Origin of the sequence: Pseudomonas sp. R1-15 (assembly GCF_051132085.1) — a bacterium.
Taxonomy (GTDB): Bacteria; Pseudomonadota; Gammaproteobacteria; order Pseudomonadales; family Pseudomonadaceae; genus Aquipseudomonas.
Genome location: NZ_CP071660.1, coordinates 2,935,136 through 2,991,985, shown reverse-complemented (window position 1 = coordinate 2,991,985; position 56,850 = coordinate 2,935,136). Strand labels below are relative to the sequence as shown.

The window sequence follows — 56,850 nt, the reverse complement described above, 5'->3', positions numbered from 1 at the left end:
AACTCCTGATGCTTATCCTTCAGCCACTTTCTGAGGCCGCTAATGCCTTGAGTTTTCTGATTTAGTGGATACTCATCCTCTTTCACGCCACACTCAATACACTCTCGCATGAACGCTTTATGGATTGCTATGAAGTAGTCGCCGCCCGATTTTCTGGGTTTATATTTACTTGCTTGCGCCGTCAACCAATCCGCCAAACGCTGGTATTGTTCGACGAGTTGAGTGAATACTCCCGAGTACCCCTGCTGAGATGACGAGCCAGCAGGAGCTATCCGATGGTACTTTTTTTCACCGCTGCGCATGTAGGGAATAGCAGCCGCCCAGCCGACCGGACTTCCGTTCTTATCAGGCGCTTCGCATCGTTCTATCGCACGGTAGAGTGTCGAACGGGGTATGCCGTACTTTATTTGGATTTCATTAAGCGAGGCGCCCTCCTTTAAGAAGGCTCGGATCGCCTTTATCCGGTTCTCTGTCTGGCCTCGAATGCTGTCCGGCAAAACCATTAAATCAATTGAGGCCCAGTGATCACAGTCATAGCCGTCACGTACGCGCTCTGATCTCGAAAAGCGCTGTTCACTCATGCAACGCGTCTCCATGGCTCAACAGGGAGGTGCCACTTAACTTAGTCGAGACTAGATTTTTTACCGTCAACCGTCCTCTTCTGATCAGTTCAAACACTAACGCTGCACCTGACTCTGAAAATTCCGGTTCGACTGCCTGCATGGCATCGCTCAGCGATAGGTCTTGGCGAGGAAGGCACTTCAGCATGCCGCGTAGATTTCGCTCTGTAAGTGACTCCCTATGTTTGTTTATGTATGAAAGCATCAGCAGATAATTTTCGTAACGCGTGTGATCGTGTTTTAAATACTGGGAATCTAAAATTTCACACAAGAAGCCATTATCGTCGGCATATTGTTGAATCTGACTCGACGAGCAAGTACCCAGGCTTAGCTTGGAGAATACGAGCACGGAAGCGTGCCTGCTTTCGAACGCGAGGGCCACTGGAGCGCTTCCCTCGTCGAGATAGATCACGCGCTGGTTCACGCTCACCTCTTTCACCCAAGGGTCAAACTCTACCTCGGCAAAGCGCCACAACGTAGGCCTACAGAACAAGCTAACTTTCTCATTCTGCTTATGACTGAATACGACAAATTCTGGAGCGCCGGCTGGTCTTGAAGGATGAGAAAGTGGATCCATGCTCTAATCCTTAGATTTCCTGATAAAATTCATCAGGATACAAAGTTTTAAATTTGCACACGAACTACAGAGTTTCAAAATTACAGTAGCAGTATGGGCGGGAAGCCATTTGACGCTATATTATTTCGATATAAAAATCCGACATTGCATCACTTTAAATAATAGCCGACTGGAAGATATGCGCTATTTGGAGCTTTTTATAGCTAGACGTTATCAAAATAAAGTGCACTGGAATTATTTTTAAGCAAGTAGATCTGCAAATAGAAAGTTTCAAATTTTAAAAGTTTCTATTTTCCAATGTCGCAAGCGTTTCTCTTCCGGTCAATGCGTGCCGCTGCCCATACTCGTTCCGTTCATCTACGTTCAACTCAAGCTCAGGTACCGCGCTTACAACACTGCTGCGGCACATCTGCGCGGGATCCAGGCTTTCTATACCTATGCCAAAAGCCGTGACCTCAATATTGATGACGCCATCTTGGGCTGCCACGCTGGACGGTTACGCCATCTGCTCCAAAGTGGCCGTTAAGCCGAGAATTTGATCGGCCGAATCGGCACAGCTGCAACGGCACCTTTTCGCAGATCGATCCGCGTACCCGGGACATTACCTGCGGTTGCTGAAGCTGTACCTGTCCTGGTGTGTTACCCGTTACATCCCGCGCGCCTGTCAGAATTTCCTGAACAGCTGAATAGGGTACAGATCCCTCTGCTTGAAAAAGCAGTCCTGAACTCACTGAGACAGCCTCTAAAGTTCTATTCTTCTCAAACTCAGAAAATACGTAACTCATATGCACCCCTATTTTATTGCGTTAGAAAGATAGTTTTCTATGTGTGGCATTGCTTGTGCAGCTTCGTTTAACTTATAAATATTCAATGTCAGCCGCCCTCCCCCAGCACGGAAACGGAAAGAGGGAAATTCTAGTACGCAATAACTTCTATTATTTGAAAAATCAATGTTGCTTAGTTCGGAAAAATTCATTTCGCTCATCTGATCTATTTTTGTCTCACTGGGTCGACTGACGCTTTTTGACCTTAAACCGTGGCATTCAAATATTCTTTGCGCCGTGCCATTCGTTGTCTTTTCTTCATACTCAAGGATATGCAAAGCGTCGCGATTCGATGCGCTAGGAGGGGGCTGATTTAAATGAAAACTAAATCCTGGATAATTGTTAAGATTTACAATTACACTGTTTCTATACGCTTGCGGCTCGCTTCGGGCTGACTTCTTCAAGCAAGTCGTCAAGTCGCTGCACCCCTTATCATCTCCAAACGCAAGTAGCACTGTAAAATAACTAGGTTCTTCTGGCCTTATACTCACCTTGAGGCCATTTGGATATGCTTTCTCTCCATCCCACACGATCGTTCCTTCTAAATATTGCAAGTAACACTTACCTTTATCTCGACCGAAAGCAGCATGCAAATTTCCAAGGGCATCCTTTCTAATGCTTAGTCCGGATTTGAGCGGCCATTCGTCAAGCCCTGCCAGTTCCTCGTAACAATTGCTTTCTTTTTTAACGTCGGCCGCATGAACATTGCTCACAAAAAATAAACTGGCGGCTATTAGTATTTTTATCAAAAAAATTCTTACTTGAGAGAGCATGGCAAAAACCTCATTTTATAAGTTTTTTACTGCGCGGGTGCGCTATAAAAAAAGCGATAGTCAAGCGCCGTTATCAAATGCATTGCAGGACTTAGTACAGCATATCCTCCTCCAGGTCGCTTTCTCATTTCTATATGAATTTTTTTTCAAAAAATCTATCTCAGTATGTCGGATGTCACCGTCGTCCCGCATCAATCCCCCGATGCCACTCCGTGCTCTAGTCGCAAAAGGTCGGATTCGGCCAGACGAGCGGGAAACCCCGTTGAGGAACATAAATCGATGAATAAACGCATTCGTTCTGAGCGTACTGAGCCAAGTACGGCGGGATTAAGAGCGGCTTATGAATATTTGACATCGCCCACTTGTTTGCAGCATACGTTCAGGATCCGGATCCGCCCCCCCCTGCAACTAATCCCCACCGCACCGGTCTCTAACCTCGCCGAGGTTGAGTCAATTTCGCCGAACCTCACATCGAAAAGACTCCCCCGTGACTGCCCACCTGGATCGCCGCAAAAACCTGTCGCTGGACAGCCTCAACTTCTTTCTCGCCGACGTGCGCGACGGTCTCGGGCCGTATCTGGCGATTTACTTGCTGGCGGTGCATCAATGGGACCCGGCGAGCATCGGCGTGGTGATGACGATTGCTGGCGTCGCGGCCCTGATCACGCAGACGCCCGCTGGAGCGCTGGTGGACAGCAGCCGTGCCAAGCGCGCGCTGATTGTGATGGCCGCGCTGGTCGTGACCGCCAGTTGCCTGGTGTTGCCCTTCGTCTCGTCATTCAGCCTGGTGGCGCTTACGCAGGCCTTGAGTGCGGTAGCAGCATCGATTTTTGCCCCGGCCATTTCGGCGATTACCCTTGGCATCACTGGTCCTCGAGCATTCACGCGGCGAACCGGGCGCAACGAAACTTTTAATCATGCCGGCAACGCCTGCGCGGCGTTGCTGGCCGGTTTGTCTGCTTACCTGTTCGGCCCGGTAGCGGTGTTTTACCTGATGGCGGTCATGGCGCTGGCAAGCGTGTGTGCCGTGGCGTTCGTCTCGGCTGAAGCCATCGACCATGATCTGGCTCGCGGTCTCGAACCTCGTGGCACCGATCACCCTCAGCCCTCCGGGTTTACCGTGTTGCTCAGCCACCGGCCGTTGTTGATGTTTGCGGTTTGCTGCGCGCTGTTCCACCTCGCGAATGCCGCCATGCTGCCGCTGGTGAGCCAGAAACTTGCGCAAGCCAATCTGCATATGGCCACCCCGCTCACTTCCGCCTGCATCGTCGCGGCGCAGCTGGTCATGGTGCCGATGGCGCTGTTGGCTGGCGCCAAAGCCGATCAGTGGGGCCGCAAGCCGCTGCTGTTGGCGGGTTTTCTGATCCTGCCGTTGCGTGGTCTGCTCTACACCTTGTCGGATGATCCGTACTGGTTGGTTGCGGTACAGCTGCTCGACGGTGTCGGCGCCGGTCTTTTCGGCGCGTTGTTCCCGGTTATGGTCAAGGACCTCACCCTCGGTTCCGGCCATTTCAATATCAGCCTCGGCGCACTCACAACGGTGTTTGGCCTCGGTGCGGCGTTGAGCAACGGTCTGGCGGGATTTGTGGTTGAAGCGGCGGGATACGATGCGGCATTCCTGACACTTGCCGGGGTCGCCGGAGCGGCGTTTTTGCTGTTATGGGTTGGGGTTCCGGAAACCATGCAGCGTTCAGAAGGCATCAAAGTTGATCGAGTCGAGATGAGCCCAGGCGCCTAGAGCAGTCAGACCGGAGCCTTCAGATCCACGCCCAGCGCCTCTGCAAACGCCTTGACCAGCGGGCTGCGCACCGTGTTGTGACGCAGCATCAGACTGAACGGGGTGACGATGTTGATCAGATCCGGCCGTACCGCGCGAAACTCGCCCCGCGCCACCATCGGCGCGGCGTAATGCTGGGGCAGGAATCCCAAAAAACGCCCCGTTTTGATCAGCAGCGCAACGGCCTCCACTTGGGTGGCCGAGGCGGAAAAACTGTCGTAGTGAGCAAACTTCAGTTTGTCGCGATGAATCGCGTAACGATGGTTGATGCACTCGTGGGCCTTGAGCACATCCTCGCCCATGTCCGCCTCCGCCATGCTGAACAACGGGTGGCCGAGGGCGCAATAGACTTCCGAGCGTTCTTCGTACAGCTCGTAGTAGTCGAACTCCTCGCGTTTTTGATAGATCGGCACGATTCCCGCCACCAGCCGCCCCTCGACGACGCCTCTTTCAACCTCGTCGAGTTGGCTGGCCTGAAGTTGAAACCTGACCTTCGGCGATTGTTCGTTCATGCGCCTGAGCGCGGCAACTAACGGGGAGTTTTCGTCAGAGATCGTATTATCAATAACGCCCACGCCCAGGTCACCGACAAGTTCGTTTTGCGCTGAACTAAGGCGATCGCGAAAGTTGTCGACCGAGGCAAATAAATCGATTGACGCCTGATACACCAGGCGCCCCTCTTCCGTCAGGTGAAAGCCCTCGCGACCGCGTGTGCAGAGGCGCATGCCGATGCGGATTTCCAGGTCGGAAATCTGCTTGCTGATGGCAGCCAATCCCACATTCAGCTCATTTTGCGCTGCACTGAAGCCCCCTGCCTCGACCACGGCCTTGAACACTTTGAGCAGTTTGAAGTCCAGCCCGCTGAGGGCTAGCGGTGCCCGTTGCGGCATTTTCGGCGGCGGGTTTCCGGAATTGGAAAGTGGGGTTTCCATAATGCTTATTTACCTCTGACGCCCAATTCAAGAACCTGTGCCCACAACAAAAACACGCTGGCCTAATAATAATGAACACAGAAAACCAGGCTTGGCAACCGCCAATAAATCCAGAACATCAGTGCCAAGGCGCTGATCGCAAAACATTAAAAGCTGACACTTCGATCAGCACTCGCACCGATGCAACTGCCCTCTTGAAAACTGCTCTGGCCTGACTTCGTTCGCTTGTTTTGTGGCGATGTTGCGGCCTGGAGTACCCGTTTCAGTTCGCGTTACCGACGAGGAAAACAACAATGTCCCAACCCACCGACCGTCTCTGGGGGGCGCGTTTCAAAAGCGGCCCTTCCGAAGCCTTGGCGGCCCTCTCCCGTTGCCCTGAACGCTACTTTCGGCTCACCCCGTACGACCTCGCCGGCTCTAAGGCACATGCCCGGGAATTACAGCGTGCCGGACTGCTGAACGAGCAAGAAACCCTGACCATGCTCGACGCGTTGGAGCGCATCAGCACGGACTACCGCGCTGGCATCATCGCCCCGACCCTGGACGATGAAGACGTCCACACGTTCATCGAGCGGCTGCTGACCGAACGCCTCGGTGCACTCGGTGGCAAGCTGCGGGCCGGGCGTTCGCGCAACGACCAGACGGCTAACGATCTGCGGCTGTTCCTGCGTGACCACGTACGTACCCTGGCCGTTGAAGTGCTGGGCTTGCAGCAGGCGCTGGTGAACCAGGCCGAGCAGCACATCGAGAGCATCTGCCCCGGATTTACTCACCTGCAGCAGGCACAGCCGATCGTGTTTGCCCATCACCTGCTGGCCCACGCCCAATCGATGCTGCGCGACGTGCAGCGCCTGGTGGATTGGGACGCGCGCACTTCGCTGTCGCCACTCGGTGCGGCGGCCATGGCCGGTTCGGCGATCGCTCGTTTACCTCAGCAGTCGGCAAGGGAGATGGGCTACAGCGGTGTATGCGAGAACTCCATCGATGCCGTGGCCAGCCGCGATCACGTCGCCGAGTTCCTGTTCATCGCCAGCATGCTCGGCATCAACATTTCGCGCCTCGCCGAAGAGTTCTGCCTGTGGTCGTCGCGGCAATTTCGCTGGATCGCGCTGGACGATGCCTACGCTACCGGCAGCTCGATCATGCCGCAGAAAAAGAATCCTGACATCGCCGAACTGGCACGGGGCAAGGCGGGTCGCCTGATCGGCAACCTCACCGGGTTGCTGTCCACGCTCAAATCCTTGCCACTGTCCTACAACCGCGACTTGAGCGAAGACAAGCACGGCGTTCTCGACAGCGTCGACACCTTGCTGCTGGTGCTGCCGGCCATGGCCGGAATGGTGGCGACGATGAAGGTCGACGTCGAAGAGTTGCGTCGCCAGGCACCGCTGGGTTTTACCCTTGCCACCGAAGTCGCCGACTGGCTGGCGGTGCGCGGCGTGCCGTTCAAGGAGGCTCACGAGATTACCGGTGCGCTGGTCCAGGCTTGCGAGAAACACGCTATCGAACTGTGGGAAGCCTCCCCGGCACTGCTGGCGGAAATCGACCCGCGTCTCACCCCCGAAGTACGCGAAAGCCTGACCTTGGAGGCTGCCATCGCCGCCCGCAGCGGCTGGGGCGGCACCGCGCCAGAACGGGTGCGTGAACAGCTTGGTCGGCTGAAAAGCGCCCTCGCCGCTCAGCAAACGTGGACCGAGGAGTATCAAGGGTTCCGCCTTTAGTTCATGACGCAAAACCTGTGGGAGCAAGCCTGCTCGCGAACGCGGTATCCCGATCAAATCAATGTTGACTGACCCACCGCATTCGCGAGCAGGCTCGCTCCCACAGGGGAATGTGGTGGATCTGGAAAAAGCGTACGGAGAACCAACATGAGCCAGACACAGGCAGAACGACTCCAGGCGGAGCGCAAGCTGGCGGAAAACCAGTTCGACATCACCCAGTACGATCATGTGCCCCGGCGTTATTACGGGCGGATCTTCTTCGCCACGGTGATCGTTATCGCACTCATCGGCCTGGTGCGCGCCTTCGCCGAAGGCAAGATCGAATGGTCGTACATCGGCCAGTTCCTCACCTCCGAGGCGATCATGTGGGGGCTGCTAAACACCATCGTCATGGCGGTGCTGGCGATGGCGCTGGGTATCGTGTTCGGCGTGATCACCGCGATCATGCGCATGTCGGCCAACCCGATCCTGCGCTACGTGGCGCTGACCTACACGTGGCTGTTTCGCGGTACGCCGCTGATTCTGCAGTTGCTGTTGTGGTTCAACCTCGCGCTGATCTTCCCCACCATCGGCATCCCCGGCGTGTTCGAAATGGACACTGTGAGCCTGATGACTCCGTTCGTCGCGGCACTGTTTGGCTTGAGCATCAACCAGGGTGCCTACACCGCCGAAGTGGTCCGTGCCGGCCTGCTCTCGGTGGACACCGGGCAGTACGAAGCCGCCAAGTCGATCGGCATGCCGCGCCTGCAAGCGCTGCGCCGGATCATCCTGCCCCAGGCCATGCGCATCATCATCCCACCGGTGGGCAACGAGTTCATCGGCATGGTGAAGATGACCTCGCTGGCGAGTGTGATCCAGTACTCGGAACTGCTCTACAACGCCCAGAACATCTACTACGCAAACGCCCGCGTGATGGAGCTGCTGATCGTCGCCGGGATCTGGTACCTGGCCACGGTCACCGTCCTGTCCTTTGGCCAAAGCCGGCTGGAGCGTCGTTTCGCTCGCGGCGCCGGCAAGCGTTCTTGAGGAGCCGCACATGAGAAGCATCGTCAAGGCCGTGAGCCTGAACAAATACTACGACCAGTTCCACGCCCTGAAGGACATCAACATCGAGGTCGAGCAAGGCGAAGTGCTGTGCATTATCGGCCCGTCCGGCTCGGGCAAGAGCACCTTGCTGCGCTGCGTCAACCAGCTGGAAAAAATCGACAAGGGCGGCCTGTGGGTCGATGGCGAGCTGGTGGGTTACCGAATCGTCGGCAACAAGCTGCACGAACTCAACGAAACGCAGATCGCCCGCCAGCGCCTGGCCACCGGCATGGTGTTCCAACGGTTCAACCTGTTCCCGCACATGACCGTGTTGCAAAACATCATCGAAGGCCCGTGCCAGGTGCTCAAGCGTTCGCCCAAAGAGGCGCATGAAGAAGCCCTGGAACTGCTTGCCCGCGTCGGCCTGGCCGACAAGCACCACAGCTACCCGATAGAGCTTTCCGGTGGTCAGCAGCAACGCGTCGCCATTGCCCGCGCGTTGGCCATGCGTCCCAAGCTGATGCTGTTCGATGAACCCACTTCGGCACTCGACCCGGAACTGGTCGGTGAGGTGCTGTCGGTGATGCGCGATCTCGCGCAGACCGGCATGACCATGATCGTCGTCACCCATGAACTGGGCTTCGCCCGCGAGGTTTCCAACCGCATGGTGTTCATGGACGGCGGGCAGATCGTGGAGGCTGGAAGCCCCGAAGAAATACTAATAAGTCCGCAAAACCCTCGCACCCAGAGCTTCATTTCTGCCGTTCGAACCTAGGCGCCCGTTGGCGCTCACAACACTCATAAGAGAACGACCATGAAGAACTTCGTTATTCCAGCAGTACTCGCAGGCGTTATGGCATCCGGTTTTTCCTTCGCCGCCGAATTGCCGGCCAGCATCAAGGCCAAGGGCGAAATCGTCGTAGCGATCATGCCGAACTACCCGCCGATGGATTTCAAGGACCCGGCCACCAACACCCTCACCGGCTTTGACTACGACCTGGGCAATGCCCTGGCCGAACGCCTGGGTGTGAAGATCAAATGGCAGGAAACCGGCTTCGAGCAAATGATCAATGCGTTGACCACCGACCGCGTGGACATGGTGCTGTCGGGCATGACCGACACCGCCGAACGTCAGGCCAGCGTGACCTTCGTCGACTATTTCACCAGCGGACCGCAGTTCTACACCCTGCAGAAAAACAAGGACACCAACGCGATCATCGACCTGTGTGGCAAGAGGGTCGGCACCAGCCGCCGCACCACTTTCCCGGCGGAGATCGCCGAGTGGAGCAAAGCCAACTGTGAAGCCGCCGGCAAGCCTGCAATCAACGTGGTCGGCACCGAGGGTTCGGCCGATGCCCGGGCGCAACTGCGCCAGAGCCGCATCGATGCGGCCATGCAGGGCAGCGAAACCCTGCCCTACCTCAAGACCCAGGAAAAGGACATGTACAAGACCGTGGGCCTGCCGATCTCCGAGCAGTTTACCGGTATGGGCGTGAGCAAGAAAAAACCTGAGCTCAGTGAAGCGGTGAAGGTTGCGTTGCAGAGCATGATCGATGACGGCAGTTACCAGGCGATCCTCAAGAAGTGGGACCTGGAACTGGGCGCGATCAAGACTGTGACTATCAACGCCGGGAAGTAATCGCACAGGCAACCTCAATCCCCTGTGGGAGCGAGCCTGCTCGCGAAAGCAGTATCTCATTCGACATCAGTGTTGGCTGAACCACCGCATTCGCGAGCAGGCTCGCTCCCACAGAGGCTGTCGGTTTATTTGAAGATTATCGGAGCACCACAGATGTCTTCTTCACAGCTACCCACCTGGCCCGGCCCGCACAAGGCTTGTCTGGCCCTGGCCTTCGACCTCGATGGTCCGACCGGTGATGCCATGCTCAACGGCTCGATCTGGCGCAAGCCCGAGTACTTCGGTTTCGGCGGCTATGGCCCTTATCGGGCGCTACCGCGGCTGCTCGACCTGCTCGACGAGTTCAAGATTCCGACGACATTCTTCGTCCCGGCCTGGGTCGTGGAGAACTGGCCGAGACAGTGCCAGGCGATCGTCGAGCGCGGGCATGAGGTGGCTTATCACGGCTACAGGCACGAGTCCTTTTATGCCCTGACGCTGGATCAGCAAAAGGACGTGATGAATATCTGCCGCGAGGTGTTCTGGAAGCATCTGAACATCCGCGCCGAAGGCTTTCGTACGCCGTCCGGCGACTGGCGCGCCGAAACCCCGGCGATGCTGGTGGAAGCCGGCGTGCGCTATTCCAGCAGCATGCGCGGCGATGACCGGCCATACCTGGTGAACGTGCCGGGGTTCGACACGCCGCTGGTGGAAATTCCCGGTCGCTGGGAAATGGACGACTACGCCTCCCTCGCGTACACCCGCGCGCCGAACTTCCCTTCCGGGCTGGACCGCACGGCCAGCTACGCTCTGACCCTGGATAACTGGTGCCGCGAATACGACGGCGCAATGAACGAGGGATTATGCTTGACCACACTCTTCCACCCCAAGATTACCGGTAAGCCGGGACGCATCCTGCTACTGGAAAAACTCTTCGAGCACATGCGCACGCGCGACGACGTGTGGTTCGCTACCTGCCGCGACGTTGCCCAGTGGTGGCTGAAGGAGCATCACCATGGCTGACTCCCCTCTCTGGCCGAAAGGCTATCGCTGCGCGGTGGTACTGACTGTCGACTACAACGACATCCACGGCATCCTCACCCAGGCCCCGGAGGTCGCCGGGCGCGACAAGACCCTGTCGGTGTGGCGCTACGGCACCCAACGTGGCGTCGAGCGATTGCTCGGCCTGTTCAAGCAGCTCGGGGTGTCCGCCAGCTGGTTTGTCCCCGGTATCGTTGCCGAGGAAAACCCCGCACACGTTCAGGCGATCCAGGCCGACGGCCATGAAATCGCCTGTGCCGGCTATCGCCATCAGGACTACGACAGACTGGACCTGGCCGCCCAAAGCGACGATATCGCCAAAGGCTGCGAGACCCTGGCCCGGCTGACCGGCCAGCGCCCGACCGGCTTTCGAATCCCGGCGGGCAACGGTGCTCCGGGTTTCATCGAAGCCTTGAGGGATCAGGGCATTCGCTGGTCGTCGTCGTGGCGCGGCGATGACCTGCCATTCGCTCACCCGACCGCACCCAGTGTCATTGAAGTACCGCTGCACTATGAGCTGGAGGACGAGCCTTACTTCGCCTTCAACTTGAGCCCGGCAGTGCCACCCGCACAATCGCGGATCGCGTCCTATAGCCACACCTTGGGCAACCTGCAGATGGACTTCGCCGGCTTTCATCGGTTCGGCCTCTGCTACGTGCTGCGCCTGCACCCGGAAATCATCGCTACGCCGGGACGGATAGGCGTGTTGCGCGAACTGATCGAGGGCATCCAACGACACAATGACGTATGGATCGCCACCGGCGCCGAGGTTGCGCAATGGTGGTCAGACACCGCGGGGCCAGTCGCCGAGGATCATCCCGCGGCGGTTCATGAACGGCATTATCGGGATCACGTTTGATCTGAATAAGGATATTTGCACCACCGTGGCCACTTACTCACTCGTTATTCGGCGCCTGATGATGGTTTCCCTGACCATCGTGGTCAGTCGCGCCATTACCAGCCCGTTGCTCACGCTATTCTTGAGCAACAAGCTGGGCCTCAACCAACAGGACGTCGGTTTGCTGCTCGGCATCGCGGTGTTCATCGCCACCTTGCTGGCCCTCTATGGCGGCTATGTCATCGACCGCCTGGAGAAGCGCCGACTGCTGATCCTGGCGATGCTTTCCAGCGCCGTCGGTTTCGTACTGCTGACCTTTGCCGAAAACCTCTACCTGACCACGCTGACCGTGGTGATCACCGAGACCGCGTCAGCGCTGTTCCTGATCGGTTCCAAGGCGATTCTCAGCGAGAACCTGCCTATCGGCCAGCGCGCCAAGGCTTTTTCCCTGCGCTACACCCTGACCAATATCGGCTACGCCACCGGCCCGATGCTCGGCGTGGTGATTGCCGGTGTCTACCCGATCGCCCCATTCCTCATTGCTGGCGGCATCGCGTTTTTCAGCATCTTCCTGATGACCGGCATCCCCAGGGCAGCGACACCGGCCATTGGCCCAGCGCCAAGCTTTCTCAAGACCCTGATCACCCTGAAAAACGACCGCACCCTGATCATGTTCACGTGCGGCTGCCTCTTGAGCACGGTGGTGCACGGGCGCTTCACTCTTTACCTGTCGCAATACCTGCTGGTGACCCATGACTCCAGGCGCGCGCTGGAAATCATGGCCGCCCTGCTCGCCTGCAACGCGATCACCGTGATCCTGCTGCAGTACCAGATCGGCCGGTTCCTGGATCGCGAAAAGCTGCGCTACTGGATTGCCGCAGGCACCAGCCTGTTCATTGTCGGCCTGATCGGCTTCAGCCTGGCGGACGACATGCTGAGCTGGTGCGTGGCGATGTTCATTTTCACCCTCGGGGAGATGATCATCTACCCGGCCGAATTCCTCTTCGTCGATACCCTGGCCCCGGAAGAACTGCGCGGCAGCTATTACGGCGCGCAAAACCTGGCAGCCCTCGGCGGCGCCCTGAGTCCGGTGATCTGCGGGTACCTGCTGCTGCACACCCCGGCCCCGACGATGTTCTATGCCTTGAGCGCACTGACCGCCATGGGTGGATTCTTGTGTTTCATGAGCGGTCGTCGGGTGGCTGGCGTGCAGAAGTGATGTGTCGGCTGCTCCAGTGAACAGCCATCGCCCTCGCCTACTCCACCGCCTCGACCACGCCCTGATCCTCACCCAGAAAGCCGCCGCTCTGGTGATGCCACAGCCGAGCATAGGTGCCGTTCTTCCCGAGCAATTCGGCGTGGGTGCCTTGCTCGATGATCCGCCCTTCATCCATGACGATGAGCCTGTCCATCGCCGCGATCGTGGACAGCCGATGGGCGATGGCGATTACGGTCTTGCCCTGCATCATTTCATCGAGGCTTTCCTGGATGGCCACTTCGACTTCCGAATCGAGTGCGCTGGTGGCCTCGTCCAGTAATAGGATCGGGGCGTTCTTGAGCATGACCCGGGCAATGGCGATGCGTTGACGCTGGCCACCCGAAAGCTTGATGCCACGCTCGCCCACCAGGGTGTCGTAACCGTTATGACCTTGCTTGTCGCTCAGTTGGTTGATGAACCCATCGGCCTGGGCGCTGGCTGCGGCACTGCGTATTTCCTCATCGGTGGCGTCGGGGCGACCGTAGGCAATGTTGTCGCGGATCGACCGGTGCAACAGGGACGTGTCCTGGGTAACCATGCCGATGGCGCTGCGCAGGCTGTCTTGCGTGACATGCGCGATGTTCTGCCCGTCGATTCGAATCTCACCGCTGTCCACGTCATAGAAGCGCAGCAGCAGGTTGATCAGCGTGGATTTGCCGGCACCGGAGCGACCTACCAGGCCGATTTTTTCTCCCGGCCGGATGTTCAGGCTCAGGCCATCGAGCACCTGGCGTTCGCCGTTGTAATTGAAGCTGACATTGTCGAAGGTCACCGCACCACCGGTGGTAACCAGCACGCCGGCGTCCGGCGCATCCTGAACCTTGGGCCCGCGCGTCAAGGTTTCCATGCCGTCCTGCAGCGTGCCGATGTTTTCGAACAGCGAGGTCATTTGCCACATGATCCAGTGCGACATCCCGTTGATACGCAACGCCATGGCGGTGATCGCCGCCACGGCGCCGGTGCCTACTTCGCCTTGGTGCCATAACCACAGGGCGTAACCGCCGGCCCCGAGGATCAAGGCAACCACCAGTGCCTGATTGACGATTTCGAACTGGCTGACCAGGCGCATCTGGCGAAAGCCGGTTTGCTTGAAATCTTCCATGGCCGCGCGGGCGAAGTGTGCTTCGCGTTTGGAGTGGGAGAACAGCTTCACGGTGGTGATGTTGGTGTAGGCGTCCGAGACCCGCCCGGTCATTGACGACCGCGCGTTGGCTTGCTCCTGCCCCACTTTCTCCAGGCGCGGCACGAAGTAGCGCATGGCCAGGCCAAACAACGCCACCCAGGCAATGAAAGGCAGCATCAGCTTCAGGTCAAAGCCGCCGGCCAGGGCGATGATCGCGATGAAATACACGCCGATCCCGGGGACGATCTCGATGAGGGTGAACAGCACCTCGCGCACCGACAGCGCCGTTTGCATCACCTTGGTGGTGACCCGGCCAGAGAATTCATCCGAGAAGAACGAAAGACTCTGCCGCAGCATGAGCCGATGAAAATCCCAGCGCAGCCGCAACGGCAGGTTGATCGCCAATACCTGGTGCTGCACCATCGTGCGCAACGCGACCAGGCCGATGCTGGTCACCAACATGATGCCGATGCCCCACAGCACCCGACTCTCCTGCCCCGCCGCATCGCCGCCGGCCTGCCAGGTCGAGAGCAGGTCGACGACCTGTCCGAGAAACGAAAAAAGCCAGGCTTCGTAGATCGACACACCGGCACTGAGCAGCGCGAAGGCAAGGATATAACCGCGGGCGCCCCGCGTGCAGGCCCACAAAAACCGCGCCAGGCCGTCTGGTGGCGGTGGCACTTCGTCAGGCGGAAAAGGGTCGAGCCGTTGTTCGAATGCGTGAAGCATGGTGATCTCCAAAACGATCTAACCAGGAGATTCTGGCAGCTAAAGTTGCTTAGGGGTTTTTTGGATGGGAGCAGGATCATTTGCGCAGGATTTTTTCCATGATGATCGTGCGCTCCGCGCCGTGAAACTCGTCCCGGACTTTCTCGAAACCCAGAGAAGAATAAAAGCCTTGCGCGGTGATCGAGGAAGGAACTCGTAGCCGCTCCACACCACTGCGCACGGCCCCCGCCTCAATCGTTGCCATCAGCTGGTGCCCTATGCCTCTGCCCTGACAGGCAGGCGCAACGAACACGCTTCGGATGACGTTTCCATCAAGACTCGCTGTTGCGACAACCTCACCGTCCCTGCTTGCGACATATACCTCTCGCTTACCGAGAAAGTTCAGGATCGCTGCTGGTGAAAAGTTCTGCTGCACCTGCTCGATGATCTCCGGCGAATAATCTTGAGCGTTGGATTCGCGCAGTGCCGCTGCGACGACCAGGCTAATTGCCGTGGCGTCGGCACTCGTTGCCTTTCGGATGATGCAATCCATTGAGCGCTGTTCCTTGCGTTGGTTCATCTGGATATCGGCGAGAGCGGTTCCGGCCCCGTCGCAGGGGCCGGTTTTGTTTTCGGGGAAGTTCAACGGAGGTGGTTCAGACTGTCGAGGGGAGGATCACCCAAACTGCTCAGGCGCAGCGACCCCAAGAAGCTGTAGCTCGGTAAAAGGCTCATCACCCGAAGCGAAGATAAAATCATCGTCTCCAAGCTGCGCCACCACATCGCCTTGCAACGTGATTTCGAACCGACGGCCCTGTTCGTCGGCGCTGTAGCTTTTCAGGAAGGTTCGCTGGCCATCCTCACTCAGCACGGCCGTCAGCGTCGCGTTGTAGCCGTTCCCTAGCCCGGTGAAGCCTAACGCAGAGACGTCTATCTTGTCGGTATCCGGGTCGAAGTCGACAATCCGGTCCTGGAAATTTTCATTCGCGGTACGGAAGCTGTCCTCCAGGGATCCATAGCGGAACACATCGGCCCCCTCACCCCCTGTCAGCACGTCTCGCCCCGATCCTCCATCAAGGACATCGTGCCCAAAGCCGCCCGAGACGACATCGTCGCCGCCGCCGGCGATGAGCACGTCGCCCGCCGCCGAGCCCTTCAGCTGATCGGCCGACTCTGTTCCCTGGATCAGGCTGCGGGACAACACCACGTTGGTTTCGTTGAGAACCTGAGAGAGATCGCCGTTGAGTGCCAGTTCGAAACGATGGCCTTGTCCGTCCGCTTCAAAGCTTTTCAGATAGGTGCGGGTTCCGCTGTCATTGACAGAGACCGCCAGGGTACCGTCGAGCCCGTTGCCCAGTCCGCTGAAGCCCAAAGAGGACAGGTCGATAAGGTCCTGGCCGGGGTCGAAATCAACGATGCGATCACTGACGGCCTGAGAGTCGGTGCGATAGCTGTCACCGATGGAGTTGATTCGGAACACATCGGCGCCGGCGCCGCCATGAAGAACATCGCGCTGCCCTCCTCCGTCGAGCAGGTCGTTGCCGTCATGTCCGGTGAGAAATTCCGGGACGTAGGAGCCATAAAGAACATCGGCGCCCGCGCTTCCATCAATTTGCGGCAACACACCGGCCAGCGCGCCGAAGGTGGTGTCCAGGGTTCCGTCAGGATTCAGCCTGATGATGCTGAAGTCATCGTTACCAAAATAATTGCTCTGCCCGGCTACCAGGATCTTGCCGTCCGCAAGCACGGTGATGTCCCGGGCCGTATCCCTGCCACCGGTCAGATCGAGTACAGCGATGCCATTGTTGCCAAAACCTGCGTCGAAGGTTCCGTCCTGGTTCAGCCTGATGATCTTGAAGTCGAATCCGGTTCCCTCCTCCTCGTTGTAACCCGCTACCAGTATCTTGCCGTCGGCCTGCACGGTAATGGATTTCGCCATGCCAGCTACTTCAATGTCGGCCGTGCCGTCCGTGCCAAAACCTGTGTCGAGGGACCCGTCAGGATTCAACCGCGCGACCACAAACGCGCCGTTGTAGCCTGGCACGAGGATTTTCCCATCGGCCTGCAGCGTCAGGCCAAAGCCTTCCAATGTGCTGAGGCCCGGAACAGTGAACTCCACGGCACTGCCGTCGTTGAAACTGGAATCGACCGTACCGTCGGGGTTGAAACGATTGACGGAAAAAATCTGGTCATAAGAGTCATGATTCGCCACGAGGATCTTGCCGTCAGGCTGTACCGTCGCGCTGGCGGAATCACCCCATGCTGCCGGAGCGGTGGCCGTTCCATTGACGCCGAAGCTCTGATCCACCGAACCGTCGGTGTTCAGGCGGATCATGACGATGCTCGGCGCAGAAAAATGTGGATAGACGATCAGGTACTTGCCGTCGGCCTGTACGGCTGCGCTATAACCTTCGCCCGGGTAGATGTCGCGAGGCAGCAAGGTTTTACCATCGTCGCTGAAAGTGCTGTCGAGCGTGCCGTCGGCGTTAAGACGAACCAAAGAAGTCCTGTAGCCTTCGTACTCCCACTGGCCGGTTTCCACCCAGGTCATCCCGGCAAGCCAGATCTTGCCGTCCGGCCCCACGGCTATCTTGGCGGTGTCGTTATAACCGTCCAGGTCCACGAAGGTTTTGCCGGTACCGGCACGTAGCGCCGCGCCAACGCTGATGTTTGAGCTGGTCATGCTGAGCCTCACAGTGTCGATGGGATTCCCCGAAAATTTTGCCTTCTACAACGTAGCCGTTTACTTCAAATCCGCCAGCCTGGATGCGATACCTGGACAGCCGTCTCTGCGTATCTGACGCCTTTGCTCGGGCGTGGTTCTCGCGTCCCGCGTTCACGTAGCGTGCCTCGCCGTTTATCGCGTTGTTATTGATCCGTGCAAACAAGATTTGAACTTGTGGGGTTTTCTTTCAACCGAAAACATCAACAGGTGCGCAACGAGATGACTTGGTGGAGCGTACCGACCCCACCCAGGAGGTAGATCAAATGAAAGCGTTACGCTGGCATGGAAAAAAGGATATTCGCTGTGATGACCATCTCCCCGACCCGACGATAGAACACCCGCGAGACGCGATTATCAAAGTCACTTCGTGCGCCATTTGCGGCTCGGACCTGCACTTGTATGACGGTTTCATGCCCGGTATGAAGCATGGCGACATCATGGGCCACGAGTTCGTGGGCGAAGTGGTGGAAGTCGGTTCGGCCAACAAGAAGTTGAAGATCGGCGATCGCGTGGTGGTCCCCTTCACCATTTGCTGCGGTGAGTGCGATCAATGCCGGCGGGGTAATTTTTCAGTGTGCGAGCGCAGCAACCGCAACAAGGACCTGGCCGACAAGGCCTTCGGTCACACCACGGCGGGCCTGTTTGGCTATACCCACCTGACCGGCGGCTACCCCGGTGGCCAGGCCGAATACGTGCGTGTGCCTTACGCGGACTTCACCCCGGTGGTCATCCCGGATGGCCTTACCGACGAGCAAGTGCTGTTTCTTGGCGACATCTTTCCCACCGGTTGGCAGGCCGCCGTGCAATGCGATATCCAGCCAACCGACACCGTGGCTATCTGGGGCGCCGGCCCGGTAGGCCAGTTCACGGTGCGCAGCGCGGTGATCCTCGGAGCCAGGCAGGTGGTATGCATCGACAACGTGCCCGAGCGCCTGGCCATGGCCAAGGCCGGTGGCGCCATCACCATCAATTTTGATGAAGAAAGCGTGCTGGACCGCCTGGCCGAGCTGACGGGAGGCAAGGGGCCGGAGAAATGCATCGACGCGGTAGGGATGGAGTCCCACGCAACCCGTTCATTCGACTCCATCTATGATCGGGTCAAGCAAGCGGTAATGCTCGAGTCGGACCGCCCCCACGTGCTGCGGGAAATGATGTACGTCTGCCGCCCCGCTGGCACGTTGTCGATCCCCGGCGTCTATGGCGGCTTGATCGACAAGATTCCGTTCGGCGCCGCCATGAACAAGGGCCTGACCTTCAAGATGGGCCAGACCCATGTGAACCGCTGGACCGATGATCTGCTCCAGCGCATCCAGGAGGGGCAGATCGACCCAAGCTTCGTCATCACTCACACCGTGAGCCTTCAGGACGGCCCGCAGATGTACAAGACTTTCCGGGACAAGAAAGACGGCTGCGTGAAGGTGGTGCTGAAGCCTTGACCTTCGGGAACCGCCTCCAACCTAGAACGACCACGCCAACAAAACCTGCCCGTAGAGATTAGTGGCGCTGTTGCCGACTTGCGTCCCGCCATTTGCGGCACTTTGCTTCGGCTTGTAGAGGCCCACCAAGGGCATGAGGGTCCAATGCGGGTCAATCGACCATTCGGCGTAGAGGTCCGCCTCGTCGGCATCCAGTTGGTTACGGCTCGCGTCGAGGGTGCGGAAAGTGTAAAGCAAGATGCCTAGCTTGAGATCCTCGGCGGGAGCGAGTTTCAATCCTACATGCTGCACAGTGGCGTTGCTGTTGAACGGGCCCGCATAGTTGGCAGCGACTTCACCTTGGAACCAGGTACCGAGCGCGCGGCCATTGCCATAGAAAAGCGGGTCGTAGCCTTCGGAGAAACGACTGTATCGGTAGTTGATCGAAGGCGTGCCGGGAACATCGTCAAACGTCCAACCGGCTTCAAGATACCAGGCGTTTTCCCTGGCGTTATCTTTCTGCTCCCAAGCGTACTCACCGGCCAGGAACAGCCCGGAAACCCCTGCATTACCCTGTCCGCGAACGCTGTAGAGCTGCATACCCTTGCGATCGGGAAACAACAGGTCCGCCATGGCCTGGTCGGTATCGGTGACTTTCAGATAAGTCAGGCCCAGGGTGCCCTGCTCGCTGACATGCTCCAGCGTACCCAGTGCCAATTCCGGCCTGGCCTGGGCCGGGTTGTCGGACTTGAGCCACATAAGATCACCCCGCCAGCCTTGCTGGCCACCCAGGCGCAGTACGGCCGTGCGATCAAAAGCCTTGCGACCGGTCAGGTAGTATCCCCCGCCCCGATTGGCTTTGCCGTCGACAAACTCCTTGCCGAGATTCAAGGCATCGCCACTGACCAGAAAGCCGTCGCCGATCACGATGTTTTGCCGCCCGAACGATATGTCCACGCCGTTCTCGCCCATGACATCGAACCGTGTGCCGGAGCGCCAACCCACGAAAGCGTCCTCGATTTTCGTGGTGCGCTCATCACCTGAAGACCAGCCGGCCGGGTCGCCATCGCCAAAGGTGGCGGAGCTTACCCAATTCAATGAACCGTACAGTTGCGACCCGGCGTCGAGACTATGGCGCAGGTCGAAACCGTATTGCAGGACCGCCTCTTGCCACCGGCTGGCCCCCTCTCTACGTGTTCCCGATTGCGAGTAGTTTTCCCGGCTGTGGAAGGCGCCAGCCAACGCGAGCAAGCGCGCATCGACTTCCGTGGCTTCATCCTTGTAAAGCGGCTGCGCTGCTGCTGGAACACAGACGCAGGCGAACGAAAGCGCGATTATTGTTTTTTTACAGGCGAGCATGGGCCGTACTCCGATATGCGAAAGGAGAAGCAGTGGCGCCGTCAGTCAGCGCCAGTCAGGTCATGGGTAAGGCGATATCAGCGGCGACCGTTGCGGTAGCCCGCCAGCTGGTGGCTGGCCTTTCCAAGGGTGCAGATAAGGTTGCGCCAATGATCCTTGCCGGCAATACGCGTACGCGGGATCGCACTCATCACATCCCAATGCCGTGAACCGCCGGTCATGCCATCGGCAATGACACGGCTGACCACATGACTCGGCGTCACGCCGAAGCCCGAGTAACCCTGGACGAAATAGGCGTTGTCGCGCCCGGGCAAGGTACCGATCTGTGGGAACAGATTAGCGCTGCACTCCATCGGCCCGCCCCAGGCCAGGTCGATTTTCACGTGATCGAGGTAGGGGAAAACCTGGAGCATCAGATTTCGGTTCCACGCCTTCAGATCGTTGGGAATGTACTCGAGCAGGCGCGTCGCCGAACCGAAGAGCAGACGGTTTTCATTGGTCACCCGGTAGTACTCGATCACCGGACGAATATCGCTGAAGGCACCTCGTATCGGACTGATCTGTTCGATCAGCGCAGGGGGAAGCGGCTCCGTCACCAATTGGAAGGCGTAAGTGCTCACCATCGTCTTGTGCAATTCAGGCTCAAGCCGGTCCAGAAACGCGCCGCAGGACCAGAGGATCTTCTTCGCCCGAACCGAACCTTTCGCCGTACGCAAGGTAATGGTGTCGCCATAGGTCACCTCCAGCACGGGGGTATTTTCATAAATGCGTCCACCCAGGCCCACCAAGGCCTTGGCCGACCCCAGGAGCATGTTCAACGAATGGATATGACCGTTGCCCATGTGCTTCAAGGCGCAGCTGTATACGTCCGAGCCGACGATGCTTTGGACCTCGGCGCCCTCCAGGTAGGCAATTTCGTGATCCGGATTGAGCTGTTTGTATTCTTTTTCCCATGCTTGTAGCAGCCGACCCTGGCGCTTGTTGAAACCGAGATAGCCGTAGCCGTGGCAGAAATCCGCATCAATTTGATAACGCTGGATGCGGTTCTGGATAATCGAGGCGCCCAAGTCGCTGATCTCGAAAATCGCTTTGAGCCCCTCCTCGCCGACGCTTTTGCGAATCTTCTCCAGATCGTGTCCGATCCCGGCCATCACATGACCGCCATTGCGCCCCGAGCCGCCGAAACCCAGGTAACGGGCTTCCAGCACGACCACGTCGGTGAATCCGCGCTCGGCGAGTTCCAACGCAGTGTTGATACCGGAAAATCCACCTCCGATAACGACGACTTCGGCCTCGACATCGTGCTCCAGGTCATTGAACTTCAAGTCATATTTGCGAGTGGCGGTGTAATAGGTCGTTGGTGTTTCAACGGACAGCATGCCTGCACCTCTTGGTCAGTTTTCTTGTTGTTGTAAATGCAGCTCAGTGTGGGGAGACCGATGGCAAGGCCGGGGCACGGTCTTGCACGAGTCGTCGATAGGCATACAGCAGCAGCGAAAACATCAGGATGCCCAAGGCGATCAGCACCTCCTTCGCACCGCCATAACCGGCCAGCTCGGCAGATGCGGCCCCGACCACGACCACCACGCCAGTGAACACGCTCAGCAGCCAGGCCACCGGCAGCCAGCCGCGTCCCAGACGCACCGGGCGCGGGTGCAACGGGGCGTCCTTGCGCAGCAGGATAAAGCCCGAAAGCGCGAAGAAGATGGCGGTCAGATAACCAATATTGGCCGTCACCAGAATTGCCAGGGGCGATGACAGGAAAAAGATCATCGCCAGGTTCACCGCCACCGCCACGCTCATGCAACGTCCGGGTACCTGGTGTTTGTTGAGCACACCCAATTGTTTGATGGTCAGTCCTTCCAGCGCCGTGCCGTACAACGCCCGCGAGCCATCGGCCAATGCCGCGTTCAACCCCATGAACAGCCCCACCAACAACGCAATCACGAAAAAGCTGCTCCAGCCCGTGCCCAGCACCGCGTTGAAGGCCGCAATGTAGAAACCGCTGGGGTTCTCCAGGGCCGCTTGCGGATCCACCAAGCCGCCCAGGCCGAAAGCTACTGCGGCAAACACCAGCACGGTGTAGCCACCTGAACTCATCAACGCCAGGCGCATGTCCCGCTCGCTGCGATATTCGGGCCCGAAGGCTGCGCACATTTCGGTGCCATAGGCGCTCCAGCTGACCAGGAACATCCAGACCAACGCGGTGCGCAACGACTCCCAACCGAACGCCTCTCGCGCCTGCCAGGCCGATGCGAAGCGCTCCATGCTCCAGCCATGAGCCAGCAAAGGCGCCACTGCCAACACCAGGATCGGCACCAGCAGCAGCGCCCCCATATATTTTGAGACCGATGCGGCCAGATGGATGCCGCGACGATTGAATTGCCAGAAAAGCACGATCAAACCCGCTCCGATCATCTGGGCCAGGCCAATGCTGGCCAGACCTGTATCGAAGCTCCAGGTTTGCGAGGGAAACCACTGCGCCTGAATCAACGCTCCGGCGCTCACGCCAATGATCGACAACACCGCCGACCAGCCAAGCCAGTAACCAAAGGCGGCCAAGGGACCGACCCAGGCACAGCGTTTGCGCCAACCTTCGGCCGCGATCATTGCGATGCCGCCAGGTTTATCCGGAAACATTGCGCTGACTTCCAGGAAAATCCAGTTCTGACAGGCCCCGATGGCTGCCGAGCCCACCCAGAGCATTAGCGCGGCTACCGGACCGAGTGCACCGAGGGCGAAGCCGAAAGAAGCGAAGATCGAGCCTGACACCGCCATTGACAGTGCGAATGCATCGCTCCAGCGCAAGGTTTTCTGCAGGTGCGAAGCCGAGGCACAGGTATTGTTATTGGTTGTATCCACGGGAACAGACTCCAGCCGGGTAAGAAGCACAATCCCATTAGACGCCTCCCTGGCTGGCCAGGAACATGGTTGAGAATGTCGTGCACATGTCTGTCACTGCCATCGATAGGGAGATACTTGTCTTTTCAACATGCGTGCTACTAAATACTGCCGGTGTCGGAAGCGTGTCGACGGCCGATCCAATATAAAAACAAAACCGGCGTGCAGCCGGCAGCCGAGGTAACGATGTACAACACTTGGCAAACAGAACCGCTCTATACGGGCGCCCAGGGCTTCGAGGCCTGGCAACACGACCTCGGTCAGAAATGCGGAACCTTTCACGCCGAGCCGCCTTCCGGGCCCGGCCTCGCGAGCTTTACCGGCGCGATGAAAAATCTGACGGGCACAGATTCCGCGTTGGATGGCTCGCGCATCATCAGCAATTGCCAGCACTTGCACCGCGCCCGCAGCGATATTCGGGCCGATGACAAAGATTTTTTCTACCTGGTGCTGCAAGTCGGTGGTAGCGCATTGATGTGCCAGGCTGACAATCGCGCCCGCCTGGACAAGGGCGACCTAGTGTTGCTGGACATCACGCAGCCTTGCGATTTTTTACTTCGATGCCCTGAGCGACCAGATGTCGCTGATCATTCCCCGCCAAGCGCTGCACCAACGCTTGGGGCAGAGGCAATTGATATTCAACCGTCCCTTGGTTGCCAGCAGCGCTTTGGGGGGCATGGCCGGCCTGATGACCCAACGGCTATTCGATTCTTCGAACCTGCTACCGCAAGAGAGTGCGGCATTGTTCGACGCATTGCTGATGCTGTTGCGCCCTGGGGTGAGCAGTGCAATCGAGGGCGGAGACTCCAGCGGCCAGGCGCAGAAACTGATCAAGGCAAAAATCCTGATCGAACGGCATCTTTGCGATAGCGAGTTGTGTGCCGAGCGTCTGGCAGAAGCCATCGGTACATCGGTCAGAAACCTGCATCGGCTCTTCGCCCAGCAAGGCACCACCATCGGTCGGCACATATTGGAACAGCGACTGCAACGCTGTGCCGAGACCATCAGCCAGGCAGCCGCCCATGAAAAAATCACCGCCATCGCCTACGCCTGGGGCTTCAATGATGTGAGCCATTTTTCCAAGGCGTTCAAGCTGCGATTCGGCATTTCTCCCCGCGACTATCGCCATCAGTTTTCAACCGAATGCAATTGACCCTCCGGCTTGTTGGAAATGTGTCACTCCAGCACAAGCGATGGCACTCGGCGCCAAGACATTGATTGCGCCCACTCCTAGGATGAAACCTCAATCGGAACCGGCCGTAAACGAGGAGACATCGTGAGCTATCAGATCGAACAAGAACTGAAGAACCAACCATTCGTGCCTGAAGAGCAATGGCCGACGCTTGAGGAAATGGCCGACGGTTTTAATGAGTACAAATACGCTCCGTCCCTATTTCTGGCAGGAAAAAAAGCCAACCTTCGCTTTGCCAACGGTTGGCTGATCGAGCACCATTTTGTTGATGAGAATACGTTGACCTGGACCATCCTGGAGGGCGAAGGCATCGGTGAATCCGAAACAGAAACCTACGAAGCGGTGGAGGTTCGCCCCGGTATCTTTTTCATCGACTTCCTCAAGCCCGAACACCAGGAGTCGGCGACCCTGGTCTGGAAATACGAAACCGGTGATGTACTGGCGGCTGTCTCCCTTTTTTATGACAGAGGAGGCGAAAAACGTACGCGTACAGATTTCGTGACTGCCGTGGTCGATGGCGAGCCTGGGGGCGCGCCCATCGTTCAAGGGGCCGGCCTGGTCGGTAAGCGCGTGCTGTACCGCTACAGCGCGGACGATTGGTATGAGCACGTCTACTTCGGCGCGCAAACCATGGCCTGGCACTGCGTGAACGGGGCTGAGAAAGGTCTGGCCGACGTCGAGCGGTGCGCTTATTTCGATGTCGCCGATGACCTCTACGTGTTGTTCTGGACCGAAACGGTCATGCCTGTGGAATCGGTTATCGTCGTGGACCTTGCGCAGATGCGCTCCGTGGGTCGGTTCTTCTGTTGGGACCCGAAGCCAAGGAAACTGATTCACCTCACCTTTGGATCAAAAGCGACTGTGCTGAACGAAACGTCTTATCCCGTCGCCTTTTGAACGTAGGGATGTAAAAAAACCACTCATCGAGTGGTTTTTTATTCGACTCTATCGAGTTCATTCCAATCAATGCGCGGCTGCGCCATGACCGGCATATCTTTCGCCCTGCGGAAAGCCATGCACCCGCGCTCGGAGCGCGAGCGCCAGGCTGGCGTGCAGCAACACCAACAGCACCCAGGGAAAAGTGCTGACGCCCCATTGGCCAAGCAACACCCCGCCCAATAACCCGCCGCCGGCGATTGCGCTGTTCCACACCACCACGTCATCGACAGCGCAACGTCGGCGCCCTCGCCTGCTGCGTCGGCCAAGGCCGCTCGCTGAGGATAGTAGACTGATCGTCTAGTAGAGAATAAGATCGCCCCCATGAGCAGCCCAAAGACCCGCGAAACCTCCGACGTCCGCCAGGAAATCCTTGATGTAGGCCAACGAATCATGGCCGCCAAAGGCTATTCCGCCGTGGGCCTGAATGAAATCCTGGCCACTGCGGGTGTGCCAAAAGGATCCTTCTACCACTACTTCGGCTCAAAAGACGCCTTCGGCGAGGCATTGCTTGAAAGCTATTTCGCGAGCTATCTGGCGGAACTGGACGAGGTTCTCGCCCTGCCTGGCCTGACGATGGCTCAGCGTCTGATGAAGTACTGGGACATCTGGCAACAGACTCAATCGTTCCAGGATTGCCAGGGCAAATGCCTGGCGGTGAAGCTGGGCGTGGAAGTCGTCGACCTTTCAGAGGCGATGCGCGCAGTGCTCAAGCGCGGCACAGCGGGTATCACCGATCGCCTGGCCGTGGCGATCGAGAGCGGAATCGCCGAAGGCTCCCTGGAGTCCGTTGCCGAGCCTCATGCGGTCGCGCAAAGTCTCTATCAGCTGTGGGTCGGTGCCAGTGTCATGGTCAAGATCACCAAGAGTGTCCAGCCTTTCGAGACGGCAATGACGACGACTCGCCAGATTCTCAGCCTTACCTGATCGGTACCGCCGCCTCCTTCATCAAAATCTGCCTATCCTGCCCCCCTCCAAAAAAAGCCGTGATGCGAAAAAAACAAAAATATTACTAGACGACTGGTCTAATTTGAAATTAAGGTAGCCACACGTTCTACGCATCGCAAAGCAGCAGCTCGTGAAAGCCAACCACTCAGAGGTTTGGGCGATGCCTTTTGCAGCTTGATTTTTTTGCCCAGGTGCTAGACGACTGGTCTATTCAAGCTAATGCAGCACACTCTCAAACAGGAAAACCGAAATGAAAGTTCTCATGGTACTGACTTCGCACGACACCCTCGGCAACACCGGCCGCAAGACCGGCTTCTGGCTCGAAGAGCTGGCGGCGCCCTACTACGCCTTCCTCGACGCCAAGGCCGAGATCGTTCTGGCGTCGCCTGAGGGTGGGCAGCCACCGCTTGATCCGAAGAGTAACGAGCCGTCCTTTCAGACTGACCTGACCCGGCGTTTCGAAGCCGACCCTGAAGCGACCGCCTTGCTTGCCAACACCGTGCGCCTGGACAGCGTCTCGCCAGACGATTTCGATGCAGTTTTCTACCCAGGCGGCCACGGCCCACTGTGGGACCTGGCCGAAGACCCGGTCTCGATCCGCTTGATCGAGTCTTTCCAGGCCGCCGGCAAGCCTGTCGCCTTGGTGTGCCACGCGCCTGGCGTGCTGCGCCACGTAAAAAAGCCTGACGGTACTCCGCTGGTCCAGGGCAAAAAAGTTGCCGGCTTCACCAATACCGAAGAAGCGGCGGTAGGCCTGACCGATGTCGTGCCGTTCCTGGTCGAGGACATGCTCAAGGCCAACGGCGGCCTGTATTCGAAAGGCGCCGACTGGTCCTCCTACGTGGTGCGTGACGGTCTGCTGATCACCGGTCAGAACCCGGGTTCGTCAAGCGAAGCCGCGCAGGTCCTCATCGATCTGCTGAACGAGGCTTGAGGCTGTTGCCGCGGGAGACGTCGCAGGTCTCCCGCCCTTATCGCGCCGACAGCTCGGCACCAAGGGATATTTTCATGAAACACAGCTCGCTGTTCGAACACACCTCGCTAGGCCCATTGACGCTGAAAAATCGCATCGTCATGCCGCCCCTGACCCGTCAACGCAGCGGCCAGCCCGGTGACGTGCCCACAGCCCTCATGGCCCGCTATTACCAACAGCGCGCGAGTGCCGGCCTGATCATCAGCGAAGGCACCCAAATCGAACCCCGTGGCAAGGGTTATGCCTGGACGCCGGGCATCTACAGCCAGGCGCAGATCGATGGCTGGCGCACCGTCACCGAGGCGGTTCACGCTGAGGGCGGGGTGATTTTTGCCCAGCTCTGGCATGTCGGTCGCGTGTCACACAGCGCACTGCAACCGGACAACGCCGCCCCTGTCGCTCCGTCGGCGATCCAGGCGAAAAAGGTCAAAGCCTTTATCGAAACCGGTCCCGGCATCGGCACACTGGTCGAACCCTCCACTCCGCGCGAGCTGAGCGTCGCCGAGATCAAGGCGCTGGTCGAACTCTACGCCCAGGCCGCACGCAACGCCCTGGCGGCCGGTTTCGATGGCATCGAGATCCACGCCGCCAACGGTTATCTGGTCAATCAATTCATTTCCGCCCATGCCAACCAGCGCACCGATGACTACGGCGGCTCGCTGCACAATCGCCTGCGTTTCCTGCGCGAAGTGGTCCGGGCCGTCAGCGCCGTGGTCGGGCCCGACCGCGTGGGCGTGCGCTTCACGCCGCTGTTCACCAGCACCGAAGAAGACCGCGTGTACATCGGCTTCGTCGAGGACGACCCGCACCAGACCTACATCGAAGCCATCAAGGTGCTTGAGCAGGCAGGCATCGCCTACCTGTCGATCGCCGAAGCCGACTGGCCGAATGCGCCGGACCTGCCCGAGGCGTTTCGGCGCGAGGTGCGAAGCACTTTCACCGGCCGCATCATCTATGCCGGGCTGTACACCGCTGACCGCGGGGCGCGCCTGATCGAGTCGGGCCTGGCCGATCTGGTCGCATTCGGCCGGCCGTTCATCGCCAACCCCGACCTGCCCCAGCGTATCGCCAATGGTTGGCCGCTCAACGCTCTTGATGCCACCGGACTGTACGGCGGTAATGAACAAGGATTCACCGATTACCCGCGGTATTCCCCATCCACAGTTGAACGTGAGGAAGCGGTCCCGGCGTTCTGACTCTACTGATTCAAGAACCGTGGCGAGGGAGCTTGCTCCCGCTGGGCTGCGTAGCGGCCCCTTTCGTGAGCGCCGCGCATTGGAACGCCAGCCCCTCCCTCCCCACGGGTTTGCCGATGCCTTGAGATTTGAAAACTAGTCCTTGTCCCTCTTCAGGCTTTCAGGGCTGCCCGCGCACAGGCCATCCATGACCAGGTCCATCAACCTGGAGAAACGTGGGTGCCATTCGCTCTGGCAATCCATTTGCCAGATTCCGGCAGTGGCCAGGAAAAAGTCGTCGCTCGTCACCCCGCTACGAATCGTTCCAGCCTTTTCATTCGCTCTCAAAAGCAATTCTGCCGCCGCCAGCATCGGCGCGTATCCCGACTTCCCGGGAAACTCATAGGCAGAAGCGGCCTGGCGTATCGCACTCGCAAGTCCAGCCTTGGTCATCGCATATTCGGCGAGGCGGTCCATCCATTCCCGGAGGGCTTCCTTCGGTGGTTTCGTGGCGAGCAGTTGTTCCGCCAACGAAGCCACCTGCAGCATTTCGAATTGATAGACCTCGAATACCAATTTTTCGCGGGTGGCGAAGTGGCGATAGAACGTGCCCTGTCCTACCCCGGCCTTCTTCGCGATCGTGCTCAGCGGGACCGCGGGATCGAGGGTCAGCTCTGTTACGGCGACCTCCAGTATCCGTTCACGGTTTTTCTTGGCGTCAGCACGCATCACCAGTTCGTCAGGCATGAGCAAAAATTTTCCTTGAATGCATTGCTAAGCGGACATCTGTCCGGTACGTTGCGTAAGTGGACAGCTGTCCGCTTGAATTTCATCACCGGAGTTTACTATGAACCGCACTGGCAACACGATCCTGGTCACTGGTGGCACTTCAGGCATAGGCCTTGGCCTTACGCTCAGGCTTCACGAGGCGGGAAACAAGGTGATTATCGCGGGACGTCGCAAGGCGCTGCTCGACAAGGTCGTGTCGGAACATCCGGGTATCGAATCGATATTGCTGGATGTCTGCGATCCACAATCCATCCTGCATGCCAGCGAGACCCTTGCGATCAGCCATCCGAACCTGAACGTCCTGATCAACAACGCAGGCATCATGCAATGGGAGGACCTGACTGCGCCGGACAATCTGAGCACCGCCGAAGATATCGTGACCACCAACCTGCTCGGCACGATTCGCATGGTGTACGCGTTTGCGCCGCATCTGGTCAAACAGCCCAGCGCAACGATTGTGAATGTCAGCTCCGCCCTGGCATTCGTCCCGTTGCCGGCGACGCCGACCTACAGCGCAACCAAAGCGGCCGTGCACTCCTTCACTCAAAGTCTTCGAGTACAGCTGGAGGCGTCCTCGGTCGAAGTCATCGAGCTTGCGCCGCCGGGTGTGCGTACCACTTTGCTTGGGCAGGAAAACGACGAACACGCCATGCCTCTGGAACAGTTCCTGGATGAAATCTTCGAACTCCTCGCCATCACTCCAACGCCACAGGAACTTGTCGTCGAACGTGCCAAGCCATTACGGTTTGCTGAAGCGAACGGCACGCATGACGAGATTCTGAAAATGCTGGCGGGATACAAAGCGCCAGCTGAATGATGAAAAATTTGAAAGCTCTTTACGCGAGGCCATCGAAATGAAGATCGGAATTATCGGCGCGGGCAACATTGGAGCCACCCTTGCCCGCAAGCTCGCTGCGTGCGGCCATGAAATCAAGCTGGCGAACTCGAAGGGCCCTGAAAGCCTACAGAAACTCGCCAGCGAAATCGGTGTAAAGGCAGTGACCAGGGAAGAGGCTGTGTCTGGGGTGGACGCGGTTATCCTCTCGATCCCATTCGCAAAATACCCCGAACTCAGGCAGGCATTCAGTAACGTCCATGAAAAGACCGTCGTCATCGACACCTCCAATTACTATCCAGGCCGTGACGGGGCGATCAAGGACGTCGACGACGGCAAGCCCGAGAGCATCTGGGTCAGCGAACAGCTTGGCCGCCCGGTCATCAAGACCTGGAACGCCCTGCTCGCCGCCACGCTCGCCGACAAAGGCCAGCCAGCCGGGTCCTCAACACGCATAGCGTTACCTGTGGCAGGGAGCGATCCCGCCGCTTTGGCGGTTGCGCAGGATCTTGTCGAAGACACCGGCTTTAGCGCCTTTGTCGCTGGCAGCCTTGAAGACTCTTGGCGTCAGCAGCCAGGCACACCGGCTTACTGCACCGAGTTGACATTGCCGGCGTTGAAATTGGCGCTGGACGCGGCTGACAAAACTCGGGCGGCGCAAAACCGCGACGCGTTGATCGCCCGGTTCATGGCGCCCGGCAGTCAGTTTTCACATGAGCAAATCGTTGCCTTGAATCGCGCCATGACAGCCTGACTGTCTCGCCTGTCCTGACGGGCTCAAGATGTTCCTGAACCTCTATCGTTCCAGCCACTCGGGATGAAGCTGAACAAAGTGCGCTTGCAGCCATTCGAGAAGAACCTGCACTTGCGGCGCCAGGTGCGTCCGGCTTGGGTATAGCAACGACACTGGGCGAGGAGCTGGTCGACAGGGCCTTAGAATCTCCACCAAAGCGCCGCTTTCCAAATACCCGGCCACAGCGATGCCTGGCGCCTGGATTATTCCGAAGCCCGACACACCGCACTGCACGTACGCATTCGATTCAGTGACGGTGATGGCGGGGTTGCTTACAAACGCTCGATCCTGGCCTTCCACCATGAAATGCCAGGGCAATGGCCTGCTGCTCTGACCGGACAAGAAGTTCACGCCTCGATGGGCGACCAAGTCGCCGAGTGTCTCGGGTTCGCCGTGCCTGGCGAGATATTCGGGCGCCGCGCACGTCACCATCGTCGCCAATGCAACCGGGCGAGCGACTAATGTCGAGTCCGGTAGATCGCCTATGCGCAACGCACAGTCTATGCCCTCTCCTATCAAGTCAACGGCTCGGTCGGTCACGCCCAGTATCACGTTGATGCCTGGGAAGGTGCTGGTGAACGCTTTCAGGCTTCTGATGAAATCCATTTGCGCGAAAGCGGTCGGGATATCGACGCGAAGTCGGCCCGTAAGCGTTGCCCCGGTGCGGTCGAACATCGAAGTTGCGGCAGAAATGTCCGCAAGAATCTCCTGTACCCGCCCATAGAATCGTTCGCCCTCGGCGGTGAGCGCCACCTTTCTGGTCGTGCGCTGGAAAAGGCGCACACCCAATGATGTTTCCAGCTCCTGAATGGAACGGGTGACCTGCGGCCGCCCTATATCCAGCGACTCGGCAGTTTTTGTGAAGCTGCCGAGTTCGGCAAGCCTGGCGAATAGGCGCATCGATTGCAGCAATTCCATGATGTCAGGCCCGGGGAACGCTATTGTTGCCGCAGAATATAACAATCATGTCTTTGTTCACGCATTTATTGCGCCTCTCCAAAAGCGAACCATGTGCACAAGGCGAACCCTTTGCGGTTTGCCGTCACTGACTCGTTTGGAGATTCACAATGAAAGCCTGGCTATTAACAGACTTCGGACTCGACAATCTGCAACTGGAAGAGACGGCTACCCCACGCCCGGGGCCCGGCGAATTGCTGGTCAAGGTTGGCGCTGTCTCGCTCAATTTTCGCGACAAGGCCATCGTTGACGGCATTTATGAGCCGCATAAGGTGCCCAAGCCCCTCATTCCCGTAAGTGATGCGGCCGGAACAGTGGTCGCAATTGGCGATGGTGTGACGCGCTTCAAGATCGGTGATCGGGTCAACTCGCACCTGTACTCCCGTTGGCTGGATGGCGAGCCCGGACCCAATGAGCCGGATTACTGTTTTGGATCACCATTGCCCGGTGGCTTGGCCGAGTACATGATCATCCATCAGGAAAGCGCCGTGGGTGCGCCTGACAACATGAGCGATGAAGAGGCCGCTACGCTGCCGATTGCCGCGCTCACGGCATGGTATTCACTGGTGGACTTCGGGCAGATTGAGCCTGGACAAACCGTATTGGTCCAAGGCACTGGCGGTGTGTCCATATTTGCCGTGCAGATCGCAACTGCGCTTGGCGCCAAGGTGATCGCAACGTCGAGCAGCGACGAAAATCTGCAAGCTGTGAAGGGATTGGGGGCCATAGCAGGCGTCAACTACAGGAGTACGCCAGACTGGGCAGACGAAGTGCTAAAGCTGACCGAGGGTAAAGGCGTGGATCTGCTGCTGGATGTAGCCGGAGGCAGCGGCATCAATCAATCGATCGCAGCGACCAAGGCATCCGGGCGGATTGCGCAGATCGGCTTTTTGACCGGCCAGACTGCAGAACTCGAACTGATGCCTCTTATCTTTCGCCAGACAACCATTCGCGGTATTGCGGTGGCGCCGCGCTCATCGTTCGAGCGGATGAATGCATTTCTCAACCAACACAGGATTCGCCCAGTGATCGATCAGGTGTATCCGTTCGAGAAAGCCCGGGAAGCTTACGAGCACCTGTCAAAAGGAGCATTTGGAAAGGTTGTAATCAAGATCGCCTGAACCGCTGAGGCGCCACCATGGCGCCTTTTTTTGCGGTAATGCGGGCATCGCATCAAGACAAAGAAGCTTCCGCACGTTGCTGCGCGGCTCCTTTGGGCCTGAACATCTGCTGCCACTCAAGCTGCGCCTGGACAACAGCGACCGCCTCCAGCACCTTCTGCGCCCAGCCCTCGTCCTCCGGATGCACCACGACGACGCGAAAGCCATGGTCATCGCCTTCGAGCTGCACGCCTTCGGAGTCATCGACATGCAAGTCGATATCGAACGCCGGCGGGTACTTGGAGGGTGAGTTCTCCAGCCCATGCACCGTCAGGGCACGGTTGTGCAGGACGCTGTTGACCACACCGTCGACGCGGATGCCGTACAGCAGCAGCCAACGGCGGATATAGGACGGCGTGCGGCCGGACGAGGTGTAGACCCAGATGCTGCAATCCTGGCGACGCAATTCCCGGATCAGCGAGCGGGTGCCCCGGCGCAGCGGCTCACCCAGCCAACGGTGAATGCAGGTCGGCAGCCGGCTTTGCTCGACTTCGCAGTGGTGGAGTTGGCAGGCGAGCGTGTCATCGATATCAAACGAAATCCGTATGCGCTGGCGCTTGAACAGCTGCGTCGGCAATGCGCCGCGGATGGCCTGCCCTACCCGGCCGCTGAATGTTCTGCATTTGACGTCCATCAGTGGCCACCTTGGGAAAGCGGCAAAGACTCGCCTTTGAGAAAAAACTTCATTGGATCGGGTGCCTGTTCTTCTAAAAACGCTGCGTATTTTTTCTTGATCTTGGGCAATTCGTACAACGCCTTGACGCCATGCTTGGCAGAGTTTCGTATCACCGAGGATGGGTTGAAATAGCCTTCGGCATTTTCCAGTGTCAGCACAAACGGCGGCAAGCCCGCGCGCATCAGCAGATAGCTGACAATAAGCGACCCACTGCGGTTGTTACCTTCGATGAACAACTGTGGCTTGCTGAGAATCCGTACATAGACGCCCGCCGCGCGCTTCCACACCGACTCGCTGCGATAGGCACAATACCAGTTGTACAAATCCTTGATGCCTCCTTCAACATTGTTGAAGAAATGCGCCTCGGTCGCTGCCAGGTGATGGGCGTATTCCAACCGGCGCCCCGGATCCCGGCCACACAGCACCGTGGCGTTGATCTCCAGCATCAGGTTCAGTTGCTGCAGATCGAACAGGTCGACGCCGCGGGCAACATATTCGTCAACCAACGCATAACCTTCAAGCACATTCTGCAGCACTTCATCGGTTAACGGGTCACGCGGCTCGGTGAAGTGCCGGCTGAGCTGGGCGAAGCGGTCCTGCACTTCCCGTAGTGCGCGTTCAATCGCTGGCAAATCAAGGCGATGCGTAGCAGGCATTGGTGCTCCTTGGAAAACGCTTGGTAAATGTCTACCGGATGCCCGCCAAATCCATTTGGCTTCTGCAGGGATGCGGCCTTGACCTGATGTGTGGCTTAGCTGAACTTGCCGCTGATGTAATCGCCGGTCATCTGTTCACGCGGGTTGTCGAAAATCTGCGTCGTCGGGCCCATCTCGACCAGATAACCGGTGCGCGTGCCCTGGGAAATATCCACCGAGAAAAACGCCGTGGTGTCAGCCACGCGGATGGCCTGCTGCATGTTGTGGGTCACCAGGGCGATGGTGTAGTCCTTCTTCAACTCGACCATCAGCTCCTCGACCCGCCGGGTAGCGATCGGGTCGAGTGCCGAACACGGTTCATCCAACAGCAGCACTTCCGGCTCGGTGGCGATGGCGCGGGCAATGCACAGGCGCTGTTGCTGGCCGCCGGAGAGCGACAGGCCGCTGACCTTGAGCTTGTCCTTGACTTCGTCCCACAGCGCGGCGCCTTGCAGCGCATGCTTGACCCGGTCACCGATGTCGCCCTTGTAGCGGTTGAGGCGCAGGCCAAACGCGACGTTGTCGAAAATGCTCATCGAAAACGGGTTCGGCTGCTGGAATACCATGCCGATGTAACGGCGCACGACCACCGGGTCAACACCCTTGCCGTAGACGTCCTGTCCGAGGAAATGCACGTGGCCTTCGAAACGGAACCCTTTCACCAGGTCGTTCATCCGGTTGAGGCTGCGCAACACGGTGCTCTTGCCACAGCCGGAAGGACCGATGAACCCGGTGATCTTGTTTTTCTCGATCGGCACATGGCTGTCACGGACCGCCATGAAGTTGCCATAAAAAATCTTGTCCAGTTTGCAGTCCATGACTACAGGTGCCTGGGTGACAAACGGAGCGGCTATTTGCGCAGTGGATACGTTCAAGATCAGATGCTCCCGTTCTTAATACTTGGGCTTGCCGAAAATACGGCTGATGATGTTCACGAACAGCACGATCATCACCAGCACCAGTGAGGCCGCCCATGCGAGCTCGAGCTGGTTGTCGAAAGGCATCCCGGAGAAGTTGTAGATCAGCACCGCCAGCGAGGCCGTCGGGTTCATGACCTCGAGATTGCCCTGGTGGTAAATCCAGTAGTTGCTGAACAGCGCGGTAAACAGCAGCGGCGCGGTCTCGCCCGCGGCACGTGCCACGGCCAGCATGACGCCGGTGAGGATGGCCGGCATGCCGGTCGGCAAGACGATTTTCCAGATCACCTGCGAGCGGGTGCAGCCCATGCCATAGGCAGCATCCTTCATGATCTTGGGCACCATGCGCATCGACTCTTCCGCCGTCAGCACGACGATCGGCAGCATCAGCACGGCCAGTGCCACGCCGCCCGCCGGCGCCGAATAAGTACCGGTGGTCATCACCACCAGGGCGTAGGCAAATACCCCGGCCAGGATCGACGGCAGGCCGGTGAGCATCTTCGCCGCAAACCGCGCGGCGTTCCCCAACTTGCTGTCCGGCCCCAGCTCAGCCAGGAAGACGGCGGCCATAATGCCGATCGGCACCGCGATGGCTGCCGCGATACCGACCATCACGAAGGTACCGGCCATGGCGTTGCCGAAGCCGCCACCCATCTCGAAGCCGGTCGGTGGCAGTTCGGTAAAGACTTCCAGGTTCAGGCGCGCGCCACCACGGGTGATCAGCATGTAAAGCACGGAAATCAGCGGCACGCTGGCGAGCAGCGCGCCGGTCCAGACCAGGGTGGTCAGGATCAGGCTGCGCAACGCGCGGCCTTCGAACTTGCGCTGCAGGCTGGGCATCGCGCCCGCTGGCGCGGTCAAGTCTGTTGCGGCAGTGAGGTCTGTCATCACTTATTACCCCGTTGGGCATACATCATGATCATCGAACCAAAAATGTTCACGATCAGCGTAATCAACATCAATACCAGGGCGGCATACATCAACACCTCGATCTCGTTCGGCCCGGCCTCGGGGAAGTTCAACGCCAGCAGGGCTGCAAGCGTGTTGGCCGGAGCAAACAGCGAGAGGGAAATGTTGTTGGCGTTGCCGACCAGCATGGCCAGCGCCATCGTCTCGCCCAGGGCGCGCCCGAGGCCCAGCACCAGGGAGCCGAAGATGCCGGTGGCGGCAGAAGGCACCATCACCTTGAGAATCGCTTCCCAGTGAGTCGTCCCCATGCCGTAGGCGGCCTGCTTGGTTTTCATCGGGACGCCGGTGAGCGCATCCTGCGAAACGGCGGCGATGGTTGGCAGAATCATGATCGCAAGCACCAGCGCCGCCGGCAGCAGCCCGGGCCCGCTGAGGGACGTGCCGAAAAAGGGTATCCAGCCGAGTTCGCTGTTCAGCCAGGTTGTCAGCGGCCGGATCGCCGGGATAACCACGTAGATCCCCCACAGGCCATAGACCACGCTGGGGATGGCCGCGAGCAGTTCAACGATGGTGCGGAAAATCGCGGCGAGCTTGGGCGGCAGGAAATCCTGGGTCAGGAAAATTGCCATGCTGACGCCGAAAAATCCGGCGATCAATAGCGCGATCAAGGCGCTGTAGAGCGTGCCCCAGATAGCCGGCAGGATGCCGTATTTGCCCTGGTTGACGTCCCAGACGCTGCCCAGGAGCACGTCGAAACCGTGTTTTTCCATGCCGGGAATTGCCTTGCGGCCCACCTCGAACACCAGCGCAAATACCAGCGCCAGAATCAGCACCACGCCGATGCGCGCTAGCGCACGGAAAGTGCGATCAACCAGGAAATCCTTCGTCGAGGGTGGCTGGCAGGCAGAGTCCGGATTAACCGGTACGACAAAAGGTTTGTTCATGGGCTAAGTCCGGAACAGGGGGAAAACTCTCCCGGCGTGGCGCGGAGGCACACACCGAGAGAGACCTCACGGTGTTACTGAATGTTGGCGGATGCCTTGCGAACCTGCTCGACGACCGACGCCGGCAATGGGATGTAACCCATCGAATCGGCGATCTTCTGCCCTTCGGTCAGGCTGTATTCGACCATTTCACGCATGGCCTTGGCCTTGGCCGGGTTGCCGTTGTCCTTGCGGAAGATCATCCAGGTGTAGGACGTGATCGGGTAGGACTTGGCGCCGTCCGGATCCGGCAGCCAGGCCACCAGGTTTTCCGGCATCTTCACCGCCGCCAGGGCCTCTGCACCGCTCTCCGCGTTCGGCACGACATACTTGCCGGCCTTGTTCTGCAGTTGGGCGAAGTCGACCTTGGCGAGCTTGGCGAAGCCGTATTCGATATAGCCAATCGCGCCCGGGGTCTGACGCACGGTAGCGGTCACACCGTCGTTTTTCGGCGACTTGATGAACTTGTCACTGGCCGGCCAGTTAACGGTGTTGCCCTCGCCCAGTGCCGTCTTGAACTCCGGGTTGATGGTTGCCAGGTGCTTGGTGAACACCGCGGTGGTACCGCTGGAGTCCGCACGTACAACGACGGTGATCGGCGTATCGGTGAGTTTCAGGTCCGGGTTGGCGGCAACGATCTGCGGATCGTTCCATTTGGTGATCTTGCCCAGGAAGATGTTCGAGTACACATCGCGTGGCAGCTTGAGGCCCTTGGGATTGCCCGGCAGGTTGTAGGCCAGCACGATTTCACCGGCGGTCATCGGCAACAACTGCACGCCTTCGGCAACCTTGGCGATGTCTTCTTCTTTCATCGCCGAGTCACTGGCGGCGAAATCAACGGTCTTGTTCAGGAAGTCCTGTACGCCCGCACCGCTGCCCTTGGATTGGTAATCCACGGTGACACCGTCGGATTTCTTGCTGAAATCCTTGAACCAGGTCAGGTAGATCGGAGCTGGAAAACTCGCCCCAGACCCCGTCAGACGGACATTCTCTGCAGCGAAGGACGCCGAGGTGGCACAAAGAGAAACCGTAACGGCGAGCGCAGCAGACTTCATCAAACTTTTCATTAAAAGAAATTCCTTGTGATGACGGGCCGGGGAACTCTGCAACATTCTTGTTACGGTTTTATGAATACGCGGTGGCAAAGTGCACTTATGTCCGTCAGATATCGCCAACACCATGGCGGCGGTTGTAATCGCCTCGTAACAAATTGCGACTAACACTTCGCCATCTCCTACGACGCGAGCCCACAACCATGTCCTCGACAGACGACACCTTGATACAGCGCATCCACCGGGAACTGCTCGATCACAGCGATGAAGAACTGGAGTTGGAGCTGGCCGAAGACGGACACGACCTGGATGCCCTGTTCGATGGACAGGCTCCAGAAGGATCAGAAAAGGAAGCTCGGAGAATCTATTTCAGCGAACTGTTCCGCCTGCAAGGCGAACTGGTAAAGCTGCAAAGCTGGGTGGTCAAGACGGGCCACAAGGTGGTGATCCTCTTCGAAGGGCGCGACGCGGCCGGCAAAGGCGGAGTCATCAAACGTATCACTCAGCGGCTCAACCCTCGGGTCTGCCGGGTGGCCGCCCTGCCCGCCCCGAACGACCGCGAACGCACCCAATGGTATTTCCAGCGCTACGTTTCACACTTGCCGGCGGCCGGTGAAATCGTCCTGTTCGATCGCAGCTGGTACAACCGCGCAGGCGTCGAGCAAGTCATGGGTTTTTGCAACGACGATCAGTACGAAGAGTTCTTCCGGACCGTGCCCGAGTTCGAGCGCATGCTGGCCCGCTCAGGCATCCAGCTGATCAAGTACTGGTTCTCCATTTCCGACCAGGAACAGCACCTGCGCTTCCTCAGCCGTATCCACGACCCGCTCAAGCAATGGAAACTCAGCCCCATGGACCTGGAGTCCCGGCGGCGCTGGGAGGCGTATACAAAGGCCAAGGAGATCATGCTTGAACGCACCCATATCGCCGAGGCGCCATGGTGGGTGGTGCAAGCCGACGACAAGAAAAAAGCGCGACTCAACTGTATCCACCACCTGCTCGGCCAGATGCCCTATGAAGAAGTCGAGCTCCCGGTGATCGAACTACCGGAACGCGTCAGGCAGGAAGACTACTTCCGCAGTCCGACGCCGCCAGAAATCGTCGTTCCTCAGGTTTATTGAGATAACCGGATGGGGCGCCCGGCGCAGGGCGCCCCCTTCTATCGCCTGACATGTTCCTGTCAGCCTCCCGTCACCCTGACGTCAGATCGTCCCGCCTAAAGTAACGCCAGGATTGTTCCTGCGGCGCCAGCGCCAACCTGTGGGAGCGAGCCTGGCTTGAGCAAGGATTTGAATCCGCCGTTGTTTTTTTGCTGGAGCTCTTGTCATCAGCCGGAAGGAGACACGCAATGAACCACCCTGACGGGCACGACAGTGCACTTGACCACTTCATCTGGCCGATGACGCCAGACGGCATTCTGAGCCGCAGAGACCTGTTGCTTCGCCTGGGCGCTGAACACCGGCTCATGGTCGCACAGGACCCTACGTGCAGGTGCGATCAACGTGACTACCTGCTTTCGCTGATCGATTCGGCCTCGACACTGAACCACGGCGCTGGGCAATGCTCGGGGTTCGACGCCCAGCGAATGCGTAACGTCATCACCGAAGCGGCCGCGAAAAGCCATTGGGGCAAGCCTTCAGGAGGTCGCCGAACGCAGGGCATCGCCGCCCACTACGATGCGCAGAGCTACATGGCCGCGATACTCGATGTCGAGCTGAGCGACGAGGGTCGCCTGATTGTGCATGACACGGTGTTTGTCGCGGACCTGGGCGCTGTAGAAAACCCCGGCCGCCTGCGCGCTCAGCTGGAAGGCGCGTGCCTGATGGGCGTCGCGTTCGTGGCCTCTGCTGAATTTGGCGCGACGGCCGCTGATCTGTGCCCGACCCTCGCGCAGCGGCCCCGCTGGCCACTCGTCTCATGGTTGCCAGGGCACATCGCGGTACACCTGATCAACCCCACGGGTGTGCTCCAGGCCTGCCAGCCCAGCCAGGTGAGCTACGTACCCGTCGTCCGGGCCATGTGCAATGCAATCGGCAAAGCCTCGGCCAACCGCACCAGCGATTTGCCGCTCAGAAGCCGGTTGCTCGAAAGAACGGGCGGACGCTAAGTCACTGCCGGCTTCAAATCAAACCCAGCGTCAGGGCCTTCAGCGTCGCCGCCGCCCGGGTGGTGCATTGAAGCTTGCGGAACACGCTTTCGACATGGGTGCGCACCGTGCTCGGGCTGATACCCAGCTGGCGCGCCACCTCCTTGTTGCTTCCCCCGGTACTGATGCGCCGAAGAATCTCGGTTTCACGCTCGGAGAGCAGTCCACCGCCCGGCTTGCAGGCTGTCATCGTGGTCTCCCCGCGTGACGCCGCCATTACCGCCTGGCAGGCCCGATGATCGAACCGTCCCTGATCCGCCTCGGCCATCAACAGGCAACTCGCTTCGTTGTGACTCAAGGCCGGCCGCCACGGCCGCTCGCTGAGCATCGCCTGCCAAGCCAGGGCCGCGGCGAGCAAACGATGTTCGGTTTGCAATGTGTCGCCGCCCAGGCTGCGGAAGTAACCGCTGCCATCCAGGCGCTCATAGGCATGCGCCGCCAGCTGACCCGGCACCGCCAGGGCGGGTATCTGGCCACAGGCTCGCGATGTCCAGTAAGGCACCAGCCGCACTTGCTCAAGATCCCCGTCGAGCAAGGCTCCCGGAGTGTTCCAGAGGCGATTGGGCACCGCCGCGCGGCCGATGCCATGGATCAGCGCCGCCTGGCCGAGATGGTCAATGGCCGGCGCCGACAGCCCGGAAAGCCTGGCGGCCTCCCGAACCAGCTCCGAGGCACGTCGCGAGTACCCCGCCAGCCACGGCAGCTTTAGATCGATCACATCAGCAACCAGGCTCAACGGCACCTGTGCCGTGGCTACCTGCGGATCAACTGACTGCGGCGTGCGCAGTTGATCCAGCCAATCTTCGGCGTTTTGCAGCATTTCAGCGGCAAGCGCTGCCGGATAACGGCGATCGCGCTTGCTGGCAATCCATTGCAATGCGCTCTCCAGCCCATGCGTACGGGACAGAATCTCCAGGTCCCCCGCCAGCAACACTTGATAAACCACCTCTGGCACCTGCGGATGTCGCAGGCCGGATGGCCTTCCCTCACCGTCGTATTGCTCGAACACATGACGCAGACCCTGTTCGACTTCGGTCTTCAAACCCAATGTGTGAGCGATATCACCGGACACTTCGCAATGAATCTGGGCCAGCGGCGTCGACCGGCGCATCGCCCGCTGCCCCGCCTCGCTGAGGGTATGCGTCAGCATTGCGTTGCGGCCCTCGACGTCATCGCCCAGCAGCCGGGTGAAGCCCTCGGCATTGGCGGTGCAGCCTGACCAGCGCAGCAAGGCCACCTGGCGTCCGGTCTCGGTGTGCTCGCCAGCACCGTTGCAAGTCTGCGCGAGCATCTGCACCAAGCGGGCGGTGCGACGCGACTGATCGAACGGCTGGCCCATGCTCAGGTCGCCGACCATGGACAACGCCAGGATGGCGTCTTCCACTGCGATACAGTCAGCTGTCGTCATCTCGTTTCCTCCGCGTATCCGATTGAATGTTGATGGCCTCGGATAAACGACCGATACCCGGGCCGCCGAGTATCGCCGAAACTGCGCTCACCCCAAACAGGAGATCGCATCATGTTCAAACCCAAGGCCCTTGCCCTCACACTCGCCATGACCGGTTCATTGTTCGGCGGCGCCGTCCATGCCGCGCCGCAACAGCCTTCAGTCGTGATCGTCCATGGCGCTTTCGCCGACGGCTCCGACTGGGGCAAGGTCGTCCCGCTGCTGCAGGCGGAAGGCATCAAGGTCACTGTCGTACAAAACCCGCTGACTTCGCTGGCTGACGATGTCGCCGCCACGCAGCGTGTACTGAACAACCAGGAGAGCAACGTCGTGTTGGTCGGCCATTCCTGGGGCGGCACCGTCATCAGCGAGGCCGGCACCGACAAGAAAGTCCGCAGCCTGGTGTACGTCGCCGCGTTTGCTCCGGATGCCGGTCAAGCCGTCAAGGACCTGGGCAAGGAATACCCGGCTCCATCCGGCGTGAAAGACATCGCCGCCGACAAGAACGGCTTCCTCTACATGACCACCGAGGGCATGGCTCGCGGTTTTGCCCAGGACCTTCCCCCAGCACAAACCGCGGTAATGGCCGCGACGCAAGGGCCGATCCGCGCCTCGGCCTTCGATGACAAGACCAGCGCCGCTGCCTGGAAAGGCAAGCCAAGCTGGTACATCGTGGCCAAGGAAGACCGGATGATCCAGCCGGATCTGCAAAGGGCTTTCGCCAAGAAGATCGGTGCCAAGGTCAGCGAAATCGAAGCCAGCCACGTGCCACAGCAATCACGCCCGGCAGACGTCGCAAAAGTCATCATCCAGGCCGTACAGAAGAGCCAGTAACTCAGGCCGCTGCTGCGCTGAACTCGATAACAGGAACCCTGCAAAGGAAGCCCGCTCATGCCCGTGAATCCCGCCCTGAAGAAGCACCATTACGACTTTATTGTCTGCGGGGCGGGGACTGCCGGCTCCGTCGTTGCCGGACGGCTGGCCGAGAATCCCGAGGTCCAGGTATTGCTCATCGAGGCCGGCGGTGGCGATGAGCATCCACATGTGCTGGAACCGCAGCATTGGCCGTTGAACCTGGGCAGCGAGCGCGATTGGAACTTCGTGGGTGCAGCCAACCCTCACCTCAACGACAGGAAGATGCCCTTGAACATGGGACGCGGGTTGGGCGGCGGGTCCAGCGTCAATGTCATGCTGTGGGCCCGAGGCCACAAGAACGACTGGGAAGACTTCGCCGTCGACAGCGGCGATCCTGCTTGGGGCTACGCCTCGGTCCTGAAGATCTATCAACGCGTGGAAGACTATCGTGGCATCGCCGATCCGCTGCGTCGCGGCAGCGGCGGGCCGGTTCATGTTGCGCCTGTCCAGGACGCGCAACCGATTGCCAACGCCATGCTCAGTGCAGCTGCCGCAATGGGTATCCCCACCTTTGAAAACCCCAACGGCGCCATGATGGAGGGCCGCGGAGGTGCGGCCTTGAACGATCTCATCGTCAAGAATGGCCGGCGTCATTCGATCTACCGCGCCTACGTCGCTCCACGCTGTGGCCAGCCCAACCTCACCGTCTTGACCGATACGCTTGTCAGCCGGGTGCTCTTCAGCGAGCAACGCGCCATCGGCGTGCAGACCATCAGCAATGGCCAAGCCGAGTGTTTCTACGCCGATCACGAAGTCATTCTTTCCCTGGGCGCGGTCAATACGCCCAAGGTCCTGATGCAATCTGGCGTGGGGCCGGAGGATGAATTGCAGCGCCATGGCATTGCGCTCGTCCAGCACCTGCCCGGCGTCGGCGCCAACCATCAGGATCACGTGTCCTTTGCGGTTATCTTCGAATACGCGAGGCCACAACCGGTGGGTTACGGCGGCTCGGAGGCGACGCTCTACTGGAGCAGCGAAAGCGCCTTGCATCTTCCGGACATGTTCCACTGCCAGGTTGAATTTCCAGTGCCCAGCGCAGAGACCGCCGCACTCGGTGTTCCCGCCCATGGCTGGACGATGTTCGCTGGCCTTGCCCACCCGCAAAGTCGCGGGCGGATCACGCTCAGCGGCCCGGACGTGAGCGATGCCCCGATCATTCAACCCAACACCCTGTCGCACCCGACCGATCGGCGCAACGCCCTGGAAAACATTCGTTTCGTCCAGGAGCTGGGCACCCAGACGCCGTTCAAGGGCTTGGTAAAGGGCGAAAGCCTGCCTGGAAAACTGCACACCCAAGCGTTGGAACACTATGCTCGCAACGCTGCAGTGACCTATTGGCACCAGTGCGGTACGGCAAAGATGGGCCGGGACGCGATGTCCGTGGTGGACGGTCAATTACGCGTCTACGGAGTCCAGGGCCTGCGCATTGCCGATGCGTCCATCCTGCCCCATGTCACGAGCGGCAACACGATGGCGCCCTGCGTCGTGATCGGTGAGCGGGCCGTGGAAGCTATCCGCGCCACCTACGAGCTATAAGCATCGACGCTGGCGCTAGCTTTGCGGCTCACCTTTTTGACAAGGGCCAGGATTCAACCCGGTTCTTTCCAGAACGCTTGGCCGCGTAAAGCGCCGAGTCAGCGGCTTTCAACAGTGCATTCTGATTGGCCCCGCAGGTTTGTGTGGAGGACACTCCGAAAGAAGCAGTCGCAGTGAGCGTCTGGCCGTGATCAACCAGACTCATCTCTTCCAGAGAGACCCGTATGGATTCGGCTCGGGCCACAGCACCTTCGGGCGGACAGTCCGGAAGGATGATAATCAGCTCCTCCCCGCCAAATCGGCAGGCAATGTCGGAGGATCTCAGCGATTGCACGATCAAGGCGGAAGCCGCACGCAGCACGGCGTCGCCTGCCGAATGGCCGTAAGAGTCATTCAACTGCTTGAAGTTATCGAGGTCGATCATCACGACACTCAGGCACGCCCCGTTGCGCTCGGCGCGCACCAGCTCGCGGTTGAGCGTCTCGTCCATGAAGCGGCGGTTGTACAGCCCGGTCAGCGGGTCCTTTATGGACTGGGTTTCCAACACCTGGCGCATGCGGCCATTCGCCAACGCCAGCGCCGTTTGTTCCGCTACGGCTTCAGCGATCTGCAGACCCTCCTCGGACAGGTCGCGCAAGCCGACTTGACGGATATGCAACAGGCCGAGGATTTCACCGTAAGCCATCAACGGAAGACAGCAATCAGTCACTGGGTCAGTGCCAGACGCTGCTGGGTAATGAGGGCAGCGAAGATCGTGGTTGTGCACCGACAAATGCCAGCGTCCCCGCCTGATTGCCCAGCAATCCTTGGGGCTGAGTATCGCATCGATGCCCTTTTCGTCGGCCTGTCCCCACGCTGCGGCGTGTTGCAGGACATCAGCCGAGTTGCGATAGAGGAAGAACTCCCCCTCGCTTGCAGGTATCAACTTTTGGCAGTAAGTACTGGCCAACTGAAGCGTTTCCTTCTGGGACAACTCCGTCTGCATCAGCCTGGCCATTTCCGCGAGAAGCCCAATCTCGCCATTTCGGCGTTTCAAACGCGCCAGGCTCAGGCTCAGTTGATCGCTGGCCAGGTTGGCCGCCACGGCAGACTCCGATTGACGGCGGACGCTGCTGCGCATGGACAGGTAGATGAAACGCCCCAAACCCAGGGTAACGATGAAACTGAGGATTGAAATCGCGACCGCCCAACGAATGTTGCTCAAAAGCCGGCGTTCGAGCGCCACAAGCTCCTCTGTTTCGTCAGCAATGAGCTCCGCAGTCAAGGCGCGCACGGTGTCCATCAGTTCCTTGCCGCCACCCGCGGCGATCTCGGCCTCTGCCGCATCATTGCCGCTATGGCTGACCAGCTTCACGACCCTGTCCAGGTGGACCATCTTCAGCTCGGCGTGCCGGATGAATGCTTCGACACGCGCAATCTCTTCGGCCGGATCCCCTTGATAGGCAATTCGCAGGCTCTTGATGGCAGGAGGCAAGTGAGACACGGCGACATAGTACGGCTGTAGAAAGTCGTCCTTTGCCGTCAAGGCGTAGCCACGCTCGCCGGTCTCCGCGTCGACCAGCAACCCCTGGACGTTACGGATTCGGTCGATCTGCGACTCGACCACGTTGCGCTCCAGGCGCGTCTCATTGGTCCAGAACAACGTGATCGGCCCCACCGCCGCGGTGACGGCCATGACGGCAGTCGCGGCGGCGGCGGCAAAAAGAAGGCTGGCTTTACGATCAGGCATTGACGATTGCGCTCTTGGCTATCAAACGATGTCGGCCTGATGAAGAAAATATGTAACGAAACAGAACCGAAAAACGGTTTATCGCATTACGCCATAGGGCAGGCAAGTCGTATCGCCAGTTTTAGCTGACATACCGATATCAGCGAAAGCGCCGGGGCGGTCGAGGATGGTATTCGCTCGGGCCGTCCCAATCTCATCGAATTGCCGATCACGGCTTGAAGCTGCTTTGGCGCGAATCCAAGTGGATCAAGCCCGGAACCATTCCCTGCGCTCATCCAGCGTGTGGCGGATCAGTTCGATGAGCATCTGCACCTGCGGCATTGGCCGGGCCTCGGTGCTCGCCGCCATCCACAGGTGCCGCTGCATCGGCTGCTCCAACAACCCCGGCAAGGCGACCAGGCCGCGATCGAAATGGCTCATGTACTGCGGCAACAGGCCAATGCAGGCGCAGCAGCGGATCATTTCCAGCATCAGCTCATAGGATTGCACCTGCACCACGCCGGCGCGGCGTTGCTCGACGAGGGTATTCCACGGCGTGAAACTGCCCACCTGGCTGTCGGCCTGCCATTGCACCAACATGTAGTCGTCCAGCTCTTCCAACCGGCGCGGACGGCTGGCCGGGCGGGAATAACGCTTGGCGATGTGCGGCAGATAGTCCAGCCGCGCCAGCTGCTCCGGCGGCTGTGTCGCACCGCTCGGCGCCGGCGTTGATTCCTGCCCGTCACTCAGCCACAGCACCAGGTCGGCACTGACCGCCTGCAGCGCCAGTTCGCTGTCCAGCGTGATGATTTGCAAGCGCACGCTGGCGTTGCGGCGCAGCAATGAAATCAGGTCACGACCCAGAATGTCGTGCAGGATCGACTCGGCCACTGCAAGGCGAATCAACGGTTGGTCGGCCAGCGCTGGCGGATCATCCTCGCCCAGAGCGAGCAAGCGCGCCTGCAATTGCCGTCCTTCGCGGGTAAGCGCCAGGGTGCTGCCCTGGAAGCTGAACAGTGATCGCTGCAAGCGAGCTTCCAGTTGGGCCAACTGCTTGCGCAGCCAGGTGGCCTTGACGTTCAGGCTGCGGGACGCCTGCATGAAACAGCCGCAACGGGCGCTGACCAGAAAACACTGCGCCACCTGGGGCTCGATGCTGGCGGCCAAGGCCAACCAGGGCTCGGGTGCGCGCAAGGGCGCGCGGTATGCGGTGACAGCCTGGCGTCCTGCGGGCTCTATGAAAGACATGAGTGACTCCCTGTCATTTAAAAACCGATTAAGCGTGGCGAGGGAGCTTGCTCCCGCTGGACTGCGCAGCAGTCCCGATAAACCAGCTACCGAACCTCCTCCAGCACCTTGCTCAACTGCGCGCCATCAATGCTCAACGTCGCGGTGTCGAGCATGCCGTCCAGGTAGGCCTTGGCGATCTGCTCCTGGCGCTGGGCACGCAACGCCTGGGTCAGGCGCTCGCGGACTTCATCCAGGGTCGCTTCCCGCGCCGGTTGCTGCTCGGTGAGCTTGATCACGTGAAAGCCCGCAGCGCTCTGCACCGGGTCCGATACCGTGCCCACCTTCAACCGCACCACTGCCTCGCGCACCGTCGGCACCAGTTGCTGCAACGGTTGGAAGCCACTGTCGCCACCGCGCTCGGCACTGGCGCGGTCCTGGGAATAACGGCTGGCCAGCGCGGCGAATTCAGCCGGCGCGGCCTGGGCCTTCTTGCTCAATTCCGCGGCTTGGCGGCGCACCGCCTCGACGGTCTGTGGCTCGGTCGCGGCGAGGAAAATCTGGCTCACCCGGTACAGCGCAGGTGCGGTCCAGTTGGCTTTTCCCGCTTCGTAGGCCTGTTTCAGCTCATCCTCGCTGGGATACCCGGCCGGCACCTGGCTGACCGACTGCAGATAATCCCGAAAGACAATCTGCTCGGTCGCAGCGCGCATCTGGCGCTCCACCTCCGGGCGCTGACGCCAGCCTTGGGCATCGGCCTGCTCGAGCACGGCTTTTTCTGCCAGTCTTGCGCGGATCCAGCCCTCCAGTGCGGCGCGGTTGCCGCGCATCTGCTGGCGAACCTCGGGGGCAAGCGCCGCTAGCAGCGCCTTGAGTTCTTCCGGACTGACCTGCTGGCTACCCAACCGCGCCAGGCTTGGCGACTCGCTTGTCGCCACGCTGACCGATTGCACCGCTGCCACCGGATCGTTGCCGGGACGCAAGCCGAGGACAACAGCCACGGCAACCAGGCCCAGCGCCGCAGCGCTGATGACAAACGTTGGCTTTTTCACAGTGCGGCGGCCTCCTCCGGCGCGGCCTCAGCAGGCTCGGCGCCGGTGTGCAGGCGGGCGGCGTTCTGGCTGAACTCGCGCAGGTAGACGATGAATTCCTGAAGCAACCGGTCCCACAGTTCCAGGTTGCTGCGCAGGTGCTCGGCGCTGACGCCGGCCGCCACCACCACGTCCATTTCCATCACCAGGAATTCGCCCTGCACCGACAACCGGGCAAAGCGTCGCGAGGCGTTCCACAGCTCCGCCAGCCCGGCCGGCAATTCACCCTGTACGCGCAAGGCACAGCTGAAGGTGAAGTCCAGGTATTGGCCCGGCGTCGGTGTCGGATTGCCGAAGCGCACGGCATAACCGATGCCTTGGCTGGCGCTGAGCAGTTGCACGATACCGTTCTGCTCGGTTTCGTTGACCCGATAACCGGCGGCTTGCAACACCTCGGTGAGGGACGCGGGCGTGACGTGTTCAATCAATGAAGTCATGTTGGTTCTTCCTTGCGCTATCAATGGGTGATCGAGGCCTGGGGCGCATCGAAACGGTTCTTGTAGAGATCATCGCCAAAACCCTGGGCCAACTCTTCGAAACGTACCCGGGCCTTGCCGGCGAACGGCTGGCGGATCTTCATGACCTCGGTCACGTCGATGGTTTCGTAGGCGTGCAGCAGTTCCTTGGCGACGTCGTACATTTGCTGATTCTTGACCGAACATTGCTGCACTTGTGTGTCACGTTCCTGCAACCGGGCTTCGAGACGGGCCCGTTCGGTTTCCTTGCCCCGGGCCATTACCAGTAGCTCGTCGTAGGCCTTCTTGAACTTGCCGATCTGCTCATGGCTGGCCGCGGCCTGTGCCTGGGCCTGGCTTTGCAGGCTTTCCTGGCGCCCGGCCAGTTGTTCGGCCAGGCCTTGCGCCTTGGCCAGCTCGGCGGTCAGCCGCTTGACCTGCGCCTCGGCTTCCTTGGCGCGGTTTTCCGCCGCCTGGCGGGCGACACTGGCCTGGGCCTGTTCGCTCTGCAACGTCTGCAACTGGGCGGTGGTGCTGCGCAGTTGCGTGCGCAGGCGTTCTTCCAGGCCTTCGCCGTAGGCGCTGCCGATCAATAACGGACTGAGCAGCAGGCCCAGCAGCAACGCGGCAGGACAAGGGTTGATGGCTCGCCTTTTCATGAGGCCTCCCGGCGCTTAGAAGCGCGTGTTGATTTCAAGCTGCAAGACATCGATGTCGTACGGCGCGCCGTACACCGCTTCGGAACTCAGCCAGCGCCCGGTGGCGAAGACGTTGCTCGCCAGGCCGTAGTTGCCGCCCAGGAAATAGCCCTTGGCGTTGGTGCCGCCCAGGTGGAACGAGGAATCGTTGAAGCCGTCCGGCAAAGCGTCCGGCTGGATGTACTTGTAGCCGGCGAACATGTTCCAGTCGCCCTGGCGCTTGAGCTCCAGGGAGTTACCCAGGGTGAACTGCAGCATCCAGGCGTTGGCGCCGCTTTCCACCTCGCCGTTCTCATCGAGGTTGTTGGCGAACTGCCCTTCCGAACGTTTGCGCATCTCACCTTCGTCATAACCGAGGTTGTGCACGTAATGCGCCTGGCTGCGCAGCTTCAGGTCTTCCGGCAGATCGGTGTCCCACGCCAGGTTCAGGTCCAGCAGGTTGAACTCCGAGGCCAGGCCGACGTATTGCGGCTGGGGCGTGGCGGACGGGTTGAGCGGGTTGGGCGTGATGTCGCGCAGCAGGAACACCGTGTTGCCCTTCTGCATGAACGCCACGCGCGAGCCGTCGCTGTCGCAACCCGGGTCACCGGCCCAGGGCTCGCACGGCGACGAGCGCTGGCCTTCGATGTCGTCGAAGCGGTAATAGGCCAGCGCACCCTTGACGCGGTTGCCGTCGTTGATTGCCCAGTTGGCGCCCAGTTGCGCGCCGTACAGCCACTTGTTGTCGCTCTCTTCCTTGTCCGTGCCGTTGCTGGTGCTGGTGTCGTTGGTGTACTCCACCGGGAACGCGCCGACGGTGCCGAACAGGCCGAAGTCCTGGCTGAGCTTGCGGTTGAAAATCGCCGCCACGCCATCGAAGTTCAGGTCGCCGGAATACAGCAGGTCAGTGGAGTAGAACGGGTTGGCGATACGCCCGCCGGTCAGGGTCAACTCATCCGAGGGCTTCCAGGTCAGGTAACCCTGGTCGAGCCAGATGTCTTTCTTGCCGAAGCCGCCACCCAGGGTCTGAGTGGTGGAAACCGGATTGTTGTCCGAGCCGGTGCCGATACGGATGCCCGCGGTCCACTCGGGCGCGATCACCGCCTTCATGCCCAGGCGCGCCCGCAGGCGGAAGAGGTTTTCACGGTCCTCGCGGGTATTGAGCAAGGGCGGCAGGTTCGAGCTGCTGTTGGGGTTGACGTCGTAGGGGCCGCGGTCGTTGAGGCGAGCGAAGTCGACGATCTGGTTGCTGTTGGTGCCCGAGTAGTAGCGCGACTCGTCCCGCAGACGGATATCGCCATCAAAACTGATGCGCGAGACCCAATCCGGAAAGGTGTTGGGCTGGGCCCAGTTTTCCTGTTTGGCCGTGGCCATGACTTCGGCCTTGACCTGGTCGCGGATCTGCTCACGCACGATGTTCGGCACGTACTGCACCCGCACATCCCCGGGCGCGCCGGCGGGTGCGGCGGCAACGGCAGTGGCAGCCTGACGGGCCTGCACGGCTTCGCGCTCGGCCTGGGCGATCAGGCCATCGGCCTGGTCCTGCTTCAGTACGCCCTGCTGCACCAGCAGGCGGATCAGATTGATCGTGGCATTTTCCGAAGGCGCCGGGGCTGCCGACGCATGCCCGGCCAGGCTCAAGACAACCAGGCCGACCGCCCACGACAATCGATTCACATTGGCAATCATCTGCACACAACTCCTGTTGGCAAACTTTGAAGAATTCGGGTTAACCCGGACGCCGTCCCTGCAAGGACAGGCGCACGGGCAAGGTCAGGGAGGCCGGAGGCCGTTCACTCAGATGCGGCGCGGCACGCAGGGCGGCGATCACTTGCTCATCCACCTGCGGGTTGCCGCTGGACTTGACCAGCTCGACGCGGGTGATCTCCCCCACCGCGCTGAGCCAGACGTCGGCCTGCAGCGAAAACGCCAGGCTGCGCAAGTCCGGGTTCTCCCGCAGCAAGCGCTGGAAGGTGAACGCCAGAAACTGGCTGTAGGTGCCGTTACCGAGGCGTCCGCCCCCTGCCCCGGCCATGCCGCCACCCTTGCCCGCGCCAATGTTGAAAGCGTCGTTGCCGGCCTGGGCGTCACCGTCCATCTGCATCGGATTGGCCAGGTCATCCACCGGCGACGGCGGCGCTTCTTCCTCAGGCTTGACCGCTTCGGGTTCCGGGGTCGGCTCGGGCTCGGGCACTTTTTCCTCGACCTTGGGTTCCGGCTCCTTGGGTTTTTCCGGGGGCGGCGGCGGTGGTGGCGGCAGCGGGATAATCGTCGGCACCTTCGGTGCTTCACGGCGCACGCCGCTCATGTCGTTGGCCCATTGCCACAGCAGCCACGCTGCCAGGCCAGCCAGCGCCAGGCCGGCGGCCCACTTGAGCAGGCGCAGCGGCGAGCGCTTCACGGGGGGCGGGTTGACGGGAAGTCTGGCGGTCATGATCAGCCCTGGCTCGGTTTGCCGGTCACCAGACCGACTTGGGACAGTTCCAGGCGCCGCAACAGGTCCAGCACTTCGATGACTTTCTGGTACTGCACGGTGGCGTCGCCGCGCACGATCACCGGAAAGTCCGGGCTCTGCGCTTTCTCGATGCGCAGGCGCTCCTCCAGCTCGGCCAGGGTCACCGGGTAGGCATCGAGGAATACCTGGCCGCCGTCATTCACCGAAATCGCCTTGGTCTTGGCCTCCGACAACGACACCGAGGCGCTGGCCTTGGGCAGGTTGATCTGAATGCCCGAGACCTGCGCCGTGGCGGTGAGGATGAACATCACCAGCACCACCATGAGCACATCCACCAGCGGCGTGACGTTGATGCTGTCGACCGCTGCATCATCGTCGTCATCGTGTGACGTATTTACGCTAGCCATGGCGATGCTCCTCAGGCCGGTACGGACGATTGGACGTGATGGTCACGGCGATGAGCCGATTCGCCGGACTGGCCTTCGCCGTGCATTTCCGCCAGGCGCGTAATGAACTCGTCGACGAACACCCGCATGTCGGCGCTGACTTCCTTGTTGCGGGTGATCAGGCGGTTGTAGCCAAACAGCGCCGGGATCGCGACGAACAGGCCCATGGCGGTGGCCAGCAACGCGGCGGCCATGCCCGGGGCGATGGCGTTGATGTTGACGTCACCGGCCATGGCCGTGCCAAGGAACACCACCATGATCCCCAGCACGGTGCCGAGCAGGCCGATGTACGGGCCGCCGGCGATGGCGTTGGACAGGGTCGAGAGTTTCGAGCTCAGCGCCTGGTTTTCGCGGGTGCGTACGCCATCCATGGAGCAGCGGATCGCCTCGATGGTGGCGGCCGAGACGGTGGAGGTGTCGGCGCCCTGATCGCGGCGGGTGCGGATCTCCTTGACCGCCACCAGGTACAAGCGCCACAGCGACGAGTGTTGCAGGCGCTGGGCAAGTTCCTGGTCGTCGGCGAACATTTCCAGGCGCGTGCCGATCCGGGCGAACTGCTCGCGGAACGCTTCGTTGGCAGCGCTGAGACGACTGACCATGCGGTTCTTGCGGATCATGATGACCCACGACTGGAACATCATCAGCACCAGCACGGCGATGATCACCCAGGCGTCCAGCGGCACGGCATTGAGCAGGAAACCGAGGCTGCCGAAACCGAAGCCGGACTGTTCTTCATCAACACCGTAGGCCACCAGTTTCGATTCGGCGCCCTGGGCGTTGGCATCGGCCAGGAGCAGCGGCGCGGGCCGGGCGACCTTGGACAGGCGCGCCTCGTCCATGACCCCGCTGAACGGCGCGTAGGCGCCGGCGGTAACGTCTGCCCCCAAGGCGATCGGCGAATTGAACGCCGGCATTGCCAGCGCCAGGCTCGCGGCTTCGCGGCCGTTGACGTACAGCACGACTCGATCACCCGAGGCGGTCAGTGCCAGGTGCTGCCATTGGCCGGGGTTCAGCGGCTGGGTCGAGACCGCACGCTGATCATTGATCGCTACGAACGGCACCCCTTGGTTGACCCCCACCAACAGACTGGCGGCAGCTTCGCGACGGGCCAGGACGATTTGCTCACCGCTGGCCTGGTCCTGGCGCAGCCAGGTACTGAAGGTGAACGCGGCGCCGGCGGTGTGTTGCAGCGACGGGCTGGCCGGCAGCAACAGTGGCTGGCCGTTGAGCTGCAGGGCCCGCCCGATCACGCCGTCGATGCTCACGCCAGCCGCGCCCTGGGCGTTGTTGCCGTAAGCCGTGGTGTCCCGTGGTGGTATGCCGGTGGCGCCATCGAAGTGGTACAGCGCGGTGTAGTCCGGATCGAAGGCCAGTTGGCCGCTGGCGGTGGCCGGGGCTTTCTGGTTGCCGTAGTACATCCACAGATCCTGGCGCTGGCCACCCTCGACGTTTGGCACATCGACCCAGATCAGGGCCATGCCCATCAACGGGTCGAAGCTTTCGATCTGGTGATTGAGCACGGTCTTGTCGTCGGCACTGACGAAGCGCAGGTCCGAACCATCCTCCTTGACCCCGTCAAAGGTGAAGTTACCGGTGTGCAGGCGTACCAGCAACGCCGTGCGGCCCAAGGCCTGGGCGATGGCCGCGCCTTGCGGCGTGGTGTCCACCGAAATCTGTTTGCGGTAGTGCCAATCGTCCTGCCACCAGGCGTTGGCGGTCGCCGGAAGCAGCAGCCCCAGGCAGATCAACAGCGGAATGAATAAGCGTTGCATGGACATGACTCCTGGGTTCAAAACGTCGCTTGCAGGTTGAAGTGCAGGCGCGATTCCTGTTTCGTGGTGTTCGGCCCGTCGAGCAGCGGAAAGCCCCAGTCGAGGCTCCCCGACAGCCATTTGCTCAGGCTCGCGCGGGTGCCGAGGCCGACGCTGGCGAGGCTGTAATCGGGATCCTGGTCGGGCAGTTCGTCGCGCAGGTACAGCTGCGCACCCTCGGCGAAGGCATAGAAGCGCCACTCCTGGACATAGCTGCCGAGAAACCTGGCCAGCGACGGCGTGCGCAGCTCCTGGGACAACAGGTAGCCGTCGTCAGCGGTGCGCTCGGCGGCCAGGTAGCCGCGTACCGACGTGGCACCGCCGGCGGAGAACTGTTCATTGGAGACCAGCGGCCCGGAGGCCAGCTGGAAGGCGGCTTTAGAGGCGGTCTGCCAGTCGTTGCCGAAGGTGAAGGTGTAATTGCCGTCGCCCTTGAGCACCGCAAAGCTTGGGCTGGCGCGGTAGCGCTTGTAGTCGAATTCCTCGTCGTCGCTGCCATAACCCAGCAGGCTACGGGTGCCTGCCACCAGGCTCAGGCCGAGGCCCAATTGGCTGGTTTCGGTGTAGCGGAAACCGTTGTAGGCGAAGGTGAACGGCGCGTACTTGAGCGGTGCCTTGTCGCTGGCGCCGCCCAGGTTGAGTTCTTCGTCGAAGTCCTTGAAATCCACTCCGACCGAAAAGCTGTTGGCCCATGCGCCACTGGACGGCAGGCTGTAGATCGCCGACACACCGTAGGAGTGGCCCTTGCCCAACACGTTGCTGCCGCCGACGGTCGCCACGTTGCTGTCGGACTGGTAACCGGAGAACTGCACGCTCCAGCGCTCGCTCAGTGGCGCGGTGTAGGAACCCGACCAGACCTTGGCGTTTTCGGTGTCCTGGGGCGCGGTGAAGAAGGTCAGCGAAATACTGTGACCCAGTTGCCAGAGGTTGTTGTAGCCGAGGCTGGCGACCGTGCGCAGCTTCTCGGTGTCGGCGCTGTAGTCGTTGTTCAGACCGAGGCTGGCCTGCCAGGGATCCTGGTCTTCTACCTGCAAGTCCACGTCCATGGTGCCCGGCCGCTGGCCTTCGCGTACCAGCGGCATGACCTGGCGCCCCGGGGTCTTGTTCAACTGCGCCAGCTCGGTCTGGACCTGGGCGAAGTCCGGTACTTCGCCTTCCTTGAGCGCCGGCACATCCTCGCGGATTTCCACCGGCGAATAGTGCTTGGCACCAACGACCCGCACGCGGCCGATCTTGGTCTCGCTGACTTGCAGGTAGACGATGCCGTCTTCGACTTTCTGCTCCGGCAATTCGACGAAAACCGATTGGTAACCGCGAGCCTGATAGACCTTTTGCAGCGCCTCGCGGGCGCCTTCAATGTCGTTCAAAGTCTTTTGCGGGCCAAGGAACGGATACACCGCTTCCTCGATCGCGCGGGCATCCAGCACAGTGTTGCCCCGCACGAAGTACTCGTTGACGTCCACCAGGCGAGCCGGCGCCGCTTCGGCTTCCGGTGCTCCTTCTGCTGCGAATGCCGACGGCCCCCCGACCGCCAACAGCAGCCAGCCCCACAGCGCCGGCCGCGATTTGAAAAAATGCTCCACACCACCCCCTGAATTCAAAGTACGGCTCAATTGCTTGCGGTCGATGTCGTGGCATGCCGGGCCAGCCAGGTATGCAGCAGCGCGAAGTTCAAGGAGAACTCGGGCATTTGCAGCAAGGCGCCACAGAACACTTCACCGATGATTTTCTGGATAAGCCGCACGGCCCGCGCATCGCCCAGCAGCGTGGCGAGGTCCTTGCTCAGCACGTTGAAGCTCCAGACCTTCTGGTTCAGGTCCAGGCCGACGAACCAGCGGAACAGCAGGTTGTAATTGAGTTGTTCGTAGAGTTGCTGCTCACTGGGCACCGAATAGAGCAATTGCAGCAGCAGGATGTGCATGGCCGTCTGCGGCGCGATGAGCATGCCGGCATCGGCGTTGAGGCCCTGCAGCACGTCGCGGTGTTCGGCCAGCAGGTCGTCGATCTGTGGCCGTAACAGCACCAGGGAATGACCCTGGGGGATGTAGCTGGACACTTCCTTGAGCGCGCCCTGCCAGTCATCCTGGGAAACGATCCAGACCCACGGCGCACCGTAGCGATACACCGAGACCGGCTGCTTGCGCGCCGCCTCGACGATCTTCGATAGCCGCTGGTCCAGCTCCTGCATGCCCACTTTCGAATAACGTTCCATAGTCCCCATCGCCTCACTCCCGGCTTCGCGCCCCGGCTCCAAACGACCTGAGAGGTCCCCTCGAACACGTCACACAGGCATGACGGGAATGGCGATGTGCTACCGAACTTTTGTCATGAAAGCTTCATTTGAGAGAGCGCCGCAGCTGTGGCGAGGGAGCTTGCTCCCGCTGGGGTGCGCAGCAGCCCCAAAAAGGCTGATGGATACCTACCTGACACACCGCGGTGAATGACTTGGGGCCGCTTCGCAGCCCAGCGGGAGCAAGCTCCCTCGCCACGGGGTAATGGGTGCCCGAGGATGCCCAGGCACAACATCCCCTGTGGGCGAGAGCTTGCCCGCGATAGCGGCCCGACAGCCGCCACATGACTGACTGCCCCTAACTTTCTGTGGCGAGGGAGCTTGCTCCCGCTGGGCTGCGCAGCAGCCCCAAAAAGGCTGATGGATACCTACCTGACACACCGCGGTGAATGACTTGGGGCCGCTTCGCAGCCCAGCGGG

Annotated in this window: 52 protein-coding genes and 1 pseudogene (1 of these 53 running past the window's edge); 21 read left to right on the top strand and 32 right to left on the bottom strand. The window is 60.0% G+C overall.

Going from position 1 to position 56,850, the window contains the following annotated elements; translation table 11 throughout:
• From J3P97_RS13470 to J3P97_RS13460, 3 genes are all read right to left on the bottom strand, one after another.
• A protein-coding gene (locus J3P97_RS13470) for a helix-turn-helix domain-containing protein (protein ID WP_434674455.1) crosses the window boundary here: on the bottom strand, positions 1–581 show its 5' portion. Its footprint begins 1,294 nt before the window's first position; the window shows 581 of its 1,875 coding nt (coding positions 1–581); the start codon lies at positions 579–581; its stop codon lies off the left edge, out of view.
• Positions 574–1,197, bottom strand: coding sequence for a hypothetical protein (locus J3P97_RS13465; protein ID WP_434674454.1), 624 nt, complete (start codon positions 1,195–1,197; stop codon positions 574–576). The genes J3P97_RS13470 and J3P97_RS13465 overlap by 8 nt, the downstream gene beginning before the upstream one ends.
• Positions 1,198–1,990: 793 nt before the next feature.
• Positions 1,991–2,794 (bottom strand): hypothetical protein, encoded by an 804-nt coding sequence (locus J3P97_RS13460; RefSeq protein WP_434674453.1) that lies wholly within the window; start codon positions 2,792–2,794, stop codon positions 1,991–1,993.
• A 487-nt stretch (positions 2,795–3,281) separates the two neighbouring features.
• On the opposite strand from J3P97_RS13460, the gene J3P97_RS13455 reads away from it, so the two are divergent.
• On the top strand, positions 3,282–4,532 hold the full coding sequence (locus J3P97_RS13455) for an MFS transporter (RefSeq protein WP_434674452.1): 1,251 nt from the start codon (positions 3,282–3,284) through the stop codon (positions 4,530–4,532).
• 5 nt (positions 4,533–4,537) lie between these two features.
• Here the strand turns inward: J3P97_RS13455 and J3P97_RS13450 are convergent, their stop codons facing one another.
• Positions 4,538–5,503: a LysR family transcriptional regulator gene (locus J3P97_RS13450; RefSeq protein WP_434674451.1), complete on the bottom strand. Its 966-nt coding sequence runs from the start codon at positions 5,501–5,503 to the stop codon at positions 4,538–4,540.
• A gap of 293 nt (positions 5,504–5,796) precedes the next feature.
• On the opposite strand from J3P97_RS13450, the gene argH reads away from it, so the two are divergent.
• From argH to J3P97_RS13415, 7 genes are all read left to right on the top strand, one after another.
• Positions 5,797–7,224, top strand: a complete 1,428-nt coding sequence (gene argH, locus J3P97_RS13445; RefSeq protein ID WP_434674450.1) for an argininosuccinate lyase — start codon at positions 5,797–5,799, stop codon at positions 7,222–7,224.
• Between the two features lie 147 nt (positions 7,225–7,371).
• On the top strand, positions 7,372–8,250 hold the full coding sequence (locus J3P97_RS13440; RefSeq protein WP_434568408.1) for an amino acid ABC transporter permease: 879 nt from the start codon (positions 7,372–7,374) through the stop codon (positions 8,248–8,250).
• A gap of 10 nt (positions 8,251–8,260) precedes the next feature.
• Entirely contained in the window at positions 8,261–9,025 is a 765-nt protein-coding gene (locus J3P97_RS13435; RefSeq protein WP_434568409.1) for an amino acid ABC transporter ATP-binding protein, read from the top strand.
• Positions 9,026–9,064: 39 nt separating this feature from the next.
• Positions 9,065–9,889, top strand: a complete 825-nt coding sequence (locus J3P97_RS13430) for an ABC transporter substrate-binding protein (protein WP_434674449.1) — start codon at positions 9,065–9,067, stop codon at positions 9,887–9,889.
• Positions 9,890–10,042: 153 nt separating this feature from the next.
• The gene (locus tag J3P97_RS13425; RefSeq protein ID WP_434674448.1) at positions 10,043–10,891 is read left to right on the top strand and encodes a polysaccharide deacetylase family protein; all 849 of its coding nucleotides are present in this window, start codon (positions 10,043–10,045) and stop codon (positions 10,889–10,891) included.
• Complete coding sequence (locus tag J3P97_RS13420; protein WP_434674447.1) at positions 10,884–11,768, top strand: polysaccharide deacetylase family protein; 885 nt, start codon at positions 10,884–10,886, stop codon at positions 11,766–11,768. The genes J3P97_RS13425 and J3P97_RS13420 overlap by 8 nt, the downstream gene beginning before the upstream one ends.
• 25 nt (positions 11,769–11,793) lie before the next feature.
• A complete protein-coding gene (locus tag J3P97_RS13415) occupies positions 11,794–12,966 on the top strand; it encodes an MFS transporter (protein WP_434574170.1) in 1,173 nt (390 codons plus the stop codon).
• Between the two features lie 37 nt (positions 12,967–13,003).
• Here the strand turns inward: J3P97_RS13415 and J3P97_RS13410 are convergent, their stop codons facing one another.
• The 3 genes from J3P97_RS13410 to J3P97_RS13400 all read right to left on the bottom strand — a co-directional run bounded on the left by J3P97_RS13410 (position 13,004) and on the right by J3P97_RS13400 (position 17,519).
• Positions 13,004–14,857 (bottom strand): ABC transporter ATP-binding protein, encoded by a 1,854-nt coding sequence (locus J3P97_RS13410; protein ID WP_434674446.1) that lies wholly within the window; start codon positions 14,855–14,857, stop codon positions 13,004–13,006.
• 76 nt (positions 14,858–14,933) lie between these two features.
• Entirely contained in the window at positions 14,934–15,389 is a 456-nt protein-coding gene (locus J3P97_RS13405) for a GNAT family N-acetyltransferase (RefSeq protein ID WP_434674555.1), read from the bottom strand.
• A 123-nt stretch (positions 15,390–15,512) separates the two neighbouring features.
• Positions 15,513–17,519: a M10 family metallopeptidase C-terminal domain-containing protein gene (locus J3P97_RS13400; protein ID WP_434674445.1), complete on the bottom strand. Its 2,007-nt coding sequence runs from the start codon at positions 17,517–17,519 to the stop codon at positions 15,513–15,515.
• Between the two features lie 305 nt (positions 17,520–17,824).
• On the opposite strand from J3P97_RS13400, the gene J3P97_RS13395 reads away from it, so the two are divergent.
• Entirely contained in the window at positions 17,825–18,997 is a 1,173-nt protein-coding gene (locus J3P97_RS13395; RefSeq protein ID WP_434674444.1) for a zinc-dependent alcohol dehydrogenase, read from the top strand.
• 21 nt (positions 18,998–19,018) lie between these two features.
• Here J3P97_RS13395 and J3P97_RS13390 read toward each other — a convergent pair whose 3' ends face one another.
• The 4 genes from J3P97_RS13390 to J3P97_RS13375 all read right to left on the bottom strand — a co-directional run bounded on the left by J3P97_RS13390 (position 19,019) and on the right by J3P97_RS13375 (position 23,692).
• Positions 19,019–20,335 (bottom strand): hypothetical protein, encoded by a 1,317-nt coding sequence (locus tag J3P97_RS13390; protein ID WP_434674443.1) that lies wholly within the window; start codon positions 20,333–20,335, stop codon positions 19,019–19,021.
• A 77-nt stretch (positions 20,336–20,412) separates the two neighbouring features.
• Positions 20,413–21,714 carry an NAD(P)/FAD-dependent oxidoreductase gene (locus J3P97_RS13385; RefSeq protein WP_434674442.1) on the bottom strand — a complete coding sequence of 434 codons (1,302 nt, stop codon included), beginning with the start codon at positions 21,712–21,714 and terminating at the stop codon, positions 20,413–20,415.
• 43 nt (positions 21,715–21,757) lie between these two features.
• Positions 21,758–23,197 (bottom strand): APC family permease, encoded by a 1,440-nt coding sequence (locus tag J3P97_RS13380; RefSeq protein ID WP_434600781.1) that lies wholly within the window; start codon positions 23,195–23,197, stop codon positions 21,758–21,760.
• A gap of 93 nt (positions 23,198–23,290) precedes the next feature.
• Positions 23,291–23,692 carry a hypothetical protein gene (locus J3P97_RS13375; RefSeq protein WP_434674441.1) on the bottom strand — a complete coding sequence of 134 codons (402 nt, stop codon included), beginning with the start codon at positions 23,690–23,692 and terminating at the stop codon, positions 23,291–23,293.
• A 121-nt stretch (positions 23,693–23,813) separates the two neighbouring features.
• Between J3P97_RS13375 and J3P97_RS13370 the strand changes: the two genes are divergently transcribed.
• Together J3P97_RS13370 and J3P97_RS13365 are read left to right on the top strand one after the other, a co-directional pair.
• Entirely contained in the window at positions 23,814–24,389 is a 576-nt protein-coding gene (locus tag J3P97_RS13370; protein WP_434674440.1) for a helix-turn-helix domain-containing protein, read from the top strand.
• Between the two features lie 123 nt (positions 24,390–24,512).
• Positions 24,513–25,325 carry a molybdenum cofactor biosynthesis F family protein gene (locus J3P97_RS13365; RefSeq protein WP_434674439.1) on the top strand — a complete coding sequence of 271 codons (813 nt, stop codon included), beginning with the start codon at positions 24,513–24,515 and terminating at the stop codon, positions 25,323–25,325.
• Positions 25,326–25,391: 66 nt separating this feature from the next.
• Here the strand turns inward: J3P97_RS13365 and J3P97_RS13360 are convergent.
• Positions 25,392–25,642, bottom strand: a pseudogene (locus J3P97_RS13360) (MFS transporter); the annotation flags it as partial.
• A 46-nt stretch (positions 25,643–25,688) separates the two neighbouring features.
• Here J3P97_RS13360 and J3P97_RS13355 point away from each other — a divergent pair.
• From J3P97_RS13355 to J3P97_RS13345, 3 genes are all read left to right on the top strand, one after another.
• Positions 25,689–26,291: a TetR/AcrR family transcriptional regulator gene (locus tag J3P97_RS13355; protein ID WP_434674438.1), complete on the top strand. Its 603-nt coding sequence runs from the start codon at positions 25,689–25,691 to the stop codon at positions 26,289–26,291.
• Positions 26,292–26,562: 271 nt separating this feature from the next.
• Positions 26,563–27,246, top strand: a complete 684-nt coding sequence (locus J3P97_RS13350; RefSeq protein ID WP_434568422.1) for a type 1 glutamine amidotransferase domain-containing protein — start codon at positions 26,563–26,565, stop codon at positions 27,244–27,246.
• 74 nt (positions 27,247–27,320) lie between these two features.
• Entirely contained in the window at positions 27,321–28,481 is a 1,161-nt protein-coding gene (locus J3P97_RS13345) for an alkene reductase (RefSeq protein WP_434674437.1), read from the top strand.
• Between the two features lie 135 nt (positions 28,482–28,616).
• Here J3P97_RS13345 and J3P97_RS13340 read toward each other — a convergent pair whose 3' ends face one another.
• Positions 28,617–29,207, bottom strand: a complete 591-nt coding sequence (locus J3P97_RS13340; RefSeq protein ID WP_434568424.1) for a TetR/AcrR family transcriptional regulator — start codon at positions 29,205–29,207, stop codon at positions 28,617–28,619.
• Positions 29,208–29,307: 100 nt separating this feature from the next.
• Here J3P97_RS13340 and J3P97_RS13335 point away from each other — a divergent pair, with 100 nt between their 5' ends.
• Both J3P97_RS13335 and J3P97_RS13330 read left to right on the top strand, forming a co-directional pair.
• Positions 29,308–30,066, top strand: coding sequence for an SDR family oxidoreductase (locus J3P97_RS13335; protein ID WP_434674436.1), 759 nt, complete (start codon positions 29,308–29,310; stop codon positions 30,064–30,066).
• A gap of 37 nt (positions 30,067–30,103) precedes the next feature.
• Positions 30,104–30,838 (top strand): NADPH-dependent F420 reductase, encoded by a 735-nt coding sequence (locus J3P97_RS13330; RefSeq protein ID WP_434600774.1) that lies wholly within the window; start codon positions 30,104–30,106, stop codon positions 30,836–30,838.
• Positions 30,839–30,880: 42 nt separating this feature from the next.
• Here J3P97_RS13330 and J3P97_RS13325 read toward each other — a convergent pair whose 3' ends face one another.
• Positions 30,881–31,795, bottom strand: a complete 915-nt coding sequence (locus J3P97_RS13325) for a LysR substrate-binding domain-containing protein (RefSeq protein ID WP_434674435.1) — start codon at positions 31,793–31,795, stop codon at positions 30,881–30,883.
• Between the two features lie 149 nt (positions 31,796–31,944).
• On the opposite strand from J3P97_RS13325, the gene J3P97_RS13320 reads away from it, so the two are divergent.
• Complete coding sequence (locus J3P97_RS13320) at positions 31,945–32,955, top strand: zinc-dependent alcohol dehydrogenase family protein (protein WP_434674434.1); 1,011 nt, start codon at positions 31,945–31,947, stop codon at positions 32,953–32,955.
• Between the two features lie 52 nt (positions 32,956–33,007).
• On the opposite strand, the gene J3P97_RS13315 is transcribed toward J3P97_RS13320, so the two are convergent.
• The 6 genes from J3P97_RS13315 to pstS all read right to left on the bottom strand — a co-directional run bounded on the left by J3P97_RS13315 (position 33,008) and on the right by pstS (position 38,241).
• Positions 33,008–33,628: a hypothetical protein gene (locus tag J3P97_RS13315; protein WP_434674433.1), complete on the bottom strand. Its 621-nt coding sequence runs from the start codon at positions 33,626–33,628 to the stop codon at positions 33,008–33,010.
• The gene (locus J3P97_RS13310; protein ID WP_434674432.1) at positions 33,628–34,326 is read right to left on the bottom strand and encodes a hypothetical protein; all 699 of its coding nucleotides are present in this window, start codon (positions 34,324–34,326) and stop codon (positions 33,628–33,630) included. Before J3P97_RS13310 ends, J3P97_RS13315 begins: the two co-directional genes overlap by 1 nt.
• 95 nt (positions 34,327–34,421) lie before the next feature.
• Positions 34,422–35,183, bottom strand: a complete 762-nt coding sequence (gene pstB, locus J3P97_RS13305) for a phosphate ABC transporter ATP-binding protein PstB (RefSeq protein ID WP_025214260.1) — start codon at positions 35,181–35,183, stop codon at positions 34,422–34,424.
• A 75-nt stretch (positions 35,184–35,258) separates the two neighbouring features.
• Positions 35,259–36,170, bottom strand: coding sequence for a phosphate ABC transporter permease PstA (gene pstA / locus J3P97_RS13300; protein WP_434600771.1), 912 nt, complete (start codon positions 36,168–36,170; stop codon positions 35,259–35,261).
• Complete coding sequence (gene pstC, locus J3P97_RS13295) at positions 36,170–37,135, bottom strand: phosphate ABC transporter permease subunit PstC (protein ID WP_305501066.1); 966 nt, start codon at positions 37,133–37,135, stop codon at positions 36,170–36,172. Before pstC ends, pstA begins: the two co-directional genes overlap by 1 nt.
• Positions 37,136–37,209: 74 nt before the next feature.
• The gene (gene pstS, locus J3P97_RS13290) at positions 37,210–38,241 is read right to left on the bottom strand and encodes a phosphate ABC transporter substrate-binding protein PstS (protein ID WP_434674431.1); all 1,032 of its coding nucleotides are present in this window, start codon (positions 38,239–38,241) and stop codon (positions 37,210–37,212) included.
• Positions 38,242–38,429: 188 nt separating this feature from the next.
• Between pstS and ppk2 the strand changes: the two genes are divergently transcribed.
• Together ppk2 and J3P97_RS13280 are read left to right on the top strand one after the other, a co-directional pair.
• Positions 38,430–39,347: a polyphosphate kinase 2 gene (gene ppk2 / locus J3P97_RS13285; RefSeq protein ID WP_434600769.1), complete on the top strand. Its 918-nt coding sequence runs from the start codon at positions 38,430–38,432 to the stop codon at positions 39,345–39,347.
• A gap of 227 nt (positions 39,348–39,574) precedes the next feature.
• Entirely contained in the window at positions 39,575–40,333 is a 759-nt protein-coding gene (locus J3P97_RS13280; protein ID WP_434674430.1) for a hypothetical protein, read from the top strand.
• Positions 40,334–40,346: 13 nt separating this feature from the next.
• Here J3P97_RS13280 and J3P97_RS13275 read toward each other — a convergent pair whose 3' ends face one another.
• Positions 40,347–41,780: an HD domain-containing phosphohydrolase gene (locus tag J3P97_RS13275; RefSeq protein ID WP_434674429.1), complete on the bottom strand. Its 1,434-nt coding sequence runs from the start codon at positions 41,778–41,780 to the stop codon at positions 40,347–40,349.
• Between the two features lie 111 nt (positions 41,781–41,891).
• On the opposite strand from J3P97_RS13275, the gene J3P97_RS13270 reads away from it, so the two are divergent.
• Together J3P97_RS13270 and J3P97_RS13265 are read left to right on the top strand one after the other, a co-directional pair.
• The gene (locus J3P97_RS13270; RefSeq protein WP_434674428.1) at positions 41,892–42,653 is read left to right on the top strand and encodes an alpha/beta hydrolase; all 762 of its coding nucleotides are present in this window, start codon (positions 41,892–41,894) and stop codon (positions 42,651–42,653) included.
• Positions 42,654–42,710: 57 nt separating this feature from the next.
• Positions 42,711–44,270 carry a GMC family oxidoreductase gene (locus J3P97_RS13265; protein WP_434674427.1) on the top strand — a complete coding sequence of 520 codons (1,560 nt, stop codon included), beginning with the start codon at positions 42,711–42,713 and terminating at the stop codon, positions 44,268–44,270.
• A 28-nt stretch (positions 44,271–44,298) separates the two neighbouring features.
• Here the strand turns inward: J3P97_RS13265 and J3P97_RS13260 are convergent, their stop codons facing one another.
• From J3P97_RS13260 to J3P97_RS13210, 11 genes are all read right to left on the bottom strand, one after another.
• Positions 44,299–45,999, bottom strand: coding sequence for a diguanylate cyclase (locus J3P97_RS13260; RefSeq protein ID WP_434674426.1), 1,701 nt, complete (start codon positions 45,997–45,999; stop codon positions 44,299–44,301).
• Positions 46,000–46,245: 246 nt separating this feature from the next.
• Positions 46,246–47,226 carry a LysR substrate-binding domain-containing protein gene (locus tag J3P97_RS13255; protein ID WP_434674425.1) on the bottom strand — a complete coding sequence of 327 codons (981 nt, stop codon included), beginning with the start codon at positions 47,224–47,226 and terminating at the stop codon, positions 46,246–46,248.
• An 86-nt stretch (positions 47,227–47,312) separates the two neighbouring features.
• On the bottom strand, positions 47,313–48,257 hold the full coding sequence (locus J3P97_RS13250; RefSeq protein ID WP_434674424.1) for a peptidylprolyl isomerase: 945 nt from the start codon (positions 48,255–48,257) through the stop codon (positions 47,313–47,315).
• Positions 48,254–48,733 carry a YbjN domain-containing protein gene (locus J3P97_RS13245; RefSeq protein ID WP_434568437.1) on the bottom strand — a complete coding sequence of 160 codons (480 nt, stop codon included), beginning with the start codon at positions 48,731–48,733 and terminating at the stop codon, positions 48,254–48,256. The genes J3P97_RS13250 and J3P97_RS13245 overlap by 4 nt, the downstream gene beginning before the upstream one ends.
• Before the next feature lie 20 nt (positions 48,734–48,753).
• Positions 48,754–49,410 (bottom strand): DNA repair protein, encoded by a 657-nt coding sequence (locus tag J3P97_RS13240; protein WP_434674423.1) that lies wholly within the window; start codon positions 49,408–49,410, stop codon positions 48,754–48,756.
• Between the two features lie 15 nt (positions 49,411–49,425).
• Positions 49,426–51,117 carry a putative porin gene (locus tag J3P97_RS13235; RefSeq protein ID WP_434674422.1) on the bottom strand — a complete coding sequence of 564 codons (1,692 nt, stop codon included), beginning with the start codon at positions 51,115–51,117 and terminating at the stop codon, positions 49,426–49,428.
• A 40-nt stretch (positions 51,118–51,157) separates the two neighbouring features.
• Entirely contained in the window at positions 51,158–51,862 is a 705-nt protein-coding gene (locus tag J3P97_RS13230; protein ID WP_434568440.1) for a TonB family protein, read from the bottom strand.
• Between the two features lie 2 nt (positions 51,863–51,864).
• The gene (locus J3P97_RS13225) at positions 51,865–52,290 is read right to left on the bottom strand and encodes an ExbD/TolR family protein (protein ID WP_434568441.1); all 426 of its coding nucleotides are present in this window, start codon (positions 52,288–52,290) and stop codon (positions 51,865–51,867) included.
• Positions 52,291–52,301: 11 nt separating this feature from the next.
• A complete protein-coding gene (locus tag J3P97_RS13220) occupies positions 52,302–54,101 on the bottom strand; it encodes a DUF2341 domain-containing protein (protein WP_434674421.1) in 1,800 nt (599 codons plus the stop codon).
• Between the two features lie 17 nt (positions 54,102–54,118).
• Positions 54,119–55,723, bottom strand: a complete 1,605-nt coding sequence (locus tag J3P97_RS13215; protein ID WP_434568443.1) for a ShlB/FhaC/HecB family hemolysin secretion/activation protein — start codon at positions 55,721–55,723, stop codon at positions 54,119–54,121.
• Between the two features lie 26 nt (positions 55,724–55,749).
• A complete protein-coding gene (locus tag J3P97_RS13210) occupies positions 55,750–56,352 on the bottom strand; it encodes a transposase (RefSeq protein ID WP_370871120.1) in 603 nt (200 codons plus the stop codon).
• Positions 56,353–56,850 lie beyond the last annotated feature (498 nt).

What these genes read in the sequence shown, in the direction of transcription:
- J3P97_RS13345 (WP_434674437.1), top strand. Translation starts at nt 27,321, where the DNA reads ATGAAACACAGCTCGCTGTTCGAACACACCTCGCTAGGCCCATTGACG.
- argH (WP_434674450.1), top strand. Translation starts at nt 5,797, where the DNA reads ATGTCCCAACCCACCGACCGTCTCTGGGGGGCGCGTTTCAAAAGCGGC.
- J3P97_RS13370 (WP_434674440.1), top strand. Translation starts at nt 23,814, where the DNA reads ATGTCGCTGATCATTCCCCGCCAAGCGCTGCACCAACGCTTGGGGCAG.
- J3P97_RS13400 (WP_434674445.1), bottom strand. Translation starts at nt 17,519, where the DNA reads ATGACCAGCTCAAACATCAGCGTTGGCGCGGCGCTACGTGCCGGTACC.
- J3P97_RS13390 (WP_434674443.1), bottom strand. Translation starts at nt 20,335, where the DNA reads ATGCTCGCCTGTAAAAAAACAATAATCGCGCTTTCGTTCGCCTGCGTC.
- J3P97_RS13335 (WP_434674436.1), top strand. Translation starts at nt 29,308, where the DNA reads ATGAACCGCACTGGCAACACGATCCTGGTCACTGGTGGCACTTCAGGC.
- pstA (WP_434600771.1), bottom strand. Translation starts at nt 36,170, where the DNA reads ATGACAGACCTCACTGCCGCAACAGACTTGACCGCGCCAGCGGGCGCG.
- J3P97_RS13245 (WP_434568437.1), bottom strand. Translation starts at nt 48,733, where the DNA reads ATGACTTCATTGATTGAACACGTCACGCCCGCGTCCCTCACCGAGGTG.
- J3P97_RS13255 (WP_434674425.1), bottom strand. Translation starts at nt 47,226, where the DNA reads ATGTCTTTCATAGAGCCCGCAGGACGCCAGGCTGTCACCGCATACCGC.
- J3P97_RS13265 (WP_434674427.1), top strand. Translation starts at nt 42,711, where the DNA reads ATGCCCGTGAATCCCGCCCTGAAGAAGCACCATTACGACTTTATTGTC.
- J3P97_RS13280 (WP_434674430.1), top strand. Translation starts at nt 39,575, where the DNA reads ATGAACCACCCTGACGGGCACGACAGTGCACTTGACCACTTCATCTGG.
- J3P97_RS13325 (WP_434674435.1), bottom strand. Translation starts at nt 31,795, where the DNA reads ATGGAATTGCTGCAATCGATGCGCCTATTCGCCAGGCTTGCCGAACTC.
- ppk2 (WP_434600769.1), top strand. Translation starts at nt 38,430, where the DNA reads ATGTCCTCGACAGACGACACCTTGATACAGCGCATCCACCGGGAACTG.
- J3P97_RS13225 (WP_434568441.1), bottom strand. Translation starts at nt 52,290, where the DNA reads ATGGCTAGCGTAAATACGTCACACGATGACGACGATGATGCAGCGGTC.
- J3P97_RS13440 (WP_434568408.1), top strand. Translation starts at nt 7,372, where the DNA reads ATGAGCCAGACACAGGCAGAACGACTCCAGGCGGAGCGCAAGCTGGCG.
- pstC (WP_305501066.1), bottom strand. Translation starts at nt 37,135, where the DNA reads ATGAACAAACCTTTTGTCGTACCGGTTAATCCGGACTCTGCCTGCCAG.
- pstS (WP_434674431.1), bottom strand. Translation starts at nt 38,241, where the DNA reads ATGAAAAGTTTGATGAAGTCTGCTGCGCTCGCCGTTACGGTTTCTCTT.
- J3P97_RS13330 (WP_434600774.1), top strand. Translation starts at nt 30,104, where the DNA reads ATGAAGATCGGAATTATCGGCGCGGGCAACATTGGAGCCACCCTTGCC.
- J3P97_RS13460 (WP_434674453.1), bottom strand. Translation starts at nt 2,794, where the DNA reads ATGCTCTCTCAAGTAAGAATTTTTTTGATAAAAATACTAATAGCCGCC.
- J3P97_RS13315 (WP_434674433.1), bottom strand. Translation starts at nt 33,628, where the DNA reads ATGGACGTCAAATGCAGAACATTCAGCGGCCGGGTAGGGCAGGCCATC.
- J3P97_RS13320 (WP_434674434.1), top strand. Translation starts at nt 31,945, where the DNA reads ATGAAAGCCTGGCTATTAACAGACTTCGGACTCGACAATCTGCAACTG.
- J3P97_RS13220 (WP_434674421.1), bottom strand. Translation starts at nt 54,101, where the DNA reads ATGCAACGCTTATTCATTCCGCTGTTGATCTGCCTGGGGCTGCTGCTT.
- pstB (WP_025214260.1), bottom strand. Translation starts at nt 35,183, where the DNA reads ATGGACTGCAAACTGGACAAGATTTTTTATGGCAACTTCATGGCGGTC.
- J3P97_RS13230 (WP_434568440.1), bottom strand. Translation starts at nt 51,862, where the DNA reads ATGACCGCCAGACTTCCCGTCAACCCGCCCCCCGTGAAGCGCTCGCCG.
- J3P97_RS13235 (WP_434674422.1), bottom strand. Translation starts at nt 51,117, where the DNA reads ATGATTGCCAATGTGAATCGATTGTCGTGGGCGGTCGGCCTGGTTGTC.
- J3P97_RS13450 (WP_434674451.1), bottom strand. Translation starts at nt 5,503, where the DNA reads ATGGAAACCCCACTTTCCAATTCCGGAAACCCGCCGCCGAAAATGCCG.
- J3P97_RS13240 (WP_434674423.1), bottom strand. Translation starts at nt 49,410, where the DNA reads ATGAAAAGGCGAGCCATCAACCCTTGTCCTGCCGCGTTGCTGCTGGGC.
- J3P97_RS13350 (WP_434568422.1), top strand. Translation starts at nt 26,563, where the DNA reads ATGAAAGTTCTCATGGTACTGACTTCGCACGACACCCTCGGCAACACC.
- J3P97_RS13410 (WP_434674446.1), bottom strand. Translation starts at nt 14,857, where the DNA reads ATGCTTCACGCATTCGAACAACGGCTCGACCCTTTTCCGCCTGACGAA.
- J3P97_RS13435 (WP_434568409.1), top strand. Translation starts at nt 8,261, where the DNA reads ATGAGAAGCATCGTCAAGGCCGTGAGCCTGAACAAATACTACGACCAG.
- J3P97_RS13260 (WP_434674426.1), bottom strand. Translation starts at nt 45,999, where the DNA reads ATGCCTGATCGTAAAGCCAGCCTTCTTTTTGCCGCCGCCGCCGCGACT.
- J3P97_RS13425 (WP_434674448.1), top strand. Translation starts at nt 10,043, where the DNA reads ATGTCTTCTTCACAGCTACCCACCTGGCCCGGCCCGCACAAGGCTTGT.
- J3P97_RS13340 (WP_434568424.1), bottom strand. Translation starts at nt 29,207, where the DNA reads ATGCCTGACGAACTGGTGATGCGTGCTGACGCCAAGAAAAACCGTGAA.
- J3P97_RS13310 (WP_434674432.1), bottom strand. Translation starts at nt 34,326, where the DNA reads ATGCCTGCTACGCATCGCCTTGATTTGCCAGCGATTGAACGCGCACTA.
- J3P97_RS13420 (WP_434674447.1), top strand. Translation starts at nt 10,884, where the DNA reads ATGGCTGACTCCCCTCTCTGGCCGAAAGGCTATCGCTGCGCGGTGGTA.
- J3P97_RS13355 (WP_434674438.1), top strand. Translation starts at nt 25,689, where the DNA reads ATGAGCAGCCCAAAGACCCGCGAAACCTCCGACGTCCGCCAGGAAATC.
- J3P97_RS13405 (WP_434674555.1), bottom strand. Translation starts at nt 15,389, where the DNA reads ATGGATTGCATCATCCGAAAGGCAACGAGTGCCGACGCCACGGCAATT.
- J3P97_RS13465 (WP_434674454.1), bottom strand. Translation starts at nt 1,197, where the DNA reads ATGGATCCACTTTCTCATCCTTCAAGACCAGCCGGCGCTCCAGAATTT.
- J3P97_RS13430 (WP_434674449.1), top strand. Translation starts at nt 9,065, where the DNA reads ATGAAGAACTTCGTTATTCCAGCAGTACTCGCAGGCGTTATGGCATCC.
- J3P97_RS13395 (WP_434674444.1), top strand. Translation starts at nt 17,825, where the DNA reads ATGAAAGCGTTACGCTGGCATGGAAAAAAGGATATTCGCTGTGATGAC.
- J3P97_RS13270 (WP_434674428.1), top strand. Translation starts at nt 41,892, where the DNA reads ATGTTCAAACCCAAGGCCCTTGCCCTCACACTCGCCATGACCGGTTCA.
- J3P97_RS13385 (WP_434674442.1), bottom strand. Translation starts at nt 21,714, where the DNA reads ATGCTGTCCGTTGAAACACCAACGACCTATTACACCGCCACTCGCAAA.
- J3P97_RS13210 (WP_370871120.1), bottom strand. Translation starts at nt 56,352, where the DNA reads ATGGAACGTTATTCGAAAGTGGGCATGCAGGAGCTGGACCAGCGGCTA.
- J3P97_RS13275 (WP_434674429.1), bottom strand. Translation starts at nt 41,780, where the DNA reads ATGACGACAGCTGACTGTATCGCAGTGGAAGACGCCATCCTGGCGTTG.